General features: G+C 72.2%; 54 protein-coding genes and 1 tRNA gene (2 of these 55 only partly in view). 28 read left to right on the forward strand and 27 right to left on the reverse strand.

Translation table 11 applies throughout. The features are described 5' to 3' along the window. From QM788_RS03970 to QM788_RS03980, 3 genes are all read right to left on the reverse strand, one after another. Positions 1 to 646: the 5' portion of a hypothetical protein gene (locus tag QM788_RS03970; RefSeq protein ID WP_415660155.1), read on the reverse strand. The gene continues 197 nt to the left of window position 1, outside the view; only the first 646 of its 843 coding nucleotides appear in the window; it begins with the start codon at positions 644 to 646; its stop codon lies beyond the left edge, outside the window. 70 nt (positions 647 to 716) lie between these two features. Then, a complete protein-coding gene (locus QM788_RS03975; protein WP_415660156.1) occupies positions 717 to 1073 on the reverse strand; it encodes a thioredoxin family protein in 357 nt (118 codons plus the stop codon). Then, positions 1070 to 1753 (reverse strand): phosphatase PAP2 family protein, encoded by a 684-nt coding sequence (locus QM788_RS03980; RefSeq protein ID WP_415660157.1) that lies wholly within the window; start codon positions 1751 to 1753, stop codon positions 1070 to 1072. The genes QM788_RS03975 and QM788_RS03980 overlap by 4 nt, the downstream gene beginning before the upstream one ends. A 64-nt stretch (positions 1754 to 1817) precedes the next feature. On the opposite strand from QM788_RS03980, the gene QM788_RS03985 reads away from it, so the two are divergent. Further along, on the forward strand, positions 1818 to 2492 hold the full coding sequence (locus QM788_RS03985; protein WP_415660158.1) for a response regulator transcription factor: 675 nt from the start codon (positions 1818 to 1820) through the stop codon (positions 2490 to 2492). Beyond that, positions 2485 to 3747: an ATP-binding protein gene (locus tag QM788_RS03990; RefSeq protein WP_415660159.1), complete on the forward strand. Its 1263-nt coding sequence runs from the start codon at positions 2485 to 2487 to the stop codon at positions 3745 to 3747. The genes QM788_RS03985 and QM788_RS03990 overlap by 8 nt, the downstream gene beginning before the upstream one ends. A gap of 18 nt (positions 3748 to 3765) precedes the next feature. Here QM788_RS03990 and QM788_RS03995 read toward each other — a convergent pair whose 3' ends face one another. From QM788_RS03995 to QM788_RS04020, 6 genes are all read right to left on the reverse strand, one after another. After that, complete coding sequence (locus QM788_RS03995) at positions 3766 to 4554, reverse strand: ATP-binding cassette domain-containing protein (protein WP_415660160.1); 789 nt, start codon at positions 4552 to 4554, stop codon at positions 3766 to 3768. A 2-nt stretch (positions 4555 to 4556) separates the two neighbouring features. After that, the gene (gene ssuC, locus QM788_RS04000) at positions 4557 to 5321 is read right to left on the reverse strand and encodes an aliphatic sulfonate ABC transporter permease SsuC (protein ID WP_415660161.1); all 765 of its coding nucleotides are present in this window, start codon (positions 5319 to 5321) and stop codon (positions 4557 to 4559) included. 10 nt (positions 5322 to 5331) lie between these two features. Beyond that, a complete protein-coding gene (ssuD, locus tag QM788_RS04005) occupies positions 5332 to 6504 on the reverse strand; it encodes an FMNH2-dependent alkanesulfonate monooxygenase (RefSeq protein ID WP_415660162.1) in 1173 nt (390 codons plus the stop codon). Positions 6505 to 6565: 61 nt separating this feature from the next. Next, entirely contained in the window at positions 6566 to 7531 is a 966-nt protein-coding gene (locus tag QM788_RS04010) for a sulfonate ABC transporter substrate-binding protein (RefSeq protein ID WP_415660163.1), read from the reverse strand. A 128-nt stretch (positions 7532 to 7659) separates the two neighbouring features. Then, positions 7660 to 8217: an NADPH-dependent FMN reductase gene (ssuE, locus tag QM788_RS04015; RefSeq protein WP_415660164.1), complete on the reverse strand. Its 558-nt coding sequence runs from the start codon at positions 8215 to 8217 to the stop codon at positions 7660 to 7662. 107 nt (positions 8218 to 8324) lie between these two features. Beyond that, positions 8325 to 8399: transfer RNA gene (locus tag QM788_RS04020), tRNA-Arg, on the reverse strand. Between the two features lie 127 nt (positions 8400 to 8526). Here QM788_RS04020 and QM788_RS04025 point away from each other — a divergent pair. From QM788_RS04025 to dnaB, 6 genes are all read left to right on the forward strand, one after another. After that, a complete protein-coding gene (locus QM788_RS04025) occupies positions 8527 to 10593 on the forward strand; it encodes a sodium:solute symporter family protein (protein WP_415660318.1) in 2067 nt (688 codons plus the stop codon). Between the two features lie 135 nt (positions 10594 to 10728). Beyond that, positions 10729 to 11091: a 30S ribosomal protein S6 gene (rpsF, locus tag QM788_RS04030; protein WP_415660165.1), complete on the forward strand. Its 363-nt coding sequence runs from the start codon at positions 10729 to 10731 to the stop codon at positions 11089 to 11091. Positions 11092 to 11141: 50 nt separating this feature from the next. After that, a complete protein-coding gene (gene priB / locus QM788_RS04035; RefSeq protein ID WP_415660166.1) occupies positions 11142 to 11453 on the forward strand; it encodes a primosomal replication protein N in 312 nt (103 codons plus the stop codon). Positions 11454 to 11481: 28 nt separating this feature from the next. Next, entirely contained in the window at positions 11482 to 11772 is a 291-nt protein-coding gene (rpsR, locus tag QM788_RS04040; protein WP_415660167.1) for a 30S ribosomal protein S18, read from the forward strand. Between the two features lie 12 nt (positions 11773 to 11784). Continuing rightward, positions 11785 to 12237 (forward strand): 50S ribosomal protein L9, encoded by a 453-nt coding sequence (gene rplI, locus QM788_RS04045; protein ID WP_415660168.1) that lies wholly within the window; start codon positions 11785 to 11787, stop codon positions 12235 to 12237. Positions 12238 to 12391: 154 nt separating this feature from the next. Further along, on the forward strand, positions 12392 to 13813 hold the full coding sequence (gene dnaB, locus QM788_RS04050) for a replicative DNA helicase (protein ID WP_415660169.1): 1422 nt from the start codon (positions 12392 to 12394) through the stop codon (positions 13811 to 13813). 5 nt (positions 13814 to 13818) lie between these two features. Here dnaB and QM788_RS04055 read toward each other — a convergent pair whose 3' ends face one another. The 6 genes from QM788_RS04055 to QM788_RS04080 form a co-directional block, all read right to left on the reverse strand. Next, positions 13819 to 15615, reverse strand: coding sequence for an MFS transporter (locus QM788_RS04055; protein WP_415660170.1), 1797 nt, complete (start codon positions 15613 to 15615; stop codon positions 13819 to 13821). Next, positions 15612 to 16736 carry an N-acetylglucosamine-6-phosphate deacetylase gene (locus tag QM788_RS04060; RefSeq protein ID WP_415660171.1) on the reverse strand — a complete coding sequence of 375 codons (1125 nt, stop codon included), beginning with the start codon at positions 16734 to 16736 and terminating at the stop codon, positions 15612 to 15614. The genes QM788_RS04055 and QM788_RS04060 overlap by 4 nt, the downstream gene beginning before the upstream one ends. Positions 16737 to 16741: 5 nt before the next feature. Next, the gene (locus QM788_RS04065) at positions 16742 to 17506 is read right to left on the reverse strand and encodes a DeoR family transcriptional regulator (protein WP_415660172.1); all 765 of its coding nucleotides are present in this window, start codon (positions 17504 to 17506) and stop codon (positions 16742 to 16744) included. Then, positions 17506 to 18795, reverse strand: a complete 1290-nt coding sequence (locus QM788_RS04070) for a D-tagatose-bisphosphate aldolase, class II, non-catalytic subunit (protein ID WP_415660173.1) — start codon at positions 18793 to 18795, stop codon at positions 17506 to 17508. The genes QM788_RS04065 and QM788_RS04070 overlap by 1 nt, the downstream gene beginning before the upstream one ends. Then, entirely contained in the window at positions 18792 to 19727 is a 936-nt protein-coding gene (locus tag QM788_RS04075; protein ID WP_415660174.1) for an ROK family protein, read from the reverse strand. The genes QM788_RS04070 and QM788_RS04075 overlap by 4 nt, the downstream gene beginning before the upstream one ends. A gap of 150 nt (positions 19728 to 19877) precedes the next feature. Further along, positions 19878 to 21050, reverse strand: a complete 1173-nt coding sequence (locus tag QM788_RS04080; RefSeq protein ID WP_415660175.1) for an SIS domain-containing protein — start codon at positions 21048 to 21050, stop codon at positions 19878 to 19880. A 413-nt stretch (positions 21051 to 21463) separates the two neighbouring features. On the opposite strand from QM788_RS04080, the gene QM788_RS04085 reads away from it, so the two are divergent. Genes QM788_RS04085 through QM788_RS04105 form a run of 5 tightly spaced genes read left to right on the forward strand, consistent with a single transcriptional unit; the run spans position 21464 to position 32297 of the window. Next, on the forward strand, positions 21464 to 24856 hold the full coding sequence (locus QM788_RS04085; protein WP_415660176.1) for a TIM-barrel domain-containing protein: 3393 nt from the start codon (positions 21464 to 21466) through the stop codon (positions 24854 to 24856). A 32-nt stretch (positions 24857 to 24888) separates the two neighbouring features. Beyond that, entirely contained in the window at positions 24889 to 27861 is a 2973-nt protein-coding gene (locus QM788_RS04090) for a TonB-dependent receptor plug domain-containing protein (RefSeq protein WP_415660177.1), read from the forward strand. Positions 27862 to 27866: 5 nt separating this feature from the next. Next, complete coding sequence (locus tag QM788_RS04095) at positions 27867 to 29222, forward strand: Gfo/Idh/MocA family protein (protein WP_415660178.1); 1356 nt, start codon at positions 27867 to 27869, stop codon at positions 29220 to 29222. Next, the gene (locus QM788_RS04100; protein WP_415660179.1) at positions 29209 to 30432 is read left to right on the forward strand and encodes a metallophosphoesterase; all 1224 of its coding nucleotides are present in this window, start codon (positions 29209 to 29211) and stop codon (positions 30430 to 30432) included. Before QM788_RS04095 ends, QM788_RS04100 begins: the two co-directional genes overlap by 14 nt. Continuing rightward, complete coding sequence (locus QM788_RS04105; protein WP_415660180.1) at positions 30429 to 32297, forward strand: glycoside hydrolase family 35 protein; 1869 nt, start codon at positions 30429 to 30431, stop codon at positions 32295 to 32297. The genes QM788_RS04100 and QM788_RS04105 overlap by 4 nt, the downstream gene beginning before the upstream one ends. 177 nt (positions 32298 to 32474) lie before the next feature. Here the strand turns inward: QM788_RS04105 and QM788_RS04110 are convergent, their stop codons facing one another. The 3 genes from QM788_RS04110 to QM788_RS04120 all read right to left on the reverse strand — a co-directional run bounded on the left by QM788_RS04110 (position 32475) and on the right by QM788_RS04120 (position 34546). Then, positions 32475 to 33443: an OmpA family protein gene (locus tag QM788_RS04110; protein ID WP_415660181.1), complete on the reverse strand. Its 969-nt coding sequence runs from the start codon at positions 33441 to 33443 to the stop codon at positions 32475 to 32477. A gap of 47 nt (positions 33444 to 33490) precedes the next feature. Beyond that, entirely contained in the window at positions 33491 to 34234 is a 744-nt protein-coding gene (locus QM788_RS04115; RefSeq protein ID WP_415660182.1) for a hypothetical protein, read from the reverse strand. A 138-nt stretch (positions 34235 to 34372) separates the two neighbouring features. Next, the gene (locus QM788_RS04120; protein ID WP_415660183.1) at positions 34373 to 34546 is read right to left on the reverse strand and encodes a hypothetical protein; all 174 of its coding nucleotides are present in this window, start codon (positions 34544 to 34546) and stop codon (positions 34373 to 34375) included. On the opposite strand from QM788_RS04120, the gene QM788_RS04125 reads away from it, so the two are divergent. From QM788_RS04125 to QM788_RS04195, 15 genes are all read left to right on the forward strand, one after another. Continuing rightward, entirely contained in the window at positions 34545 to 34775 is a 231-nt protein-coding gene (locus QM788_RS04125; RefSeq protein WP_415660184.1) for a hypothetical protein, read from the forward strand. The two genes, QM788_RS04120 and QM788_RS04125, sit on opposite strands and share 2 nt — an antisense overlap. Positions 34776 to 34914: 139 nt before the next feature. Then, the gene (locus tag QM788_RS04130; RefSeq protein ID WP_415660185.1) at positions 34915 to 35196 is read left to right on the forward strand and encodes a Flp family type IVb pilin; all 282 of its coding nucleotides are present in this window, start codon (positions 34915 to 34917) and stop codon (positions 35194 to 35196) included. Positions 35197 to 35314: 118 nt separating this feature from the next. Continuing rightward, entirely contained in the window at positions 35315 to 36829 is a 1515-nt protein-coding gene (locus tag QM788_RS04135) for a pilus assembly protein TadG-related protein (protein WP_415660186.1), read from the forward strand. Next, a complete protein-coding gene (locus tag QM788_RS04140; RefSeq protein WP_415660187.1) occupies positions 36829 to 37695 on the forward strand; it encodes a hypothetical protein in 867 nt (288 codons plus the stop codon). Before QM788_RS04135 ends, QM788_RS04140 begins: the two co-directional genes overlap by 1 nt. 15 nt (positions 37696 to 37710) lie before the next feature. Next, entirely contained in the window at positions 37711 to 38394 is a 684-nt protein-coding gene (locus QM788_RS04145; protein WP_415660188.1) for a hypothetical protein, read from the forward strand. Next, a complete protein-coding gene (locus tag QM788_RS04150; RefSeq protein WP_415660189.1) occupies positions 38391 to 38606 on the forward strand; it encodes a hypothetical protein in 216 nt (71 codons plus the stop codon). The genes QM788_RS04145 and QM788_RS04150 overlap by 4 nt, the downstream gene beginning before the upstream one ends. 16 nt (positions 38607 to 38622) lie before the next feature. Further along, positions 38623 to 39696 carry a Flp pilus assembly protein CpaB gene (gene cpaB / locus QM788_RS04155; protein WP_415660190.1) on the forward strand — a complete coding sequence of 358 codons (1074 nt, stop codon included), beginning with the start codon at positions 38623 to 38625 and terminating at the stop codon, positions 39694 to 39696. 17 nt (positions 39697 to 39713) lie between these two features. Beyond that, positions 39714 to 41132, forward strand: coding sequence for a type II and III secretion system protein family protein (locus tag QM788_RS04160; protein ID WP_415660191.1), 1419 nt, complete (start codon positions 39714 to 39716; stop codon positions 41130 to 41132). A gap of 10 nt (positions 41133 to 41142) precedes the next feature. Next, positions 41143 to 42852: an ATPase, T2SS/T4P/T4SS family gene (locus QM788_RS04165; protein WP_415660192.1), complete on the forward strand. Its 1710-nt coding sequence runs from the start codon at positions 41143 to 41145 to the stop codon at positions 42850 to 42852. Positions 42853 to 42862: 10 nt separating this feature from the next. After that, entirely contained in the window at positions 42863 to 43714 is an 852-nt protein-coding gene (locus QM788_RS04170) for a type II secretion system F family protein (RefSeq protein ID WP_415660193.1), read from the forward strand. 16 nt (positions 43715 to 43730) lie between these two features. Then, the gene (locus QM788_RS04175) at positions 43731 to 44618 is read left to right on the forward strand and encodes a type II secretion system F family protein (protein ID WP_415660194.1); all 888 of its coding nucleotides are present in this window, start codon (positions 43731 to 43733) and stop codon (positions 44616 to 44618) included. Then, positions 44618 to 44980: a DUF192 domain-containing protein gene (locus tag QM788_RS04180; RefSeq protein WP_415660195.1), complete on the forward strand. Its 363-nt coding sequence runs from the start codon at positions 44618 to 44620 to the stop codon at positions 44978 to 44980. Before QM788_RS04175 ends, QM788_RS04180 begins: the two co-directional genes overlap by 1 nt. After that, a complete protein-coding gene (locus tag QM788_RS04185; protein ID WP_415660196.1) occupies positions 44977 to 45714 on the forward strand; it encodes a TadE/TadG family type IV pilus assembly protein in 738 nt (245 codons plus the stop codon). The genes QM788_RS04180 and QM788_RS04185 overlap by 4 nt, the downstream gene beginning before the upstream one ends. Then, positions 45711 to 46229: a hypothetical protein gene (locus tag QM788_RS04190; RefSeq protein WP_415660197.1), complete on the forward strand. Its 519-nt coding sequence runs from the start codon at positions 45711 to 45713 to the stop codon at positions 46227 to 46229. The genes QM788_RS04185 and QM788_RS04190 overlap by 4 nt, the downstream gene beginning before the upstream one ends. Positions 46230 to 46304: 75 nt before the next feature. Further along, positions 46305 to 47429, forward strand: coding sequence for a PA0069 family radical SAM protein (locus QM788_RS04195; RefSeq protein WP_415660198.1), 1125 nt, complete (start codon positions 46305 to 46307; stop codon positions 47427 to 47429). Between the two features lie 34 nt (positions 47430 to 47463). On the opposite strand, the gene QM788_RS04200 is transcribed toward QM788_RS04195, so the two are convergent. The 9 genes from QM788_RS04200 to QM788_RS04240 form a co-directional block, all read right to left on the reverse strand. After that, positions 47464 to 49155 (reverse strand): phosphoethanolamine transferase, encoded by a 1692-nt coding sequence (locus tag QM788_RS04200; protein WP_415660199.1) that lies wholly within the window; start codon positions 49153 to 49155, stop codon positions 47464 to 47466. A gap of 146 nt (positions 49156 to 49301) precedes the next feature. Continuing rightward, positions 49302 to 50453, reverse strand: coding sequence for a molecular chaperone DnaJ (gene dnaJ, locus QM788_RS04205; protein WP_415660200.1), 1152 nt, complete (start codon positions 50451 to 50453; stop codon positions 49302 to 49304). 71 nt (positions 50454 to 50524) lie between these two features. Next, positions 50525 to 52516, reverse strand: coding sequence for a molecular chaperone DnaK (gene dnaK / locus QM788_RS04210; RefSeq protein WP_415660319.1), 1992 nt, complete (start codon positions 52514 to 52516; stop codon positions 50525 to 50527). A gap of 84 nt (positions 52517 to 52600) precedes the next feature. Continuing rightward, positions 52601 to 53122: a nucleotide exchange factor GrpE gene (gene grpE, locus QM788_RS04215; protein WP_415660201.1), complete on the reverse strand. Its 522-nt coding sequence runs from the start codon at positions 53120 to 53122 to the stop codon at positions 52601 to 52603. A 98-nt stretch (positions 53123 to 53220) separates the two neighbouring features. Further along, positions 53221 to 53619 carry a type II toxin-antitoxin system VapC family toxin gene (locus tag QM788_RS04220; RefSeq protein ID WP_415660202.1) on the reverse strand — a complete coding sequence of 133 codons (399 nt, stop codon included), beginning with the start codon at positions 53617 to 53619 and terminating at the stop codon, positions 53221 to 53223. Then, a complete protein-coding gene (locus tag QM788_RS04225; protein ID WP_415660203.1) occupies positions 53616 to 53888 on the reverse strand; it encodes an antitoxin in 273 nt (90 codons plus the stop codon). The genes QM788_RS04220 and QM788_RS04225 overlap by 4 nt, the downstream gene beginning before the upstream one ends. Positions 53889 to 53947: 59 nt before the next feature. Continuing rightward, positions 53948 to 54370, reverse strand: coding sequence for an RNA-binding S4 domain-containing protein (locus QM788_RS04230; protein WP_415660204.1), 423 nt, complete (start codon positions 54368 to 54370; stop codon positions 53948 to 53950). A 67-nt stretch (positions 54371 to 54437) separates the two neighbouring features. Then, the gene (gene hemH, locus QM788_RS04235; protein WP_415660205.1) at positions 54438 to 55454 is read right to left on the reverse strand and encodes a ferrochelatase; all 1017 of its coding nucleotides are present in this window, start codon (positions 55452 to 55454) and stop codon (positions 54438 to 54440) included. Next, positions 55454 to 55633, reverse strand: the final stretch of a protein-coding gene (locus QM788_RS04240; protein ID WP_415660206.1) for an adenylate/guanylate cyclase domain-containing protein. Its footprint extends 789 nt past the window's final position; only the last 180 of its 969 coding nucleotides appear in the window; its start codon lies off the right edge, out of view; its stop codon occupies positions 55454 to 55456. Before QM788_RS04240 ends, hemH begins: the two co-directional genes overlap by 1 nt.

The following is a 55633-nucleotide window of genomic DNA, read 5'->3' on the forward strand; positions in this document are numbered from 1 at the left end:
CCAGCGGCTCCTCGCGCGTGCGCTTGATGAGCGGCGCCAACTGGGCGTCCTTGGCGAGCGTGCCGAAGAAGATGGACGCCGGCATGATGGTGGCCTGCGCCAGGCCCTGCTGCAGCGCGCGGGCCACGCTGGCGGGGTCGGTTTCCTCGATGACGCGGTGCTGCGCGCGCAGCGTGCCGATCGCCCGGTCGTAGGTCGGGCCGAAGCTGAAGCCGCGCACCAGCGCCAGCTTGTAGCCCGGCCTGGCCAGCAGTTCGGCGAGCGAGCGCGGCACGGGGCTGCCGCGCTCTGCCAGCGTCAGCAGGTTGGCGCGCACCAGCACCAGCGGGATGAACTCGCCGTCCCTGTCGCGGGACGGTGACGGCGACGCCGGCAGCAGCAGGTCGGCCTTGCCGGACTCGAACATCTTCTGCAGCCGCGCCCGTGGCACGCGCTGGATGCGGAACACGCAGCCCGACGTGCCGCCCACCTCGCGCAGCAGCGCGGGATAGGCGCCGCTGGCGCGCGTGCCGTCGAAGCCGATGGTCGGGCCCAGCGGCGCCATCGGCACCTCGATGGGCCGCGAGCAGCCGGCCCGTGCGCCCTGCGCGGCCAGGCATGCCAGCAGTGCTGCCGCCCATACCGTCGATCGCGCTCCGAGGTTCATGCCTGCCGTCCTGCCGAGTTGTGGGCCGATTGTGCGGTCCCGCGCCCGCGCCATCGAGTCGTGCGGGGTTTCACTTTGGGGGCTCGCGCCCGGCGCCTGCGCGCAGCCGCTGCGCCAGCAGCGCGCAGGCCGCGTCCACTGGGGCGGCGCCGGCTTCGGCCAGGTGGGCGCGCAGCACGCGGCGCAGCGTCTCGGGCTGCGGCGTCAGCGGGCCGGCGAAGCGCACCTGGGCGTCGTCGGCGATCAGCAGCGTCGGGAAGGTCTCGATGTCGAGGTCGCCGACGAGCTCGGACTCGTCCTCGACGTCGATCCAGTGCACATGCAGGTCCGCCTGCGGCAGCTCGGCGCAGGCGGCTTCGAAGACGGGCCGGTAGCTCTCGCAGGTGCGGCACCAGGCGGCGCAGAGGCAGGCGACGTGCAGGGTCATGGGCCGGCATGGTGCCATGCCGGGACGCCGCGCCGGCGCAGGTGCATCAGCAGCTGCAGCAGCAGCCAGCCCATGGCCACGCCGATCCAGGCGGCCCACAGCGTGTGGCTGAGGAAGTGGGCGCCGCGCGCCAACTGCGCGAGGCCGGCCAGGCCGGTGCTGGCCGCCACCAGCAGGCCGGCGCGGCGCCCCCAGATCCACGCGAACGGGCTGAACGCGGCGGCGCCGGCCGTGTGCCCCGACGGGAAGCAGTGGCCCGGCCCGCCGTCGCGCAGCGTCCAGTCCCAGTGCGACACCCAGGGCGAGTCGCCGCCGAAGGCCTGCAGGCTCCACGGGCAACTGCTGTGGCTGAAGGCCTTCAGCGCCGGCACCAGCAGCAGCACCAGCAGGCCGGCGGCCAGCGCCAGGCGCCGCTCGTGGCGCGACGGGCCGCGCAGCGCCGGCCGGCGGCGGCAGGCGTCGACGGCCAGCGCCAGCCAGGTGGCGATCCAGAGCTGGCGCAGGCCGCTGTGCAGCAGGTCGCCTGCCCAGAAGGACTCCCGGGCCGGGAAGCCGCCGGGGCCGCCGAAGCAGCGGGACAGCGCCAGGTCCAGGCCGCTGGCGTCCCAGGCCAGCACGATCAGCAGCCCCAGCGCGAGGGCGGCGAGGGGGCGGTGGTGGCGGGCGGCGACGGTCGGCATGGGCCGGGATTGCAGGGCGGGCGGCTGAAGCGGGGCTGAAGCGCGTCCGTGCTACGGTGGCCGCATGAGGCTGCTGCTGCTCGAAGACGATCCCATCCTGGGCGAAGGCCTGCGCGATTTCCTGGCCGCCGAGGGCCATGTGGTGGACTGGTGCCGCAGCCTGTCCGCCGCGCGCGCGTCGCTGCTGGGCGAGCCCTTCGACGCCTGGCTGCTGGACTGGCAGTTGCCCGACGGCTCGGGCCGGCATTGGCTGGGCGAGCTGCGCGCCGCCGGCCGGCAGACGCCGGCGCTGCTGCTGACGGCGCGCGACCAGCTGGCCGACCGCATCGAGGGGCTGGACGCCGGGGCGGACGACTACATGGTCAAGCCCTTCGCGCCGGAGGAGCTGGCCGCGCGGCTGCGCGCGCTGCTGCGCCGCCAGCAGGGCGGTGCGCCGCTGCTGAGGCTGCGCCACGGGCTGGGCGTGGACCTGGCCGGGCGGCGCGCCTGGGCGGGCGGCGCGCCGGTGGAGCTGACGGCACGCGAATGGGCCGTGCTGGAGGCACTGGGCCTGCGCGCCGGCCGCTGGGTCGGCAAGGAGCAGCTGGAGCGCCTGGTGCTGGGCTTCGACGGCGAGCCGGCGGCCAGCAATGCGCTGGAGGTGCACGTGGCCAACCTGCGCCGCAAGCTGGGGCGCGACGCCATCGAGTCTCGGCGCGGCATGGGCTACCGCGTGCAGGCCGAGGCCGCCGATGACTGAGGCTGCCCGGCCGCTGGCCTCGATCGCGCGCCGGCTGCTGTGGGTGACCGGCCTGGGCAGCCTGCTGATCGCGCTGGGCGTCACGGCCGCCGCGGTGTGGACGGTGGATGGCGAGGTCGACGAGCTGCTGGACGACGGCCTGCAGGCCAGCGCGGCGCAGCTGGCGCCCGTGGTGGTGGCGGCCGGCGCGGCGCCGCAGCCGACGCCGCCGGACACGGACGACGAGCTGCGCTTTGCCTGGGCTTGGTTCGACGCCGGCGGCCGGCTGCTGCGCGCCAGCCCGGGCGCGCAGCCCGAGGCCTGGCGGCCGCCCGCGCCGGGCTTCGCCAACAGCGAGCACTGGCGGCTCTACGGCCTGCCGCTGAGCGGCGGCCGGGGGCTGCTGGTGGTGGCGCAGACGCGCGCCGAGCGGCAGGAGGCGCGCATCGAGGTGGGCCGTGATGCGCTGCTGATGGCGCTGGCGCTGGCCTTGCTGGGGCTGCCGCTGCTGGCCTGGCGCTCGCAGCGGGAGTTGCGGCCGCTGCAGCGGCTGGCCGAGCGGCTGGCGGGGTTCGACGCGGGCCGCAGCGACCCGCGCGCGCTCGCCGTGCAGATGGGGCCGCCCGGCCGCAGCGAGCTGGCACCCATCCACGAGGCGCTGCGCCAGCTCGGCGAGCGGCTCGGCGCGCGGCTGGACTTCGAGCGGGAGTTCGCGGCGCAGTCGGCCCACCTGCTGCGCACGCCGCTGGCCGGCATCGACGCGCAGCTGGCCGTGGCGCTGAAGGAGCAGCCCGGCCAGCCGCGGCTGCAGCGCGTGCGCGAGGCCAGCCGCCGCCTGCAGCACCTGCTGCTGGCGCTGCTGCGGCTGTTCCGCAGCGCGCCGGAGCTGCACCGGGTGCCGCTGGAGGCGCGCGCGCTGCTGGCCGGCCTGCCGCTGGGCGCGCTGGTGCTGGAGGCCGGCCCGCCGTGCCCGCTGGACGCCGACGCCGAGCTGCTGGCCGCCGCGCTGCTGAACCTGATCGACAACGCGCAGCGCCATGGCGCCACCCGGCTGTGGCTGGGCCAGCCGGCGCCGGGCAGCCTGCTGCTGACCGACGACGGCGGCGGCATCGGCGACGCGGAACGCCAGGCGCTGCGCCAGCGGCTGGCCTCGGGCTCGGCCGACCAGGGCCTGGGCCTGCGGCTGGCGCAGCTCGTCGCCGAGGCGCATGGCGGCGGGCTGGAGCTGCCGGCCAGCGCGCAGGGCTTCGCGGTCAGGCTGACGCTGCAGGCCTGAGCCCGCGCGGCGCGCGGGTCAGGCGAGCGCCGCGTCGCCGACGATGTGGCGCAGCACCCGCTCCTCCAGCGCCGCGAAGCCCGGCGCGGTGCGCGAGCGCGGCCGGGGCAGCGGCACGGCGGCGTCCAGCGCGATGCCGCCGCGGTCGATCAGCAGCACGCGGTCGGCCAGCGCGACGGCCTCGGCCACGTCGTGCGTGACCAGCAGCGCCGTGAAGCCGTGGCGGCGCCACAGCTGCTCGATGAGGCGGTGCATCTCCAGCCGGGTGAGCGCGTCCAGCGCGCCCAGCGGCTCGTCCAGCAGCAGCAGGCGCGGCCGGTGCACCAGCGCGCGGGCCAGCGCGACGCGCTGGCGCTGGCCGCCGGACAGCGTGGCCGGCCAGTCGCCGCCGCGGCCGGCCAGTCCCACCTGGGCCAGCGCCTCCAGCGCGCGGGCCTGCGCGTCGCGGCCGGACAGGCCCAGCGCCACGTTGTCCGCCACGCGTTGCCAGGGCAGCAGGCGGTCGTCCTGGAACATCAGCCGCCGCTCGTCCGCGCGGCCGGCGTCGACGTGGCCGGCGCTGGGCGCCTCCAGCCCGGCGATCAGGCGCAGCAGCGTGCTCTTGCCGCAGCCGCTGCGCCCCACCAGCGCGACGAACTCGCCCGGCGCGACCTGCAGGTCCAGCGCCTGCAGCACGTGGCGCGCGCCGAAGGATTTGGCGACGCCGCGCAGCGTCAGCGCCAGGCCCTGGCCGGGCGACGGCCGCGGCGCCGTGGCGCCGGCCGGCTCGCGCGGCCGCACGGGGGCATCGAGTTCGGTCAGCCACATGCTCAGTTCCTTTCGGCGGCATAGCCCGCATGCCAGGGCAGCCAGGCGCGCTCCAGGCGGCGGGCCGCCACGTCGGCCAGCTTGCCCAGCAGCGCATACAGCAGGATGCCCACCAGCACGATGTCGGTCTGCAGGAACTCGCGGGCGTTCATCGTCAGGTAGCCGATGCCGGCCTGGGCCGACAGCGTCTCGGCCACGATCAGCAGCACCCACATCAGCCCCAGCGAGAAGCGCAGGCCGACGAGGATGGACGGCAGCGCTCCGGGCAGGATGACCTGCCGGTACAGCCGCCAGCCGCCGAGCCCGTAGCTGCGCGCCATCTCGATCAGGCCGGGGTCCACGTTGCGGATGCCGTGGAAGGTGTTCAGGTAGACCGGGAAGAACACGCCGACTGCGACCAGCACCAGCTTGGCCGCCTCGTCGATGCCGAACCACAGGATGACCAGCGGGATCAGCGCCAGCGCCGGGATGTTGCGCAGCATCTGCAGCGTCGTGTCCAGCAGCGCCTCGGCGGTGCGCCAGGTGCCGGTCAGCAGGCCCAGCCCCAGGCCCAGCCCGCCGCCGATGGCCAGCGCCGAGAACGCGCGCGCGGCGCTCACGCCCACGTGCTGCGCCAGCTCGCCGGAGCGCAGCAGCTGCCAGAAGGCCGCGAGCACGGCGGCCGGCTCGGGCAGGATGCGCGCGGACAGCAGGCCGCTGCGCGAGGCGATTTCCCACGCGACGAGCAGCGCCGCGGGCAGCAGCCAGGGGAGGAGGCGTCGGGCCATGGCGCGCGGCTCAGTGGGCGGCCGCAGCCGGCGGCGCGTAGGCGTTGGCGACGACCTCGCCGAACGGCCCGGTCAGCGCCGGCGCCGCCAGCTTCTCGCGCAGGTCCAGCGGCAGCAGCGGGAACACCAGCTCGGCGACGCGGTGCGCCTCCTCCAGGTGCGGGTAGCCGCTGAGGATGAAGTGCTCCAGGCCCAGCGCGGCGTATTCCTGGAGGCGGTCGGCCACCTGCCGCGGGCTGCCGACCAGCGCCGTGCCCGCGCCGCCGCGCACCAGGCCCACGCCGGCCCAAAGGTTGGGGGATATCTCCAGCCCGTCGCGCACGTCGGCCGGGTTGAAGCGGCCGCCGTGCAGCTCGGCCATGCGGCGCTGGCCGACCGAGTCCATGCCGCGCAGGCGCGCCTGCGCGGTGGCCACGGTGGCCTCGTCCAGCTGCGAGACCAGCTCGGCCGCGGCGCGCCAGGCCTCGTCCTCCGTCTCGCGGACGATGACGTGCAGCCGGATGCCGTACTGCAGCGTGCGGCCGCGGGCGGCGGCGCGCGCGCGCACGTCGGCCAGCTTGGCGGCCACGTCGGTGGGCGGCTCGCCCCAGGTGAGGTAGGTGTCCACCTGCGCGGCGGCCAGCTCGTGGGCGGGGCCGGAGGAGCCGCCGAAGAACACCGGCGGGTGCGGCCGCTGCAGCGGCGGGTAGAGCAGCCGGCCGCCCTTCACGCGCAGGTGCTCGCCGTCGAAGTCCAGCGCCTGGCCGTCGTGCGAGCGGGCCAGCAGCTCGCGCCAGATGCGGATGAACTCGGCCGACTGCTCGTAGCGCGCGGTGTGGCCGAGGAACTGGCCGTCGCCGGCCAGCTCGTCGGCGTCGCCGCCGGTGACCAGGTTCACCAGCAGCCGGCCGCCGGACAGGCGGTCCAGCGTGGCGGCCATGCGCGCGCTCTGCGTGGGCGCGACGAAGCCGGGGCGCAGCGCGACGAGGAACTTGAGCCGCCGGGTCGCGTCGATGAGGCTGGCGGCGACGATCCACGAGTCCTCGCACGAGCGCCCGGTGGGCAGCAGCACGCCCTCGTAGCCCAGGCTGTCGGCGGCGATGGCGATCTGCTTGAAGTAGGCGTGGTCGGCCACGCGCGCGCCGCGCGCGCTGCCGAGGTAGCGGCTGTCGCCGTGGGTGGGGATGAACCAGAAGATCTTCATGCGCGTTCCTTCACGGGGAGCGCCGCGTCGGCGGCGCGGAGGGGGCGGAGGCCGGGCCCGCTCATCGCGCGGCCTCCGCGGGCCGGGGCGTGGCGGCGGGCAGCGCGTCGGCCACGCGCAGCGGCCGGGGAATCAGGCCCAGCGCGTGGAAGGCGTCGGCGATCTTCTGCTGCTCGGCGGCCACGGCTGCGGTGAGCGGCTGCACGCCGAACTGGTAGCGCGCGAGGCTCTTCTCCACCACGTCGGGCGCCAGCCCCTGCAGCGGCGCGACGGCGGCCGCGGCGGCCTTGACGTCGGCCTTCACGCGGGCGGCCTGGGCCTGGCTGTCCTCGAACAGCGCCTGGATGACCTGCGGGTGCTGCTCGGCATAGCCGCGCTCGGCCAGGTAGTAGGCGTAGTTGTTGACGAGGCCGCGGCCGTCCCGCAGCACGCGGGCGCCGCTCTGCTTCTCGACGGCGGCGAGGAAGGGGTCCCAGATCACCCAGGCGTCCACCGCGCCGCGCTCGAAGGCGGCGCGCGCGTCGGCCGGCGGCAGGTAGACGGGCTGGATGTCGCCGTACTTCAGGCCCTGCTGCGCCAGCGCCTTCACGAGCAGGTAGTGGACGTTGCTGCCCTTGTTCAGCGCGACCTTGCGGCCCTTCAGGTCGGCCACGGACCGGAGCGCCGAGTCCCGGGGCACGACGATGGCCTCGGCCTCGGGCGCGGCGGGGTCGAAGCCGATGTAGACGAAGCGGGCGCCGGCCGCCTGCGCGAAGATGGGCGGCGCCTCGCCGACGTAGCCCACGTCCACCGCGCCGACGTTCAGGCCCTCCAGCAGCTGAGGGCCGGCGGGGAATTCCACCCACTTCACGGCCACGCCCAGCGGGCCGAGCTTCTTCTCCAGCGAGCCGCTGGACTTCTGCAGCGTCAGCAGGCTGGCGGATTTCTGGAAGCCGATGCGCAGCGTGGCGGTCTGCGCGTCGGCCTGCAGGCTGGCGGCGGCGATGACGAATGGCGCGGACCAGCGCAGCAGGGAGCGGAGGGTCATGGGAGGTGTCCTTCGAAGAAAAAGATCCCGGCGTTCGGGCGCACCCGATCCGCACCGGAACGCCGGGATGGAATCGCCGGTCCACAGGGGAGGCGAGGAGACAGCGGGGGGAGAAACGGGGCGGGCGGTCAGCCGCGACAGCCTGACGCGGCCGCGTGGCGCATCCGCGAGGCGGGCACCAGGGGTTCGAGCGCGCGGTCCAGCCGCGCGAGCAGCTCGGGCTCGGGCACGTAGCCGCCGGCCTCGTGGCGCTGCAGCTGCGCGTCGGTGGCGAACACGCCGTCCAGCACATGCCGCGCGCCGAGGGCCGACAGCACGGGCTTGAGCGCGTAGTCCAGCGCCAGCAGGTGTGCCGCGCTGCCGCCGGTGGCCAGCGGCAGCACCGTCTTGCCGCGCAGCGCGCCGGCCGGCAGCAGGTCCAGGAAGACCTTCAGCAGCCCCGAGTACGCCGCCTGGTAGATGGGTGTGCCGACGATGACGAGCTGCGCGTCGGTCACGGCCTGCACGGCCTGCGCGATGGCGGCGTCCCGCGCGTCGGCCGCCAGCAGCGCGGGGGCGGGGAGGTCGCGCACGGCGATGTGGTCGCTGCGGCGGGCCACGCCTTCCAGGCGGGTCAGCGCGAACTGCGTGAGCCACGCGGAGCGCGAGCGCTCGCTGGGGCTGCCGGAGATGCTGGTGATGTGCATGGGGGGCCTGCAGGTGTCGAGGCCTTGCACGATAGGGACCGCGGCCCGCGCGGTGAACGAAGGAAACCGGCGTTGCTTATGCGGCCGCCGCCGCGGGGCGGGCGGGGTGGTCCCTCCGACAGGAATCGAACCTGTATCTGCCGCTTAGGAGGCGGCCGTTCTATCCATTGAACTACGGAGAGCTGGCCCGGCCGGTGGCCCGGCGAGGGCGCGGATTCTCGCATGCGGCATGCGGCATGCGGCCGGCCCGGCGCGGGACGGGGGGCTCGGGGTTGTCGCTGTGACGCGGCGGGCCGGTGCCCGGCGATGATGGCGGCCGTGTCCGCCCCCCGCCTGCACCGCAGCTATGCCCTGTTCGCGCTGAGCTTCGCCGCGCTGGTGGCCGCGCTCGGCCTGGCCGAGCAGCGCGGCCTGCCGAAGGCCTGGATCGGCTACACCTTCCTCGGCACGACGGTGGTGGTGTATGCGGCCATCGGCATCCTGTGCCGCACGACCGACCCGGCCGAGTACTTCGTCGCCGGCCGCCGCGTGCCGCCGCTCTACAACGGCATGGCCGCCGGGGCGGACTGGATGAGCGCGGCCAGCTTCATCGGCCTGGTGGGCACGCTGTACGCCAGCGGCTACGCGGGCCTGGCCTATGTGCTGGGCTGGACGGGCGGCTTCGTGCTGGTGGCGCTGTGCATCGCGCCCTACCTGCGCCGCTTCGGCCAGTTCACGATCGGCGACTTCCTGGCCGAGCGCTACGAGAGCCGCGCGCTGCGGCTGATGGGCGCCTGCGCGACCATCCTCGTGTCCTTCGTCTACCTGGTCGCGCAGATCTACGGCGTGGGGCTGATCACGACCCGGCTGACCGGGCTGGGCTTCGAGGTGGGCGTGTTCGTCGGCCTGGGCGGCGTGCTGGTGTGCTCCTTCCTCGGCGGCATGCGCGCCGTCACGTGGACGCAGGTGTCGCAGTACCTGATCATGATCCTGGCCTACCTGGTGCCGGTGATCTGGCTGAGCGTGAAGCAGACCGGCTGGCCGCTGCCGCAGCTGGTCTATGGCCAGCAGCTGCAGCAGATCGCGCAGCGCGAGCGCGAGCTGATCGACGATCCGGCCGAGCTGCAGGTGCGCGCGCTGCACCAGCAGCGCGCCGATGCCGCCGCCGCGCGCCTGGCCGACGTGCCCCGGGCGCTGGCCGACGAGCAGGCGCGGGCGGCGGCCCGCGTCGCCGCGCTGAAGGCGGCGGATGCGCCGCTGGCGCAGATCCAGGCCGCCGAGAAGCTGCGCGCCGCGCTGCCGCGCACGGCGGCCGAGGCCGAGGAGCGCTGGCGCCGCGAGCAGGCCGGCGAGGCGCTGCTGGCGCGGCCGCTGTCGGGCCTGGTGCCGCACACGCAGCCCTTCGCCGGCAACCCCGACGGCGGCCCGGCGGAGCGCGAGCAGGCCAGCCAGGCGCGGCGCAACTTCATCGCGCTGGTGCTGTGCCTGATGGTCGGCACGGCCGGGCTGCCGCACCTGCTGACACGCTACTACACGACGGCCACCGTCGGCGGCGCGCGCGAGTCGGTGGCCTGGTCGCTGGTGTTCATCTGCCTGCTCTACCTGACCGCGCCGGCGCTGGCCGTGATGGTCAAGACGGAGGTGTTCGACGGCCTGGTCGGCACGCCGTTCGACCAGCTGCCGGCCTGGATCCGCCAGTGGCAGCGCGTGGACCCGGGGCTGCTGTCCGCGGTGGACCTGAACGGCGACGGCCGGCTGCAGCTGGGCGAGCTGCAGCTGCACCCGGACCTGGTCATGCTGGTCATGCCCGAGCTGGGCGGGCTGCCCTACGTCATCTCCGGCATGGTGGCGGCCGGCGGGCTGGCGGCGGCGCTGTCCACCGCCGACGGGCTGCTGCTGGCCATCTCCAGCGCGCTGTCGCACGACCTGTACTACAAGGCCATCAACCCCGAGGCCTCGCGCACGCGGCGGGTGACGCTGTCCAAGGCGCTGCTGCTGGCCGCGGCGCTGGCGGCGGCGGCGGTGGCGTCCAGCCGGCCGACGGACATCCTGGCCGTCGTCACGGCGGCGTTCTCCATCGCCGGCTCCACCTTCTTCCCGGCGCTGGTGGCCGGCGTGTTCTGGCGCCGCGCCAACCGCGCCGGGGCGCTGGCCGGCATGGCGACCGGGCTGCTGGTCTGCCTGGTCTACCTGGTGCTCGCCCACCCGGCGCTGCGCGCGCTGGCCGGCCTGCCCGGGCCGGCCTTGCTGCTGTGGGGCATACAGCCCGCGTCCGCCGGCCTGTTCGGCGTGCCGGCCGGCGCGCTGGCGCTGGCGCTGGGGAGCCTGGCGACCGCGCCGCCCGGCCCGCGCCAGCGGCAGTTCGTCGCGCTGCTGCGCATGCCGCCGGACCGCTGAACCCGCCGGATTTGGCAAGCCGGCGGATCGAGCATAGAATCCGCGATTCCCTTGCCGGGCTGCGTGTCGACGCTGCAGTCCGGCTTCCGCAGCCTTTCTGCATGCCGCAGGGGCTGGAATCCACAAGGAGCATTCATGCGTCACTACGAAATCGTTCTGCTGATCCATCCGGATCAAAGCGAACAGGTTCCGGCCATGCTGGAGCGCTACAAGGGCCTGGTCACCGCCGGTGGCGGTGTCGTGCACCGGGTCGAGGACTGGGGCCGCCGCCAGCTGGCCTACCAGATCCAGAAGCTCGGCAAGGCCCACTACCTGTGCCTGAACATCGAAGCCAGCAAGGAAGTCCTGGGCGAGCTCGAGACCGGCTTCCGCTTCAACGACGCCGTGCTGCGCCACCTCACCGTGGTGCAGGACAAGGCCATCACGACCCCTTCGGTCATGATGAAGGCCGTCGAGCGCGAGGAAGCCCGCAAGGCTCCGCAGCAGGAAGCGGCCTGAACCCCGCCCATCGCTAGAGAACCAGGCTTTTCGAGCAGCAGCGCCGGCGCGTGAACCAGCTTCACCTGCAGGCGCAGATCCAGCAACTCGGCCAAGTTCGCTACACCCCCGCCGGGCTGATGGCCCTGGACGCCGCCCTCAAGGCCGAGTCCGAAGTCATCGAAGCCGGCAAGCCGCGCAAGGTCTCGCTGGAGATCAAGGCGGTCGCGGTGGGCGAGGTGGCCAGGGAGTTGCAGGCGCTGGGGGTGGGTGGCCATGCGGTCTTCCGCGGCTTCCTGACCCACCAGCGCAACGGCCGGGGCTTCATCGCCCACGTCACCGTGATCGAGCCCGCTGCGCCCGCCGAGCCTGGCAACATTTGAATCCGGATAGATTTAACAGAGGTCCACTATGCCCCCGCCCCGTGGTAAAGGTCGCTTCTCCAAGGACAAGAAGCCCAAGCGCAACCAACAGTCGCTGCTGTTCCGCCGCAAGCGGTTCTGCCGCTTCACCGTCGCCGGCGTCGAGAAGATCGACTACAAGGACATCGACACGCTGCGCGACTTCGTCGCCGAGAACGGCAAGATCACGCCCGCCCGCCTGACCGGCACGCGCGCCTTCTTCCAGCGTCAGCTGACGGTCGCCATCAAGCGCGCGCGCTTCCTGGCCTTCCTGCCGTACAGCGACCAGCACAAGGTCTAAGGAGCTGACGACATGCAAGTGATCCTGCTCGAAAAAGTCGCCAACCTCGGCAACCTCGGCGACGTCGTCAAGGTCAAGGACGGCTACGCCCGCAACTTCCTGATCCCGACCAAGGCCGCCCGCCGCGCGACCGAAGCCGCGATCAAGGAATTCGAAGCCAAGCGCGCCGAACTGGAAAAGATCGCCGCCGAGAAGCTGGCCGAAGCCCAGAAGCTGGGCGACAAGCTGGCCGGCACGACCGTGCGCATCGCCCAGAAGGCCGGTGTGGACGGCCGCCTGTTCGGCTCGGTGACCAACGCCGACATCGCCGACGCGCTGACCAAGGCCGGCACGGCCGTCGCCAAGTCCCAGGTGCGCCTGCCCAACGGCCCGCTGAAGACCGTGGGCGAGTTCCCGGTCCAGGTGGCCGCGCACACCGACGTGGTCGTCGACATCAACGTCCACGTGGTCCCGGAAACCGAGTAATCTCGCTTCCCCTGATGGGCGGCGGCGCCCCGCCGCCGCATCATCGAACGAAGGCCGATACCGTCGAGGTTTCGGCCTTCGGTCTTTCTGGCCCGGGTTGTCCCGCCCGGTCCACCGGCCGCCCCCAGTCCGTCCACAGCTTTATCCACAGGCGATGTCAGCGATCTTTCCCGCTTCCTCCTCCGCAGCGCCCGACGACGAGGTCGCGCGGCTGCGCGTGCCGCCGCATTCGGTGGAGGCCGAGCAGAGCGTGCTCGGCGGCCTGCTGATCGACAACTCGGCCTGGGACAAGGCCGCCGACCTGCTGACCGACAGCGACTTCTACCGCTTCGAGCACAAGCACGTCTACGCGGCCATCGGCAAGCTCATCAACGCGGGCAAGCCGGCGGACGTGGTGACCGTCTTCGACGAGCTGACCTCGGTCGGCCGCGCCGAGGAGTGCGGCGGCCTGGCCTACCTGAACGCGCTGGCGCAGAGCGTGCCGAGCGCCGCCAACCTGCGCCGCTACGCGGAGATCGTCCGGGAGCGCGCGATCCTGCGCAAGCTGGTCGCCACGTCCGACGAGATCGCCACCGCCGCGCTGAACCCGCAGGGCCGTGCCGTCACGCAGATCCTCGACGAGGCCGAGGGCAAGATCTTCCGCATCGGCGAGGAGGGCTCGCGCAGCCGCCAGGGCTTCCAGAGCATGGACCAACTGGTGGTCGCGCTGATCGACCGCGTCAACGAGCTGGCCGAGAGCGGCGCGCAGGACGTGACCGGCGTGCGCACCGGTTTCTTCGACCTGGACCGCCAGACCGCCGGCCTGCAGCCGGGCGACCTGATCGTGCTGGCGGCCAGGCCGTCGATGGGCAAGACCGCCTTCGCCGTCAACATCGCCGAGAACGTCGCCATCAACGAGGGCCTGCCGGTCGTCATCTACTCGATGGAAATGGGCGCCGCGCAGCTGGCGCTGCGGATGGTGGGCTCCATCGGCCGCATCGACCAGAGCCACCTGCGCACCGGCCAGCTCCGCGACGACGAATGGAGCCGGCTGTCCGAGGCCGTGGACAAGCTCGGCAAGGCCAGCATCTTCATCGACGAGAGCCCGGGCCTGAGCCCGTCCGAGGTGCGTGCGCGCGCGCGCCGGCAGGCGCGCATCTGCGGCCAGCTGGGGCTGATCGTCGTCGACTACCTGCAGCTGATGAGCGGCAACGGCGGTGGCAGCGAGGAGAACCGCGCCACCGTGCTGGGCGAGATCTCGCGCGGCCTGAAGGCGCTGGCCAAGGAGCTGAAGTGCCCGGTGATCGCGCTGTCGCAGCTGAACCGCTCGGTGGAGCAGCGGCCCGACAAGCGGCCCATGATGAGCGACCTGCGCGAGTCCGGCGCCATCGAGCAGGACGCGGACATCATCATGTTCATCTACCGCGACGAGTACTACACCAAGGACGAGTGCAAGGAGCCGGGCGTCGCGGAGATCATCATCGCCAAGCAGCGGAACGGTCCGGTCGGCACCGTGAAGCTGGCCTTCCAGCGCATGCACACCAAGTTCGAGAACCTGGCGCCCGGCTATGCGGGCGGGGACCGGGACGAGTACTGAGCGGCTCAGCCGCGGCCGCGCCGGGCGAAGAAGGCCTCGATCTCCTCCAGCGTGCGGCCGCGCGTCTCGGGCAGCAGGAAGGCCGCGGTCAGGAAATAGACCAGCGTGCAGCCCGCCCAGAAATAGAACATCGCCGCGTAGCCGTGCTGGCCCACCGTGGGCAGGAACAGCGCGGCGATGGACGTGGAGACGAATTGGTTGATCAGCAGCGCGATGCTCATGCCGTTGGAGCGGATGCGCGTGGGCATCAGCTCCGACAGCGCCAGCCACACGCACACGCCCGGCCCCACCGCGAAGAAGGCGACGAAGGCCAGGATGCACACCGCCACCCAGGTGCCGTGCGTGCCGCTGGGCACGGCGCCCAGGCGCGCCGAGTCGATGCGCAGCGGCGCGCCGGCCGACGCGGCCGGGTCGGCGAAGGGGTTCAGGTGCAGCCGGCGGAAGAAGGCGCCGATGACGTTGTCGGGCTGCACCGTGTCGGCGCGGCGGATCTGCAGCGTCGCCGGCCCCGCGTCGCTGCGCAGCGTCTGCACGTTGCTGAACTCGCCGTAGGACCAGGCCACGGTCAGCATCTGCGCGCCGCCGGCCGGGTCGGCGCCGAGCGCGCGCCACTGCGCGTCGTCCAGCCGCAGCGCCAGCGCGTCGCCCTGCTGGCGCGCCTGCAGCGCGGGCGCCACGTCGCGCAGCTGCGACTCGGCGGACTGGAACAGCAGCGCCGCCGCCAGCAGCGACACGGCGATGCCGCCGCTGCCCAGCATCAGCAGGAACTTGCGGCCCTTGCGGTCCACCAGGCTGACGGCCAGCACGGTGACGGCGGCGTTCAGCAGCTTGATCGCCACGTCGGCCCAGTTCGCCATCGAGCCGGGCAGGCCGGCGGCGTTCAGGATGGTCACCGCATAGGACAGCACCGAGTTGATGCCGGTGGCCTGCGTGCAGGCCAGCACCAGGCAGGCGAGCAGGAAGGGCAGCACGTAGCGGCGGCTCAGCAGCGGCTCGCGCCCGGCCGCGGCGGTGGCGGCCGCGTCGCCGCCGCCGATGGCCGCCAGCGTCGCGCGCGCCTGCGCCTCGGGCATGCCGCGGCGCAGCGCGGCGAACGCGGCGTCGGCGCGGCCGCGGCGCAGCAGCCAGCGCGGCGACTCCGACAGCGCCAGCCCGCCCAGCGTGAACACCAGCCCCGGCGCCAGGCTCATCCAGAAGATGCTGCGCCAGGCCTGGTCGCGCGCGGCGAACAGCGCGCCCTCGACATCGCCGCCGGCCGCCTGCGCGGCGGCGGTGGCGGCCTCCACGGTGCGCGCCTGCACCAGCCCGATCAGCGCGGCGACGACCAGGCCGATGGTCAGCAGCAGCTGGAACAGGGCCGTGCCGCGGCCGCGCCGGTCGGCGCTGAGGCACTCGGCCAGGTACAGCGGCACGACCACGCCGATCAGCCCGCCGCTGACGCCCTGCAGCAGCCGGCCCAGCAGCAGCGGCACATAGCCGTCGGCCAGCGCGATGACGGGGATGCTGACCGTGAACAGCGCGCCGGCCAGCACCATGGCGGCGCGGCGGCCGACGGCGTCGGCCAGCGCGCCGGCGAACAGCGACGACAGCACGCTGCCCAGCAGCACCGCCGCGACGATGAAGCCGAGCTGCTGCGCGCTGAGCTTCCAGGCCGCGACGGCGGTGGACTCCAGGTAGGGCAGGGCGCCGGCGATGATGCCGATGTCGATGCCGTACAGCAGCCCGCCCATGCCGGCGATGAAGAGCAGGTAGCGCATGTAGCGCGAGCCTTGCGGCGCGCCGGCGGTGGGGGCGGAGGTCATCGGCGGTCCTTGTCTCGGAAAGCGTCGTCGTCGGGGTCGATGGCATGGCCTTCGCTGAAGACCTGGCGCGGGCGCAGCGCCTCGTCCAGCACCACCGCGTCGGCCCAGGCGCCCGGGGCCAGGCGGCCGCGGTCGGCCAGGTCCAGGTAGTCGGCCGGGAAGCGCGCGCAGCGCTGCGAGGCCAGCGCCAGGTCCTCGCCCAGTTCGACGAGGTTGCGCAGCGCCTGGTCCATGGTCAGCGCGCTGCCGGCCAGCGAGCCGCCGGCCAGGCGCACGCAGCCCGCGCACTTGTAGACGCGCTGCGGGCCGAGCGCGTACTCGCCGTCGGGCATGCCGGTGGCGGCGGTGGCGTCGGTGATCGCGTAGGCGCGCGGGATGGCGCGCAACGCCGCGCGCAGCGCGCCGGGGGCGACGTGTTCGAGGTCCGGGATCAGCTCGGCGTACTCGGCATGCGCCAGCGCCGCGCCGGTGATGCCGGGCTCGCGGTGGTGCAGGCCGGTCATGCCGTTGAACAGGTGCGTGAAGCCGCTCGCGCCGGCCGCCAGCGCGGCCGCGCCGTCCTCGTAGCTGCCGTTGCTGTGGCCGATCTGCACGCGGATGCCCAGCGCGGCGAGCGCCGGGATCAGCGCCAGGTGGCCGGGCATTTCGGGCGCCAGCGTCAGCACGCGCAGTGGCGCGATCGCGTGCAGGCGCTGCACCGCCTCCAGCGTCGCCGGCACGGTCAGCGGCGGCTGCGCGCCGAGGCGGTGCGGGCTGATGAAGGGGCCTTCCAGGTGCGCGCCCAGCACGCGCGCGCCGTCGGCGGCCTTGGCGGCGATGGCGCCGCGCAGCCCGTGCAGCGCGCGCTCGATGTCGCTGGCGTGGGCCGTCATCGTCGTGCCCAGCAGCAGCGTCGTGCCGTGGCGGGCGTGCGCGCGGGCGACGGTGGTGGCCGCGCCGCCGCCCTGCATGATGTCCACGCCGGCCGCGCCGTGCACGTGCAGGTCGATGAAGCCGGGCAGCACCAGGCGGTCGGTGCGCACGCCGGCATCGGCCTCGATCGCGCGGACGTGGGTGTCGAAGCGCAGCCGGCCGGTGAGCCAGCCGTCGGGGGTCAGGATGCGGCCTTCGATGAGGTTCATGGGCTTCATGCCAGGATCAGTTCGATGCCCAGCCGGGCCAGCCCGTCGCGGTACTCGGGGCTGATGCCGGCGTCGGTGATGACGGTGTCCACCTGCTCCAGCAGGCCGATGCGGTGCAGGCTGACGCGGCCGAACTTGGACGCGTCGCTGAGCACGACGACCCGCCGCGAGCGCTCCACCATGCGGCGGTTCAGGCTGGCCTCGCCCTCGTCGTGGGTGGTCAGGCCGAACTGCAGGTCGCAGCCGTCCACGCCGAGGAACAGCGTGTCGAAGCTGTACGCGTTCAGGCTGGCCTCGGCCTGCGCGCCCTGGAAGGACAGCGACTGCTTGCGCAGCCGCCCGCCGGTCAGCATCAGGTCCACGCCCGGCGCGTTGGCCAGCTCCCAGGCGATGTTCAGGCCGTTGGTCATCACGCTCACGTCGCGCAGGTCCAGCAGGTGGCGGGCCAGCGTGGCGGTGGTGGTGCCGGAGTCGATCAGGATGTTGTCGCCCGGCTGCACGAGCTGCGCGGCGCGCGCGCCGATGGCGTCCTTCAGCGCGGCGTTCAGGTGGTCGCGCTGCTGCACGCTCTGCTCCTGCGGCGGCGTGCGCACCAGCGTCGCGCCGCCGTGGTTGCGCGTGGCCAGGCCCTGGGCTTCGAGCTGCGCGAGGTCGGTGCGGATGGTCACGGCCGACACGCCGGTCAGCGCGGCCAGCTCGGCCACCTGCACGCCGCCCTGCTTGACGAGCAACTGCAGGATCTGCTCGCGGCGTTGGCTGGTGTTGCGCATCAGGGGGCGGTGTTGGTTTCGCAGGCGCGAGCGTAGCGGGCCAGCACGGTGGCCACCTTGTCGCGCGCCAGCGCCTCGGCGCGCGCGGGCAGCCGGCCTTCCAGCACGCCCTGCGCCTGCTCGGGCAGGAACTGGCTCAGCAGCGCCAGCGGCGGCGCGGCCGCGTCGAGGTTGGCGGCGAGCCGGCGCAGCGCGGCCTGCACGGCGGGCTCGCCCCAGTAGTAGCGGCTGCGGTCGCTCAGGCCGTAGGCGCGCAGCAGCCGCTGCTGCTCCGGCGTGCCCGGGTAGTGCTTGAGCCAGTGGCGCGGCTGGGCGCACATCGCGGCGTCCAGCGTCTCGATGAAGCGCGACTGCCGGTCGGCCGGCAGCAGCTCGCGCTCCACGTGGGCCAGCGCGAACCAGGCCTCGCGCAGCGCGAAGGTGGCGGCCGGGCCGACCTTCAGGATGGCGAAATGGTCGCGCACCAGCGCGTGCAGCGAGGCCTCGGTCTGGTAGTCGGTCGAGTGGGCCTCGAAGACCAGGCCGGGCTGGCCCTCGATGAAGGCCGACAGCGCGCGCGCGGCGGCCGGGTCGTAGTGCTGCACGGCGCTGTGGTCGAAGTCCACGCCGGGCTGCACGACCAGCGCGATGACGCGCCGCCAGGCCTCGCGCAGGCCGGCCGCGGCGAAGGCCTGGCGGTGCACCTCCAGCGTCTGCGCGGCGGCCCCGGGCGTGGTGACGGCCACGCCGCCGCCCAGCGCCGCCTCGCCGCCCGGCACCGGCACCTCGGTGCCGATGACGTAGACCGGCGCGGGCCGGTCCGCGTCGTGCGCGGCGGCCTCGGCGACGGCGGCGAGTTCGACGGCGCGCTGCGCGACCAGTTCGTCCGGCAGCCGCGCCGGGTCGCCCGCGCAGGCCATGCTGCAGTCCAGGTGGATCTTGTGGAAGCCGGCCGCGACGTAGGCGCGGATCAGCTCGCGTGCATGGCCCATGGCCTCGGCGGCGGGCAGGTGCTGCCAGGCGTTCGGGCCGAGGTGGTCGCCGCCCAGCGCGAGCTGCTGCGCCGGCAGGCCCTGGGCCTGTGCCATCGCCTGCACGCTGGCGTGGAACTGCGCGGGCGTCTGGCCGGTGTAGCCGCCGAACTGGTCCACCTGGTTGGAGGTGGACTCGACCAGCAGCAGGCCGCCGCGCTCGCGGGCGAGCTGCATCGCGGCTTCGAGCACCTGGGTGTTGCTGCAGCAGACGGCGTAGAGGCCGGCGCATTCGCCGCGGCGGTGGGCGGCGATGCGTTCGAGGAGGGGAGAGGTCATGGTGCGGAGGGGGTGAATCGCTGGCGGGCCAGCAGGGCGGCGCCGCGTGCGCCGCCGGCGTCGCCGAAGCGCGGCGGCAGGACGGGCGGCACGCGCGCGCCGCGGAACAGGTGGCGGGCGATGGCGCCGGGCAGCTCGTCGTACAGGCGCTGCAGCTTGGACAGGCCGCCGCCGAGCACGATGGCGTGCGGGTCCAGCACGAGCACGAGGCCGGCCAGGCCCTGCGCGAGCAGGTCGAGGTGGATGGCGAGCGCGGCGCGCGCGGCGGCGTCGCCCTGCGCGGCCAGCGCGTGGACGGCCTCGGCATCGCGCGCATCGCCGCCGCGCAGCCGGTGGATCGCCGCCAGGCCGCTGCCCGACACATAGCGCTCCAGGCAGCCGCGCAGGCCGCAGGGGCAGTCCAGCACCGGCAGGCCATGCGCGGCCAGCAGCGCGGCGCTGGCCGGCCCGTGGCCCCATTCGCCGGCCAGGCCGCTGTAGCCGGCCAGCAGCCGGCCGCCGACGCAGAAGCCGCCGCCCGCGCCGGTGCCGAGGATGGCGCCGAACATGCTCGGCAGCCCGTCCGCCGCGCCGCCCTGGGCCTCGGACAGCGCGAAGCACTGGCAGTCGTTGCCCAGATGCACGGTGCGGCCCAGCGCCGCCGCGAGCGCGGGCGCGACGCGCCGGCCGTTCAGCGCCGGCACGTTGGAGCTGAGCTGGCAGCCGGTGGCGGCGTCGGCGACGCCCGGCATGCCGAGGCCGACGGCCTGCGCCGGCCGGCCCAGCGCGGCCTCGGCGCGGCGCACCAGCGCGGCGGTCTGCGCGACGAAGGCATCGAAGTCCGCGCCGGGCGTGGCGATGCGCTCGCGGTGCAGCACGGCGAGCGTGGCGTCGCAGGCGGCCAGCTCGATCTTGGTGCCGCCGATGTCGAGGCCGAAGAACAGGGGACTCATCGCCGGGGGTGTTGCGGGCCGCGCGCCGGGCCGCCCCAAGCCGGCCCGCCTGTGGCGATGTGCTTGCGGCTCGATGCCGCAAGCATCGCCGTCCCCTCGGGGGACCGACCGGACGCGCTCGCGTTCAGCGATGCGAGACTGGGCGAGGGGCTAGCCATGGATCGTGACGCCCTGCACGACGCGGTTGACGGTGCCGTCCGGGAAGGGGTTGTCCGGCGTCAGGCCGAGCGCGGCGGACATGTCCAGCGCCAGCAGCTGCGCGGCGATCAGCCACAGCGGCGACAGCCAGGCGTCGTCCAGCGTGCCGTCCAGCGGCTGGTCCAGCGCGGGCACGGGCAGGCAGGCGGGCAGGCCCTCGGCCGCGTCGTCGGGGCCGAGCGTCAGCACCTGCGCGGCGACGCCGTCGCGGCGCAGCTCGCGCACCAAGTCGGCCTCGTAGCGCCGCGCCACCGCGCCGCGGCTGCGCAGCACGAGCACGAGCGTGTCGCCGTTCAGCAGCGACTTCGGCCCGTGCCGGAAGCCCAGCGGCGTGTTGGCGATGGCGACGGCGCGGCCGCTGGTCAGCTCCAGCACCTTCAGCGCCGCCTCCCTGGCCAGCGCCTCCTGCGCGCCGCTGCCGAGGTAGACGATGCGCTGCGCCGGCCGCTCCGCGAGCCGCTGCACCGGCGCGGCCCAGTCGCGCAGCGCGGCCTCGGCCAGCTCGGCCAGCCGGATGACGCGGCCCAGCCGCTCCGGCCAGGGGCCGGCGCCCAGCGCCGCCAGCGCGGCCAGCAGCATCGTGGACAGGCTGCTCGTCATCGCGAAGCCGCGGTCGCAGCTGCCCTCGGGCATCAGCAGGTTCAGCGTGTCGTCGCGGCCGGTGCTGCCGCGCATCAGCTCGCCGTCGGCGTTGCAGGTGATGTTCAGGAAGCGCGGCTCGGCGACGCGCCGGCGCAGCAGCTCCACGGTGGCCAGGCTCTCCGGGCTGTTGCCGCTGCGCGCGAAGGAGACGAGCAGCGTCGGCCGCGCGGGGTCGAGGTAGAGCTCGGGGTGGGTCAGCAGGCTGGTGGTGGCGATGGCGCGCACCTCGGCCGGCCAGGCGGCGTTCAGCGCCTCGGCGGCCATCTCGCCGATGTAGGCGGAGCTGCCGGCGCCGGTCAGCAGGATGCGCTGGCCGGGGTTGCGCAGCGCGCTCCACAGAAAGATGTCGAGGCGCTCGTGCTGCGCGGCCAGGCTCGCGGCCAGCGCGCGCCAGATGGCCGGCTGGTGGGCGATTTCCTCGGCGGTGTGCAGGCCGCCGAGGCGCTGCCAGTCGTTGCGGTCGCGGTGCAGGAGAGAGGTCATGGCGTGCGGTGGGCTGAGGGCCGTCCTACGGTAGCGCCTGGCTTTCGTATTGTCAAATAAAACAAAAGAAACGCGATAAAACGAAAGATTTCAGCGAAAAGAACTTGCGAACCGTGGGCGATGGGCGCGGGGATGTTCGTGCGACCCGTCACGAGATGTTCAGGAAACCGGCCGCCGACTGCCCGGCTGGCGCGCCACTGTTGTTGCTTTTTTGAAGCCTGATGAAAAGTTTTCGCTGCAATCTTCGTGCAAATCGAAAGTTTTTGGTCGAATTTTCTTCATGGATTACCCGGATAAAGTGCTTTAACTTTCGACTAGATGCCATGTTGCGTTGACTTCTTTCGGATTGATTTCTAGAGTTTGCGCATTGTTTCGGATCGGGCCGCGTCACGGCGGCTGCACAAGGACACGGCATGGATGCAGCAGCGAACGGCAAGTCGAAGGCGGGGCGCGCGGTGGCGCAGGCGGCCGTGGCCTGGGCGGCGGCGCTGCTGGTGGCCGGGGCGCAGGCCGCGCCGGTGGGCCGGCTGCTGGCGCTGGACGCCGCGCCGGCCCCATCCGGCGCCGCCAGCGCCGCGCCCGGCGACGACGGCGCGGCCACCGCCTTCGAGTTGCGCACCAGCAGCGGCGCGCGGCTGCGCATCAGCCTGCTGCGCGCCGACCTGGTCCACGTGCAGGCGGGCGCGAAGGGCCGGTTGAGCGGCGCGGGGAATCAGGCCGCGCCCATCGTGCTGCCGCGCCAGTGGGCGGCGGTGGAGCACCGCGTCGCCGAGCAGGCCGACCACGTCGACATCCAGACCGCCGCGCTGACGCTGCGCATCCACCGCGCGCCGCTGCGGCTGGAGCTGTTGCGTGCGAATGGCGACGCGCTCTGGCAGGAACTGCAACCCCTCGACCTCGCCGACAAGCGCGCCGTGCAGACGCTCTCCAGCACGGCCGACGAGCGCTTCTACGGCGGCGGCCAGCAGAACGGCCGCTTCGAGTTCAAGGGCCGCGAGCTGGCGGTGTCCTACTCCGGCGGCTGGGAGGACGGCGACCGGCCCAGCCCCGCGCCCTTCCTGATGAGCTCGCGCGGCTGGGGCATGCTGCGCAACACCTGGAGCAATGGCAGCTACGACCTGCGGCTGGACGAGCAGGCCACGCTGGAGCACGAGGAAGGCCGCTTCGACGCCTACTACTTCGTCGGCAAGGGCCCGCACGAGGTGCTGGCCGCCTACACCGAGCTGACCGGCCGCGCGAAGCTGCTGCCGCGCTGGGCGCTCGAATACGGCGACGCCGATTGCTACAACGACGGCGACAACGTCAAGAAGCCCGGCAGCGTGCCCGCCGGCTGGAGCGACGGCCCGACCGGCAAGACGCCCGACGTCATCGCCAGCGTGGCCCAAAAATACCGCGAGCACGACATGCCCGGCGGCTGGATCCTGCCCAACGACGGCTACGGCTGCGGCTACACCGATCTGCCCGCCACCGTGCAGGGCCTGGCCCGGTACGGCTTCAAGACCGGGCTGTGGACCGAGAACGGCGTGGACAAGATCAAGTGGGAGGTCGGCACGGCCGGCACCCGCGCGCAGAAGCTCGACGTGGCCTGGACGGGCCAGGGCTACCAGTTCTCGCTGGACGCCAACAAGCTCGCCCACGACGGCATCCTCGACAACTCCGACGCCCGCCCCTTCCTGTGGACGGTGATGGGCTGGGCCGGCACGCAGCGCTATGCGGTCACCTGGACGGGCGACCAGTCCGGCAGCTGGGACTACATCCGCTGGCACATCCCGACGCTGATCGGCTCGGGCCTGTCGGGCCAGGCCTATGCGACCGGCGACGTGGACGGCATCTTCGGCGGCAGCCCCGAGACCTTCACGCGCGACCTGCAGTGGAAGAGCTTCACGCCCGTGCTGATGGGCATGAGCGGCTGGGCCGCGGCCGAGCGCAAGCATCCCTGGTGGTTCGACGAGCCCTACCGCTCGATCAACCGCCGCTACCTGAAGCTCAAGCTGCGCCTGACGCCGCTGATGTACACGCTGGCCCGCGAGGCCGAGCAGAGCGGCGCGCCGCTGGTGCGCGGCCTGATGTGGGACCACGCGGCCGACCCCCAGGCGGCCGGCGAGGCCTACAAGCACCAGTTCCTGCTCGGCCGCGACCTGCTCGTCGCGCCGGTGTTCCGCAGCCAGGCGGCGAGCGGCGGCTGGCGCAAGGGCATCCATCTGCCGCAGGGCAGGTGGCTGGACTACTGGGACGGCCGCCAGTTGCGCGCCGACGCGGCGGGCCGCGACCTCGACCTGCAGGTCACGCTCGACAAGCTGCCCGTCTTCGTGCGCGCCGGGGCCGTCCTGCCGATGTACCCCGAGGTGCTGTTCGACGGCCAGAAACCGAAGGACCGGCTGACGCTCGACCTCTACCCCGACGCCCAGCCGTCCGAACTCGATCTCTACGAAGACGACGGCCTGACCCGCCGCTACCAGGACGGCGCCTTCAGCACGCAGCGCCTGGCGATGCGGCTGGACGGCGACCGGCTCACGGTCAGCATCGACCCGGTGAAGGGCAGCTACGCCGGCCAGGAGCCCGCGCGCGGCTACTCGCTGCGCGTCGCCAGCCGGCAGGCGCCCACGGCCGTGGCACTGGACGGCCAGGCGCTGCCGCAGGTCGCCGACCTCGATGCGGTGGAAGCCGGCTGGCGCTTCGACGCCGCCGACCGCCACGGCAGCATCCACGTCAAGGCAGGCAAGCACGACATCCGCCGCGCGCTCGTCTTCACGCTGGCCGGCGTGCGGGCCGCGCCCGAGCGCGACGACGACTTCCCCGCCGCGCCCGAGGCCGGCCGCGCGGTGCCGAGCGACAGCCTCGTCGTCGTCAACCGCCCGGCCGAGGAGCCCGGCCATCCGCTCGAAAACGCCTTCGACGACCAGCCCGACACCTGGTTCCGCACCACCCGCAACCAGGCGCTGCGCACCGGGCCGCACGAGTGGACGCTGAGCCTGGGCGAGCGCCGGCTGATCGACGGCATCGAACTCGCGCCGCGCAACGACCAGCACTGGAAGCACGGCCAGGTGCGCGACTACGAGGTCTACCTGGCCGACAACAACGGCGACTGGGGCGCGCCCGCCGCGCGCGGCCGCCTGCAGCTGGCGCAGGGCGCGCAGCAGATCGCCTTCCCGGCCACGGCCGGCCGGCTGCTGCGCTTCCGCGTGCTGTCGGTGCAGAACCCGGACGGCGAGGGCGCCGCCGCGGACCGCGGCGAGCCCGCCGCCCGGGCCGTGAACGCCTTCGTGCCGGCCGACGTGGGGCCGATCGCGCTGTCCAGCTTCAAGGTGCTGGAGGCCCGGCCGCCCGAGGGCAAGCCGCTGTCGCGCCCGCTGTCCGACCTGGCGCTGCCCCCGGCCATCGCCCGCGACAAGCCCGCCAGCGCCGCCGCCGCGATGCGCATGAACGGCCTGCAGTTCCGCAAGGGTGTGGGCATGAAGCCGGGCCAGGCGCTGGCGCTGCAGTTGCGCGGCCACTGGCAGCTGTTCCGCGCCGACCTCGGCATCGACGACAGCTGCCGCGCGGCCGGCGGGATGCAGTTCCAGGTCTGGGGCGACGGCCGGCTGCTGTACGACAGCGGCTTCGTGCAGGCGCCCGGCGTCGTCAAGCCCGAGCTGGACGTGCGCGGCCTGCGCCGCCTGGAGCTGCGCACGCTGGGCGCGCGCGGCGCGCGGCCGCAGGCTGTCTGCGGCAACTGGGCCAACGCCCGGCTGCTGGGCCAGCAAGGGGACGAGGTGCAGCCCGCACCCGCCCGACGAGCAAGCGAGAGTTCGGCGCAGCCGCGCTGAAGGTGTTCCACGATCCACCCCCAGGAGATCCCATGAAACCGACGAAGCTGATGGCCGTGCTGATGAGCGCCGGCCTGTGTACATCCGCGCTGGCCGCCGACGACGAGGCCGCCGCGACGCAGAAAATCGAGCGCGTGGAGGTGACCGGCTCCAGCATCAAGCGCATCAACGCCGAGACCGCGTCGCCGGTGCAGGTCATCGACGCCAAGCAGATCGAGAACATGGGCGCCCGCACGCTGCTGCAGGTGCTGGACAACCTGCCCGCCGCGCGCCCGGCGCAGCAGCAGGACTTCCGCTCCATGTTCACCGGCTCCGACGGTGCCTCCTCCGCCAACCTGCGCGGCCTCGGCGCGCAGGGCACGCTGGTGCTGCTGAACGGCCGCCGCCTGTCCTACTACGGCGCGCCGATGGGCTTCCAGACGATGTTCGTCAACATCGACGCCATCCCCGCCGCCGCCATCGAGCGCATGGAGGTGCTGACCGACGGCGCCTCGGCCATCTACGGCTCCGACGCGGTGGCCGGCGTCATCAACGTCATCACCAAGAAGGGCTACGAGGGCCTGGAGGCGCGCGTCAGCACCGACGGGTCGTCCCGGGTCAGCGCCTACGGCGAGCACCAGGGCAGCGTGCTGTGGGGCACGGGCGACTTCGACCGCGACGGCTGGAGCGTCTACGCCTCGCTGAACCTGTACAAGCGCGACCGCATCTCGCTGGCCGACACCTACGACAAGCGGCCCGCGCACTTCTACGTCAACAACCCGAACTTCATCCCCAACATGCGCATCGGCGTCGGCAGCGAGCCGGGCACGGTGAACCCGGGCACGCTGTTCGTCGTCGACGCGGCCAGCAACAACGCCATCGTGCGCCGCGCCGTCGGCGGCTGCCCGACGGCCGTTGCCACCTCCGGCGGCACCAGCTGCGTGTGGAACACGCTGCCCTACCAGCTCGACACCGGCCCCAGCTCCAAGCGCAGCACCGGCTACGTCAACGGCCGGCTGAAGCTGGGCGGCGACTGGGAAGGCTTTGCCGAGGCCGCCTACACCCGCATCGACATGCACGGCGACAACGGCCCGCGCCAGTTCAGCACCACCACCGGCGCGCCGTCGAGCTGGTATTCGCGCAACACCGGCAACACGCTGAACACCTTCGCCACGCCGTGGCTGGGCCCGAACAACGTCTACGTGAAGTCGCACCTGGAGGCCGACATGGCCGCCAAGATGGGCGGCGCCGCCGGCCTGACCTACCTGCTGCAGGACGCCACCGGCCACTTCGGCCAGACCAACACCGACGACAGCTACCGCGCGCTGGCCGGCGTGCGCGGCACGGTCTTCGGCGACTGGGACTTCGAGAGCGCGCTGAGCGTCGCCGGCAGCCACTCGGTGCTCTACCAGACGACCAACATCAACCTGAACGGCTTCCAGAAGGCCTTCGGCCCGTTCACGACCGACCCGGTCACCGGCCGCACCTACATCGCCGACAACCCGGCCTACCAGTTCGGCGTCATCAGCGACGCCAACGCGGCGCTGATCCGCGAGGCCTTCCCGACCTTCGACATCCAGTCCTGGACCAAGCTCATCACCTGGGACGCCAAGATCGAGGGCACGCTGGGCCGGCTGCCCGCCGGCGAGGTGCGCGCGGCCTTCGGCGCGAGCCTGATGCGCGAGAGCTTCTACACGCCGGGCAACCAGGACGCCGCCAACGGCCTCATCACGCAGCAGGGCGGCTCGTGGTTCGACGGCAAGCGCACCGTGGGCGCCGTGTTCGGCGAGACCATCGTGCCGATCACGAAGAGCCTGGAGCTGGACGTCGCGGCCCGCCTGGACAAGTACCCGCACTTCAAGGCCAACCTGGCGCCCAAGGTCGGCCTGAAGTTCCGCGCCGCGCCCGAGCTGCTGCTGCGCGGCACCTACTCCGAGGGCTTCCGCGCGCCCAGCCTGGCCGAGGCCGGCGAGGGCGGCGTCTACGCGCAGTTCGGCGGCATCAAGGACACGCTGCGCTGCGACGAGACCAACGCCATCGCCGAGCTGCTGAAGAAGTCGCAGTCGCCCACCGACAAGGACCTCGGCAAGAACCTGGCCAACAGCGACTGCAGCCGCACCATCGGCGGCCTGACGCCGCCCAACCAGGCGCTCAAGCCCGAGACGGCCAAGATCTCCACCATCGGCTTCGTCTTCGAGCCCTGGAAGGACCTGAGCCTGTCGATGGACTACTGGTTCGTCTACCGCCGCGACGAGATCGTCCGCCAGGACCCGAGCGAGCTGCTGCGCAAGCTGGCCGAGCAGTACGGGCCCTCGCTCGCCGGCGCCAGCCAGGTGGTGCGCTTCCCGATCTCCGACGCCGACCGCGCCAACGTCGCGGCCGTGGCGGCGATGTGCGCGGACCCGGCCAACGCCGGCGTCTGCCCGGCCGTGCTGCCCGGCTACTCGGCCGGCAACATCGCCGGCCTGTCCACCAGCTACCTGAACCGCGGCCGCACGCTGGTGGACGGCTTCGACATCGATGCGCGCAGCCGGCATTCGCTGGGCCCGTGGGGCCGCCTGGGCCTGGGCGCGGCGGTGTCCATCCGCAATCGCGAGGCCTACAACTACGAGGACGGCGGCGGCTTCTCGAACAACTACGTCGGCTACTACGGCTCGCCGCGGCTGCGCGCAACGCTGAACGCCGACTGGAGCTACGGCAACCTGGTGACCAGCCTGTTCGTCAACTACACCGGCAAGACCAAGTGGGCCTATGACGTGGTCGACGAGGAGAAGAACAACCCCGGCACCTGCAAGGGCGCCGACGTCTCGCTGCCGGCCAATCTGTGCGGCGGTGCGCCGTCGTTCCACACGGTGAACCTGGGCTTCAACTGGAAGCCGGTGAAGCACCTGGACCTGGGCCTGAACATCAAGAACCTGTTCAACCGCATGCCCTACTACGACCCGAACGGCTGGGAAGGCTACAACCACAGCCTCAACCTGTTCGGCCGCAGCTACAACGTGAGCGCAAGCTACAAATTCTGGTGATCGCCATGCAACGACGAGATTTCCTCCGCAACGGATCGGCCGCCGCGCTCGGCGGCGCCGCCCTGGCCGCCCCGGCGCGCGCCGCCGCCCGGCCGCGCCTGCGCGTCGGCGTGATCGGCACCGGCCTGCGCGGCCAGCCGCAGCTGCAACTGCTGCTGCACCGCGACGACGTGGACGTGGTGGCGCTGTGCGACATCGAGCCGCTGATGCTCAAGCAGGCGCTGGCCCGGGTCGAGAAGGCCGGCAAGCCGCGCCCGCAGGTCTTCGGCGAGAACGGCGACGTGCAGGCCTGGCGCCAACTGCTCGAACTCAAGGACCTGGACGCCGTGCTCATCGTCACGCCCTGGGAGTGGCATGCGCCGATGGCCATCGCCGCGATGGAGGCGAGGGTGGCCGTGGGCTGCGAGGTCGTCGCCGGCATCACGCTGCAGGACCACTGGGACGTGCTGCGCACCCAGCAGCGCACCGGCACGCCCTACATGCTGCTGGAGAACGTCTGCTACCGCCGCGACGTGATGGCCGTGCTGCAGATGGTGCGCGCCGGCCTGTTCGGCGAACTGGTACACCTGCAGGGTGGCTACCAGCACGACCTGCGCGCCGTGAAGTTCAACAGCGGCGACCCGGCCCGGCCCTATGGCGGCGGCGCGGAGTTCGGCGCCAAGGGCTGGAGCGAGGCGCGCTGGCGCACCGAGCACTCGGTGCGGCGCAACGGCGAGCTGTATCCCAGCCACGGCATCGGCCCGTGCGCGATGGTCGCGAACATCCACCGCGGCAACCGCTTCACGCACATCAACAGCTTCGCGTCCAAGGCGCGCGGGCTGCACGAGTACGTCGAGGCGCAGGGCGGCAAGCAGCACCCGAACGCCAAGGTCAGGTTCGCGCTCGGCGACCTGGTGACGACGACGCTGGCCTGCGAGAACGGCGAGACCATCATCCTGCAGCACGACACCTCGCTGCCGCGGCCCTATTCGCTGGGCTTCCGCGTGCAGGGCACCAAGGGGCTGTGGATGGACGTGAACCAGAGCGTCCACGTCGAAGGCATCAGTCCGCCGCACCGCTGGGAGCCCTTCGCCAAGTACGGCGCGCAGTTCGACCATCCGCTGTGGAAGAAATACGCCGCGTCGGCCGAGGGCGCGGGCCACGGCGGCATGGACTTCTTCGTCATCCACGCCTTCGTCGAGGCGCTGAAGGCCGACGCGCCCATGCCCATCGACATCTACGACGCGGTGGCCTGGAGCGCGATCACGCCGCTGTCCGAGCAGTCCATCGCCGAGGGCTTCAGGACGCTGGCCTTCCCGGACTTCACCGAAGGCCAGTGGAAGACGCGCCAACCGATCTTCGCGTTCGATGACCGCTATTGAGCGGCCCGGCCTGCGGCGCTGGCTGCTGGCGCTGTGCCTGGGCCTGCCGCTGCTGGGCGCGCAGGGCGGCGCGCGGGCCCAGGCCGAGCCCTACCGGGTGTTCGACGCCCGGCCCGTCATCACCGAGGGGCCGTACCTGGTGGCGCTGTCCGACACGGCGGTGACGGCGGTCTGGATGACCGATGCGCCCAGCCACGCCCGGCTGCGCCTGACCGAAGGGGCGACGGTGCGCGAGGTCGAGCCGCAGGTGGACGGCCTGGTGCCGGTGGGCCTGCGGCACGTCGTCACCGTCACCGGCCTGACGCCGGGCACGCGCTACGGCTACGAGGCCATCGCCACCCGCGTCGTCAAGCTGAACCCCTACTGGCCGGACAAGGGCCTGAGCGCCAGCAGCGAGGCCGCGAGCTTCACGACCTTCAGCGCCGCGCAGCCCCGCGCCGCCTTCGCCGTGATGACCGACACGCACGAGGACACGGGCCGCATCCGCCGCCTGATGAAGCTGATCGACTGGCGCCGCACCGACGCGCTGATCCACCTGGGCGACGCCTTCGACTGGGTGGCGTCGGAGGAGCAGGTGTTCAGGAACTGGCTGCGGCCCACCATCGCCGCGCTGGGGCCGGGCAAGCCCCTGCTGTTCGCCCGCGGCAACCACGAACTGCGCGGCCCCTTCGCGCGCCAGTTCGCCGGCTACGTGCCCACGCCGGAAGGGCGGCTGTACTACGCGCGGGCCATCGGGCCGGTGCATCTGATGGTGCTGGACACGGGCGAGGACAAGCCCGACGACACCAACGTCTACGCGCAGCTCAACCGCACCGTGCCCTACCGCGAGGCCGAACTGGCCTGGTTGCGCGAGCAGGTGCGCAGCGACGCGCACCTGGCCCGCGCGCCCTTCCGCGTGGTGGCCATGCACCAGGGCGACTGGGGCTGGTTGCCGGACGGCGGCGCGGCCTGGCGGGCGCTGGCCAATCAGGCCGGCGTTGACCTGGTGCTGGCCGGCCACGACCACGAGTTCTCCTACGCACCGCCCGACGCCGCGCACGGCTACCACCTGCTGGTGCTGGGCCAGGACCAACTCGCCCGCGTCGAGGCCACCGCGCGGCTGCTGACCGTCGAGGTGGTGACGAGCAGCGGCGCGCCGGTCCACACCCTGAAGATACCGGCCCGCGCGCTGACGCGCGCCGGCCCCACCCTCAACGGAGCCCTGCCTTGAAGTTCCCCCCCACGCTCGCGGCCGGCCTGCTGCTGGCCTTCGCGCTGGCCGCGCCCGCCGCACCGGCGGCCACGCCGGTACCGCATTTCGCCATCGACGGCGCGCGGTTCTTGCTCGACGGCCGGCCCTTCGTCATCCGCTCCGGCGAGATGCACTACCCGCGCATCCCGCGCGCCGCCTGGCGCGAGCGGCTGCGCATGGCGCGGGCGATGGGGCTGAACACCGTCACCACCTACGCCTTCTGGTCGCAGCACGAGCCCGAGCCGGGGCAGTGGGACTTCTCCGGCCAGAACGATTTGCGCGCCTTCATCGAGACGGCCGCCGAGGAAGGGCTGCACGTCATCCTGCGGCCCGGCCCCTATGTCTGCGCCGAGGTGGACTTCGGCGGCTTCCCGGCCTGGCTGCTGCGCACGCCGGGGCTGCGCGTGCGCTCGATGGATGCGCGCTACCTCGCCGCCAGCGCGCGCTACTTCCAGCGCCTGGCGCAGGAGGTGGGCGACCTGCAAAGCAGCCGCGGCGGCCCGATCCTGATGCTGCAACTGGAGAACGAATACGGCTCCTTCGGCCGCGATCGCGACTACCTGCGCGCCGTGCAGGCGCAGATGCGCGAGGCCGGCTTCGACGCGCCGCTGTTCACCTCCGACGGCGGCGCCGCGTGGCTGTTCGACGGCGGCACGCTGGCCGAGGTGCCGGCGGTCGTGAACTTCGGCGGCGGCCCGGGCGATGCCAAAGCCGCCATCGACGCGCTGGCCGCGTGGCGTCCGGCAGGCCCGCGCATGGCCGGCGAATACTGGGCCGGCTGGTTCGACCACTGGGGCGAGCAGCGCCACCGCACCAGCCCCGAAGACGCTGCGCGCACGGTGGAGGGGATGCTGTCGCAGGGCGTCTCGTTCAACCTCTACATGTTCCACGGTGGCACCAGCTTCGGCTGGCTGGCCGGCGCGAACTACTCGGCCGCCGAGCCCTACCAGCCCGACACCACCAGCTACGACTACGACGCCGCGCTCGACGAGGCCGGCCGCCCGACGCCCAAGTACCAGGCGCTGCGCGAGGTCATCGCCCGGCATGTGAATGAGCCGCTGCCGCCGGTGCCCGTGCCGCCGCGGCCGCAGGCGCTGCCGGCCTTCGCGCTGCAGCCGGCCGGCGGCCTGCTGGAGCAGCTGGCGCTGCTGTCCCGACCGCAGGCCTCGCGCTGGGTGCGGCCGATGGAGGAGTTCGGCCAGAACCACGGCTACATCCTCTACCGCAAGCGGCTGGACGCGGCGGCCAAGGGCCAGCTCGTGCTGGACGAGTTGCGCGACCAGGCGACGGTGCTCGCCGACGGCCGCGTCATCGGCCGGCTGGACCGGCGCAAGGGAGAGAAGGCGCTGGCGGTGGACCTGCCCGCCGGCACGCAGCTGGACCTGCTCGTCGAGGCCATGGGCCGCATCGGCTTCGGCGTTCGCATGGTGGACGAGCACAAGGGCATCACGCGCGCGGTGCGGCTGGACAAGCAGGTGCTGGAGGGCTGGACGGTCCACCCGCTGCCGCTGGACGCCGCGTCGCTGCGGCGGTTGCCGGCCACCGGGGCCGCGCCGGAGGCCGGCGCCCCCGGCTTCTGGCGTGGCACGCTGCCGCTGGCGCAGCCGGTGGACAGCTTCCTGGACACGCGCGGCTGGGGCAAGGGCCAGGTCTGGGTCAACGGCCACCACCTGGGCCGCTTCTGGCACATCGGCCCGCAGCAGACGCTCTACCTGCCCGCCTCCTGGCTGAAGGCGGGCGCCAACGAGGTGCTCGTGCTGGCCACCGAACCGCACACGGCGACCACGCTCCAGGGCCTGGCCGAGCCGGTCTACGACACCCCGGGCCCGGCCGCCGCGCGCTGAGAGCTTGAGAGCCTTTCATCCCTGCCCGCCTTGCACGCCAAAACGCCCCCGCTCGTCGTTGCAAATGCTCGCCATGGCCCGAGCTATGGCTGTGCTTTGCGCCTAGATCGGGGGCGTTTTGACGCGCCTTTCGGCCACGGCCGAAAAGCTCTCAAGCTCTGAGCCCGGCGGCGGGCGCTACTGCTCGACCAGCTCGACGCGCCGGTTCCTGGCCCGGCCGGCCTCGGACCCATTGCTGGCCACCGGCGCGAAGCTGGCCAGGCCGCGCGCGGACAGCCGCTTCGCGTCGATGTGGTGCTCCTGCACCAGCGCGCCGACGATGGCGTCCGCGCGCTGCTGCGACAGCGCGAGGTTGCCGGCCACCGTGCCCTGGTTGTCGGTGTGGCCGACGATGTGCACCTTCAGCGCCGGCTGGGCCTGCAGCAGCTTGGCCATCTCGGCGAGCTGGGGCCGGGACTCGGGCTTGAGCACGGACTTGCCGGTGTCGAAATAGATGCCGTACAGCGCGATCCGGCCCTCGGCGCCGAGCGCCTTGCGCAGCGCGTCGGTGTTGACCACCACCTTGCCGCCCTCCATCGCGGCGGGCTCGACGACCAGCTGCACCACGGCCGGCGCGCCCCAGATGGAATTGGGCTCGGCGACGAACAGCAGCACATAGCTGTCCTGCCCGTTGCGGCTGAGCCTGGCGCTGGCGAAGCGCACGTCCCGGTCGATGGAGCCGGCTGGCGGGATGCCTTTGGCCTGCCACTTGCGCGGCGCGACGACGCTGCTGGCGAAGCGGTCCTTGATGCCCGCCTTGTCGCAGGCCGCCATCTCGCAGGTGTAGAGCGTCGTGAAGCCCGCCTGCGCGAGCGCCGCCTGGTAGTTGCGGAACACCTCCAGCGCGCTGCGCTCCTTGGGGGCGATGTAGAAATAGGCGTTGACGCGGCCTTCGACGGCGGCCGCCTGGTCCGGCCCGCGCGGCGACGCGGGCACCGCCACGGCCGCGAAGCCCTCCTGCGCCGCGTCCTGCAGCACGGCGCCGGCATAGCGCGACACCAGCGGATGGTCGCTCGCGCCGCGCAGCTCGGTGGGCGCCTTCTGGGCCTGGGCGGCGGCCGCCGCGAGCAGGAGCAGCAGCCCGGAGCCGAGGTGGCGTGCGTTCATGGATCCCCTCTTCGGCGGGTGTGTGCCGGATTGGCGTGGCGCGGCACTCATGAGCCGGCCTTGCAGTGGTCGGCGACGCGCGTCCAGCGCTCCGTCAGCTGCGTCGTCGCCGCCGCCGCGCCGCCGCCCTGGGCCGCCTTCAGCGCCGCGAGCTGCTGGCGCGCCTCGGCGGCCTGCGTGGGCGTGCCGGTGCGCAGGGTCTGCTCGAGCTGCGCGTAGACCGGCGCCATCGCATCCGCCGTCGCCTGCGCCTTGGGCAGCGAGGCCAGTTGCGCCTGCAGCTGCGCCTGCTGGGCGGGCGACATGCCGCGCTGCGCCATCGCGATGGCGGCCGACGGATCGTTGCCGGCCGCGCCGCCCGGGGCCTTGAAGCTCATCCGGCGCTCCCAGGTGCGCGCGTCGATCTGCTGCCAATGCTCATCCAGGCGTCCGGCCGGGCAACTGGCCTGGAGGGCGGCGCCGCCGCTCCGGGGCTGCCAGCGCGTGTCGCAGTTGACGGGGAGGCCGGCCGGCGGCATGGACCGGGCCGACACGCACACCGTGACCGGCCCGCTGCCGGCGTGGGTCTGCGTGCCCGAGGGGTTGCCCGCGGGGCCGCTGCGGGTGGTGACCGTGTGGCCGCCGGTGGCGCCGTCCACGCGGACGCTGCGCTCCGACGACGCCGGCCCGCTGCCGCTGTGAACGCTGGACGCCGAATCGACGCGGTATTCGCCCGGCGGCGGCAGCGAAGGGGCGGCACCGGCCGCGACGGAGAGCAGGGCGGCCAGGCATCCGAGGCTTGTTTTCGTCATCGTGGGCTGATGGGGAGTCACGGGTGCGGGCGAGTCTAGCGGCGGCTTGGTTGAAACCCTCTCCCTAATATACAAATTGACATGAATTGACGTGCCGCGCGTTTACTTCCTGTAACGCTGATATTCCTTTGTAACGGTTCAATATGAGTTAGGGGAGTGACGTATTTCACGCTGGATGCCTAGACTGCGCCCCGTCAGCTGTGATTTATTGAATCCTCGCATCGAGATGTTTCGATGCGCCGTGGAGAAGTCCGTCATGAATTTTTCATGTGTCACATATTCCAGGAAGTCACGCGCCAGGGGCCAGGGCATGGTGGAGTACATCATCATTGCCGCACTGATTGCGGTGGCCGCCATCGCGGTGTATTCGGCATTCGGCAAGACGGTGCGCAACCAGAGCGCCGGCATGGCCAAGGAATTGTCGGGAAACAAGGCGGACACCAACCTGGCCGCCGAGTCCGCCAATGCGGCCGCCGGCCGGGCCAATGATCCCAACAAGGCCGGCATGGGCAATTACCACTATGCCAACGATGCCAAATAGAACGGCTTCGACCTGGGTCGCCGCCTAGGTATCCATTCCATCTGCTTTCCAGTATTGGCGGGCTCGCGGGCGCGGGCCGGTCGATGGGCGGCTTTGCCGCAATCCTTGTCCGCTACGGTCTTTTCAAAGGAGCTTTCCCATGACCATCCGTTCGCAACGTTCGTCCAAGCGCAAGACCCTGGGCCAGGGGATGATGGAATACATCATCATCGTCGCGCTGATCGCCGTGGCCGCCATCGGCGTCTACAGCATGTTCGGCAAAACCGTGCGCAACCAGAGCGCGGGTTTGGCCAAGGAGTTGTCGGGTAACAAGGCCGATACCGCGATCACTAATGCCGGCACGTCGTCGACCAGTGCGCAGACGCGCGCCGATACGACCAAGGGCCTGGCTGAATACAACAAGGACAACGACGCCAAGTGATCTGGCTGAATTGAACATGCGGCCGATCTCCTTGCATGCCTCGATGGTTGTTGGTGGTGTCATGACGGGTCGATATCCAGCGATTTCCCGTCGCGCCGCCGCCGCGCCATCGGCGCGCATGCGGGGGCAGGCCCTGATATTCGGCCTGCTGTTCCTGAGCTGCGCCGGCCTGGTCGTCATCCTGCTGTTCAACGGCAGCATGCTGGCGGTGACCAAGAGCCAGCTCCAGAACGCGGCCGATGCCGGCGCCTACAGCGCCGCCGTCTTGCAGGCCCGGGATGCAAATTTCTCGGCCTATACGAACCGGGCCATGATTGCCAATCAGGTGGCGGTGGCCCAGTTCGTCAGTATGAAATCCTATTTCGAGGATGCGGCGCAAACGCACAAGCGGGCCAACAGCACGCTGGAAGACACGGTCTACCGCCTTTTTCCGTCCGTGGCGCCGGCCTGGGACATCGGCAAGAAGGTGCCGGTCGACACGGCGTATTCCGCCGTCAATGCGATGGCCGGCCCCGCCGTGAAGGCGCTGGACCTGCTCATCGACGCGCTGGACCAGGCGCAGAACATCCATCACCTCGGCACGATGGCCGAGATGATGTTCGTGGCCGACGAGGTCGTGAAGAAGAACGATCCGCTGGCCCGCGTGACCACCAGCGCCTTCATGCTGGGCGATGCCGCCGTCCGCGTGAAGGCCTGGGGCAATGACGCGACGAAGCGCTTCAGCGCCAACGACGCGTCCAAGGAGGCCGACCGCTTCGCCGACGCCGTCGTCAGCCGCGACAGCGAGGACCTCTTCATCCGCAACCGAGCCTCGGTGCCGGTGCCGATGTGGGCCAGCACGGTCAAGCCCTATGTGTGCCCGCTGGCTTCGTTCACGTTCACGGCCTACGGCTTCTCGCACTTCGGCGGCACCATCCTCAGCAGCAACAAGAAGCGCTGGCTGGCGCTGGATGCGACGCAGGGCGGCGGCTCGGCCGTCTGCGTGTGGATGGTGCCGTGCCCGGTGGGAACCTGCCCGGTCACGGCCACCGTGCCGTTCCCGGACATCGGCACCACCGCGCCCTACCTGGGCGGCCACGGCGGCGCCGTCGCCGGCAGCGGCGGCAAGTACGGCGAAGCCAGCGGCTACAAGAACAACGCGGCCGAGAGCAAGCTCTACGGCTTCGCGTTGACGTCGCCGGCCGTCGTGCCGGCCAACTACCGCTACTGGTCCCAGGGGCCGGGCACGACGCTGGACAGCGGCGGCGGCCTGCAGGACCACTACCGCGACATGGCCAGCCCGCTGACGTCCAAGCCCGCCAACCAGACGCCGCTGGAGAACGGCGGCAAGTTCCCCGTCACCATCGAGGTGGAGCGCACGCAGGGCACGATCCGCCAGTCCACCACCATCCTGCCCGGCGCCGACCGGCTGAAGCTGGAGGACGGCATGAAGGGCCAGACCATGCGCGCGCTCGCATCGGCCCATGCGTACTTCTACCGGCCGCGGCTGGACGACCTGAAGCAGTTCACCCGCAACGGCTGGCGGCGCGGCGACCACAAGACCGAGTACCAGAACCTGTTCAGCCCCTACTGGCAGGCGCGCCTGGCGCCGACGACCATCGCCGAGGAGGCCGCTGCGGCAGCGGCGCAATGATGGTCCTCCGGCTTCGCCCGCAGACCCCGCGCGCCGGCCGCGAGCGGGGTGCCGCGCTCGTCGAGTTCGTCGTCATCGCGATCTTCGTGCTCGTGCCGATGTACCTCGCCACGCAGGCCATCGCCAAGCTGGGCGACGTACGCAGCGCGTCGCAGAACGTGGCGCGCTACGCGACGTGGGAGCGCACCGTCTGGTACGACGACACCGCCTCCGTCTACGCCGCCAAGAACGCGCCCAATCAGAAGAGCGCCGCCGCGATCCGGCAGGAGGCGCTGGTGCGGTTGTTCAACGACCGCACGAGCGGCTTCAAGTACAGCGCCGGCGACAAGACGGCCACCGGCCTGGCGCACGGCACCGACCCGCTGTGGCGCGACACCGCCGGCAAGGCCCTCGTGGACGACCCCGCCGCCATCCACCTCACGCTGAAGGACGAGACGCCGTCCAAGGACCTGCTGGCCGCCGCCGTCGGCCTCATCAACGCGGTCACCGTGCCCAGCATCACCGGCACGCTGGCGCCGCCCGTGCCGACGCGGACGCTGGCGGTCGTCGACTTCAGGCTCGACAAGGCGGGCAAGGACAGCGAGGTCTACAAGCGCCTGTGGTCCAAGAAGGCCGGCCTGGATGCCGACTGGGCGGGGCTGGACTGCGCCGCCCGCGGCGCCATCCTCAGCAACACCTGGGCGGCCAATGCATCCAGCGGCACCAAGGGCATGGTGTCCGCCTCGGTGCCGACCGCCAACGGCCTGGGCACCGCGCTGTCCGTGGCCACCACGGCCACGCTGGCGGCCTGGGACCCCACCGAGATTCCGCGCATCGACATCGGCCGCATCGCGGTCGACGTCGTCCCGCCGGACCGACTGAAATGACCGCCGCGTGCCGCGATGACGAACTGCGCGCTGCTGCTCCGTCCCCTGGCCGGCCTGGCCATGCTGGCTGCGCTCGCCTGCGCGGCCTGCCCGCAGGACCTGCCCCCGGGGCTGAAAGGTGAACCGGTGGGCCAGGAACTCGTCGTCAACGGACTGCCCATGACGGTGCGCCAGGTGCAGGGCCGCGGCGTGTCCGCCGAGCTGCTGGACCAGCTCGCGCGCGATTGGCAGCAGGCCGGCCACGAGGTCAAGCGCAGCCGCGCCGGCCACTGGGACGTGCTGGCCGCGCGCAGCGAGCAGTGCCTGGCGACGCTGCAGCTCATCGACCGCAGTGGCGTGTTCGGCTACTTCGGCGTCAGCCGCCCGCAGAAGACGCAGGCCTGGCTGCCCCGGGATCTCGGCGTCCCGCTGCCGGGGGGCGTGCAGCTCAACGCCGCCGTCACGGGGCTGGACGGCGGCCGGCGCGGCCACACCATCGGCTTCTCGTCGGCCCGCGGCATCGACGACCTCGACCGCTACTTCCTGCGCCAGCTCAGCGGCGCCGGCTGGCAGGGCGTGTCCTCGCACGAGGTGCGCAGCGGCGCCGCGCGGCGCGCGCGCATCGTCTCGGCGCAGAAGTCCGGCGCCGAGTTCTCCCTGGTGCTGTGGGAGGACGGGCGCACCAGCCGCGCGCTGCTCAACCTGTCGGAGCCGCCATGACCCTCCGCCCCGCCCCCCATTCCGCCCGCCGTGCCGGCCGCTGCGGCGGCCAGGCCGCCGCCGAGTACACGGTCGTGCTCGCGCTGGTGACCCTGGTGCTGGTCGTGGCCGCGACCGAGCCGGCCGCCATCGACCAGCTCGTCGCCGCCGTCAAGAGCTTCTTCAAGGCCTTCTCGTTCGCGCTTTCCATGCCGGCGCAGCACGCCGTCTGAACCCACCCGAGTCGCCATGTCCGTCAGCCTCGCCCGCCTCAAGAACCCCTGGGTCCTGCTGCTCTTCGCGGCCGGCCTCGCCGCCCTCGTGGCCTACATCGCCTACGTCTACCTGCAGCAGCGCGAGCAGCGCATCAAGGAGGAGGTGGCCGCGCGCGCGTCGCATGGGCAGACGCCGCGCGTGGCGGTCGTCGTGCCGCGCCAGGACGCGCCGGTCGGCACCGGCCTCGACCAGGGCCTGTTCGTCGCGCGCGACATCGAGCAGGACCTCGTCTACCCCGACACCATCATGGCGCGCGACTTCGACAGTGTGCGCGGCCAGCGGCTCGCGCGCCCGGTGATGCGCGGCCGGCCGCTGCGCCTGACCGACCTGCAGGCCCCGGAGGTGGACGACGTGGCCAGCCTGCTGCCCGCCGGCATGCGCGCGGTGACCATCGAGATCGACACCGTCAACTCCATCGCGCAGACGCTGCGGCCGGGCCACCGCGTGGACCTGTTCCTGATGTCCAAGGCCGACAAGGCCAAGGACAGCGAGATCGCCGAGATGCGCCTGAACCAGGCCACGCTGTTCATGCAGAACCTGACGGTGCTGGCCACCGGCCAGGAGTTCCAGGACGTGGCCGGCGGCGACGCCGAGAAGCTGGCCAAGATGGTCCGTCCCGGCGAGGTGCAGGGGGCGCGGGAGAAGGGCTTCGACACCATCACCGTGCTCGTCACGCCCCGGGAAGCGGCGCGGCTGATCGTGGCGCAGAAGATGGGCAGCTTCCGCGTCGCGCTGCGCGGCCGCAAGGACGCGGACACCGTGGCCCTGCGCGCGACCACCGGCACCGACGTGCTGCCGCCGACTGCGGGCCGCGGCGAGGGCGTGGAGTTCATCGTCGGCGGCAAGGGCGGCGGCAACGCGGCGCTGCCGTCCAGCCTGGTGCCGGTGGGCCTGCCGGACCGGCCGGCCGGCGCGCGCGCGGCCACCGCGCAGGCCGACGTCAGGGCCGCCGTCGTGCAGGCGCTGGGCGAGATGGTCCAGCCGCGCCGCCCGGACGCCGAACGCGCCCCGTCCACCTCTTCCGACCGATCTGCCGCGCAGCACTGATGCGCCCCGCCCACACCATGCCGACCTACGACGCGCCCCCCTTCATCGCCGCCGCCTGCGCCGCCGGCTTCCTGTTGCCGGCCCTGGCGGCCGACGCCGTGCCGCCGGCCAGGGCCGCCGCACCGGCCCTCACCGCGCCGGCAGCCGCGGCGCTGCCGGCGCGCAGCCGAGGCGCAGCGGCGCCGCCGCGTGCCGAGGTGCTGCCGGTCGCCGACGTGAGCCTGGCCCTGGGCGAGATCCGCATGCTGCCGGTGCAGGGCAAGGTGCGCCGCATCGCGGTGGGCAACGGCGCCCAGGTCAGCGCGACGACGGTGGACGACAGCCTCATGCTCATCGGCGAGCAGGTCGGCACGACGATGCTGATGGTGTGGTCGGACAGGCAGGTGCAGACCTTCCGGGTGAAGGTGGTCGCCAGCGACTTCGCCGCCACGCGCCGCCTCGTCGAGAACGTGCTGCGCGACGAGCGCAACGTCAGCATCGAGGAGTACGACGCCAAGCTCGTCGTGTCGGGCACGGTGCACCAGGAGACGCTGGCGCAGCTCTCCGAGGCGGTGAAGAGCGTGCCTGGCGTCGTGCTCAACCTGAAGACCGACCCGGGCAGCCCGCTGGTGCGCTCGGTGCTGTTCCGCCTGCATTTCGTGGAGGTGAACAAGGCGTTGCTGGAGAAGATCGGCATCCAGTGGAGCAAGGAGGCCAATGGCCCCACCGTCGCCGCCCAGGGCGTGGCGCTGCAGGAGAAGCTCTACCGCGGCCTGCCGCAGGCGCAGCCGGGCGACAACCTGCTGACGGCGTCGCCGCCCTTCGTCACGCGCAACGGCCACACGACGGGCCTGTTCTTCGGCCTGGCCACGTCCATCGCGTCGCGGCTGAACCTGGGCCGGACCGACGGCGATGCGCGCGTGCTCGCGTCGCCGGAGCTGACGGCCAAGAGCGGCGGCAAGGCGCGGCTGCAGGTGGGCGGCGAGATCCCCATCCCGATGGCGGGCGCCTTCGGCGCGCAGACGGTCGAGTTCAAGCCCTACGGCATCATCTTCTCGATCGAGCCCACCATCGACAACGGCGACGTCATCACGGCCAAGCTCTCCACCGAGCTGTCGCAGATCGACCCGGCGATCACGGTCTCTGGCATCCCGGCCTTCCTGACGCGCTCCACGTCCACCGAGATCAGCGTGAAGCCGGGCGAGATGGTCGCGCTGTCGGGCCTCATCAACGGCGAGCTGTCCAACGCCATCGACAAGGTGCCCGGCCTGGGCAACATCCCCATCCTCGGCCGCTTGTTCCGCTCCGACGATTTCCGCAGCAAGAAGAGCGACCTCGTCGTGCTGCTGGAGCCCGAGATCATCACCGCCGGCCAGGGCATGGCCGAGGAGGTCCGCCGGCGCGGGGCGGACAACAAGGCCGAGTTCGAGCGCCGCGTCGGCGAAGGCAACCACTGAGGGCGCAGCGATGTTCCGAGTCCAGGTGTTCAAGGGCGAGGCGGTCGTCGGCGATGCGCAGAGCGACGCGCCGGCCTGCTTCATCGGCAAGGATGCCGGCGCGCTGATCGCGCTGCGCGGCTGGCGCGTCGGCCGGCGCCAGGTGCAGTTCAACCTGCGCGACGGCGCGCTGTTCCTGAAGGACGGCGGCGGCCTGGTGCCCATCAAGGTCAACGGCAACGTCGTGCACGAGCACGGGCCGCTGGCCAGCAACGACGTCATCGAGGTGGGCGACTACACGCTGCGCGTGAGCCTGGCCGACGCCGCCGCCCGCAAGGTGCTGCCGCTGCCGGCCAAGCCCGCCGCCCAGGCCGGGGCGGACAAGCCCGCCGCAGCGCCGGCTGCCGGCGGGAAGGGGCCGCTGGAGAACGAGCGCGGCATGGAGTTGCGCGGCCTGCTGCACCGCCGCCTGATCGAGGCGATGGACCTGCGCCGCGTCAACGTCTCGCGCATGGGCGACGCCGAGCTGCGCGCAGCGGTGCAGAAGCTCATCGACGAGCTGATCGAGACCGACCCGTCGTTCGGCGACCTGCTGGACCACCGCGAGCAGCTGCGCAACGTGGTGCTCAACGAGGTCGTGGGCCTGGGGCCGCTGGAGTCGCTGATCGCCGACGAGACGGTCACCGAGATCATGGTGAACCGCCACGCGGAGATCTTCATCGAGCGCGACGGCAAGCTGACGCGCTCCGAGATCTCGTTCTCCAACGACGCGGCGGTGCTCGCGGCCATCGAGCGCATCGTCTCGCCGCTGGGCCGGCGCATCGACGAGGCCTCGCCGATGGTGGATGCGCGGCTGAAGGACGGCTCGCGCGTCAACGCCGTCATCCCGCCGCTGGCCATCAAGGGGCCGAGCCTGACGATCCGCAAGTTCGCCAAGCGCAAGCTGACCTCGGACGACCTGACGCGCTTCGGCTCGGTCAGCCCGGAGATGATCGAGTTCCTGCGCGTCGCCGTGGAGCGGCGCGCCAACATCGTCATCTCGGGCGGCACCGGCTCGGGCAAGACGACGCTGCTCAACGTGCTGTCCAACTTCATCCCGGACGACGAGCGTATCGTCACCGTGGAGGACGCGGCGGAGCTGCAGCTGACGCAGCCCAACCTCGTCTCGCTGGAGGCGCGGCCGGCCAACATCGAGGGGCGCGGGCAGATCGCCATCCGGGATCTGGTGAAGAACTGCCTGCGGATGCGGCCGGACCGCATCGTCGTCGGCGAATGCCGCGGCGGCGAGGCGCTGGACATGCTGCAGGCCATGAACACCGGCCACGACGGCTCGCTGACGACGGCCCACGCGAACACGCCGCGCGACTGCCTGTCGCGCCTGGAGGTCATGACGCTGATGAGCGGGCTGGACATCCCGGTGCAGGCGATCCGCGAGCAGATCTGCTCGGCCGTCAACATCATCGTGCAGCAGACGCGCTTCTCCTGCGGCACGCGGCGCGTCACCTACATCACCGAGGTGACCGGCATGGAGCGCGACGTCGTGCAGATGCAGGACATCTTCACCTTCCGCCAGGCCGGCTTCGGCCCGGACGGCCGCATCCGCGGGCAGTTCGTCGCCACGGGCCACATCCCGCAGCTCTACCAGGACCTGATCGAGCGCGGCATCGACGTGGACATGGGCATCTTCCGCCAGGGCGAGGTGCTGGAGTTCGGCACCGGCCGGCGCGGCGGCGGGGCCTGAGGAGCGCGCCGTGGACGACCTGGTCATCGCCATCCTCGTGATCTTCCTGATGGGCCTCGGGCTCATCTGGGCGGCGCTGCACTTCGGCGGACGCTGGATGCGCCAGCGCCAGTCGCGCGACGCCAGCGCGGCTGCCGAGGCGCTGGAGGAGATGTTCATCTTCACCGGCGCGCAGCGGCTGCAGGCCATCAACATCGTCGTGCTGATCCTGTCGCCGGTGGTGGCCTGGTTCGCCACGGGCAACGTCATCGTCGTGGCGCTCTGCGTCGTCGCGGCCTTCGTGTCGCCGCGCTGGGTGGTGCGCTGGCTGGCCAGGCGCCGGCTGCAGCAGTTCGAGCAGCAGTTGCCGGACGCGCTGCTGATGGTGACCGGCGCGCTGCGCGCGGGCGCCAGCCTCACCATCGCGCTCGACAGCGTGGCCAGCGAAGGCAAGCCGCCGATCTCGCAGGAGTTCGAGCTGCTGCTGCGCGAGCTGCGCCTGGGCGTGGACTTCGCGGTGGCGCTGCGCAACATGGAGCGGCGCGTGCCGCTGCAGGACCTGGCGATGGTGACGGCCGGCATGGCGCTGTCCCGCGAGGTGGGCGCCAACCTGGCCGAGACGCTGGAGTCCATCGCCAAGACCATCCGCACCAAGCTGCAGATGGAAGGCAAGATCCGCAGCCTCACCGCGCAGGGCAAGATGCAGGGGCTGGTGATGGCCAGCCTGCCGCTGCTGCTGGTGCTGGTGCTCAAGGCCATGGAGCCGGAGGCGATGGAGCCGCTGTTCACGACCTGGTACGGCTGGATGACCTCGGCCGTCATCATCGTGGCCGACCTGATCGGCTACTTCTTCATCCGCCGCATCACGGCGATCGACGTCTGAGGGAGGCCGGTCCGCGATGGAACAGATCCTCGTCGCATTGCTCGTGGGCGTGGCCTTCGTGGTGTTCGCCGCGGCCGTCGTGTTCAGCGCCAGCCGGCTCAAGGCCGAGGTGCCGGAGGAGGACCGCGAGTTCCTCGACCCGCTGCCGCGCACGCTGCGCATGATGTGGCCGCTGGTGCGCTTCGTGGACTACCACCTCGCCCAGCGCATCCCCGACAGGCTGGTCGCCGGCCCGGCCGAGGCGCTGCGGCTGTCGGGGCTGCTCTACCTGATGAGCCCGCGGCAGTTCATCTCGCTGTGCGTCATCAGCCTGCTGGGCTTCGCCGGCATCACCGGCATCCTGCTGTCGGCGGTGGACTTGTTCAGCTGGCTCTACGTGCTCATCGCGGCGGCCTTCGGCTACGTCTATCCGCGCATCTGGCTGAGCGACTCGCTGAAGACGCGGCAGAAGAACATCGTGCGCGCGCTGCCGACCTACCTGGACTTCTTGACCATGGGCGTGGAGGCGGGCCTGAACATGGCGGGCGCGATCTCGCAGGCCGTGGCCAAGGGGCCGGCCGGGCCGATGAAGAGCGAGCTCAGCCTGGTCTTGCGCGACCTGCGCTCGGGCCTGACGCGCAGCGAGGCGCTGCGCCGCATGGACGAGCGCGTGCGCGTGCCGCAGGTGTCGAGCTTCGTCAGCGCCGTCGTGCAGGCCGAGCGCATGGGCGCGAGCCTCGGCGCCACCTTCCGCTTCCAGGCCGAGCAGCGCCGCACGGAGCGCTTCCAGCGCGCCGAGAAGCTGGCGATGGAGGCGCCCGTGAAGCTGATCTTCCCGCTCGTGGTGTTCATCTTCCCGGTGACCTTCGTCGTGCTGATGTTCCCGATCGCGGTGAAGTTCATGCAGTCCGGAGTGACCATCTGATGCTGGAGCAGTCCGTGAACGGCGAGAACGCGGCCGCCGGTGCGCTGCCGCTGGAGCTGCGCCGCACCGAGACCGTGCTGGAGCGCATGCGCGGCCTGCTGGGCCGCCCGCCGCTGCGGCGTGGCCAGGCGCTGCTGATCGACGGCTGCAACATGGTCCACACGGTCGGCATGGGCTATGCCATCGACATCGTCTTCGTGGACCGCGCGGGCAGCATCCGGCGCATCTGCGCCGCCGTGCCGCCGTGGCGGGCGCGGTCGTGCCTGCGCGCGCGCCGCGTCATCGAGCTGGCCGCGGGCGAGGCCGCGCGGCGCGGCTGGGCGCCGGGCATGCGGCTCGCCTTCGCGGCGGAGGCGCCATGACGCCGCGGTGGGGCCGGCCGGGCCGGGGCGGCGGGCAGGGTGGTCAATCGGCCACCGAGTTCCTCATCGTCTTCCCGCTGCTGATCATGCTGGTGCTGGGCGTCATCCAGTGGGGGCTGCTGTACCAGGCCCGTGCGGTGCTGAACCACGCCAGCCTGCTGGCCGCCCGCGCGGGCGCCGTGCATCACGGCGACAAGGGCGAGATGAAGAAGGCGCTCGCCGCCGGCCTCACGCCGCTGTTCGCCAGCGAGGCGTCGATGGCCGGCTTCGTGGCCGCGCGCACCAAGGCCTTCACCGAGATCTCGGTCTCCAACCTCGCCAGCATCGACGTGCTCAACCCGACGGCGCAGGCCTTCACCGACTTCGGCCAGGCGCGGCTGGACGGCCTGGGCGGCGGCGACCGCGAGATTCCCAACGACACGCTGAATTTCCGCAACCCCGCGCCGGGCGCGTCGTCGGGCGTGTCGGTGCAGGACGCCAACATCCTGCATGTGCGCGTGAGCTACTGCTACCGCCTCATCGTGCCCGTCGTCGGCCGCATGATCCATGCCGCCGTCCATGCGCTGCCGCTCGGCCACGCGCTGCAGGCCCACGGCATGGGCGACCCCTTCGGCATCGGCGGCGGCCCGCTGGTGGATTCGTGCATGCGGCCCATGGTCGAGGGCCCGCGCATCCGCATCCAGAGCGAAGCCGTCGTGCGCATGCAAAGCCCGTTCTACAGGAGCAATCTGTGAAAGCCGCGTTCGTCCTGCTGCTCGCCGCGAGCACCGCCCACGCCGCCCAGGCCCAGGCCCTGGAAGCGCGGCGCTACCGCACGAGCGAGGGCGTCGAGGTGTTGACGGGCCGGCCCGCGCCGGCGGCCTCCGCACCCGTGGCGGTGTCGGCCGCACCGGCCGCGGCCGCATCGCCGCCGGGCCGGCCGGCGTCGCCCCCGCAGGCCCGCCAGGTGCCGGCCGCCGCCCAGGCCGACCGGGACCGCGAGCGCTTCGGCATCCTCCAGGCCGAGCTGATGGCCGAAGCCCGCTCGCTGTCCGCGAAGCGCCTGGCGCTGGCCTCGCCGCGCGCGGGGCTGGACCTGACCAGCGAGCAACTGCAGGCGCTGCGCGACAACATCGCCCGCCACGAAGAGAACATCCGCGCGCTCAACCGCGAGATCCGCCGCCTGCCCGCGTCCGCCATGTCCGGTCCGCCGCCGATGCCGCCCAAGCACCTGGCCGCTGCCACCGAACCGGCCCGCCAGGCGCGCTGAGCCGCGGCGGCATGCGCCGCGGCCTGGCGGCGCGGATGTCCTGGGAGTATCCGGAATGCTGTATATATTTACAGCATGTCGCGCCCACCCCTCCGCATCGCCGCCGCCCAGCCGGCGTTGGTCCCGCTGGCCTCCATCAAGGGCCGCGGCAGCGCCACGGCCATGCCGCACCGCTTCGAGCGGCACGAGCGCGAGCAGGTGGACGACGGCTGGGGCGCGCTGGACCAGCAGGCCGCCGAGGAGCGGCTGCCGCCGGCCACGCAGGTGATCGAGGAGCGGGCCGGGACCATCCTGTCCAGCGACCAGTCGCCCGACATCGCGTTCGACACCTCCATCAACCCCTACCGCGGCTGCGAGCACGGATGCATCTACTGCTTCGCACGGCCCACGCACAGCTACCTGAACCTGTCGCCGGGGCTGGACTTCGAGACGCGCATCATCGCCAAGGTCAACGCCGCCGAGCGGCTGCGCGAGGCGCTGGCCTCGCCGCGCTACCAGCCGCGCTCGCTGGTGCTGGGCACGGCGACGGACGCCTACCAGCCCGTCGAGCGCCGGCTGGGCATCACGCGGCGCGTCGTCGAACTGCTGGCCGAGTGCCGGCATCCGTTCTCGGTCGTCACCAAGTCCTCCGGCATCGAGCGCGACCTGGACCTGCTGGCGCCCATGGCCGTGCAGGGGCTGGTGTCGGTCTACCTTTCCATCACGACGCTGGACAACGCGCTCGCCCGCCTGCTGGAGCCGCGCGCCGCCGCGCCGGCCCGGCGGCTGCGCACGATCCGGGCGCTGGCCGACGCGGGCGTGCCGGTGGGCGTCAGCGTGTCGCCCGTCATCCCCTTCATCAACGAGCCGGAGCTGGAGCGCATCCTGGAGGCCGCCGCGGCGGCCGGCGCCAGCAGCGCGTTCAGCATCCCGGTGCGCCTGCCCTGGGAGGTGAACCCGCTGTTCCAGGACTGGCTGGCGCGCCATTTCCCGGACCGCGCCGGGCGCGTGATGGCCCGCATCCGCGACCTGCGCGGCGGCCGGGACAACGACGCCCGCTTCGGCTCGCGGATGACGGGCGAGGGCGTCTGGGCCGAGCTGCTGCGGGCGCGCCTGCACCGCGCGGCGGCCCGGCTGGGGCTGCGCAACGAGCGCCGGCCGGTGCAGCTCGCGGCCTTCCGCCGGCCGCAGCTGCCGTCGGCGCAGGGCCGTTTGTTCTAGCCGGTGGCGGCGCGGCTCGCGGCGCCCGGCGGGCTCATGGGTTGCGGCAGGCGGCCAGCAGGTCCCACGCGGGCCGGTAGACGTCCGCCCGCGCGCCCACCCAGCCCATCACCGTGTGGAAGAGCTGGTCGTGCGACGCCGGCCGGTCGCGCAGCCCGGCCACGCAGCCGGGCTTCAGCGACGCGGCCAGCGCGCCGCCCTCGGGCATCCACAGGATCATGGGCACGTGGGTCTGCTCGCGCGGGGCGATGGCGTAGGGCATGCCGTGCAGGTACAGGCCGTTTTCGCCGAGCGACTCGCCGTGGTCCGACACGTAGAGCAGGCCGGGGTCGAAGCGGGCCTGCTGCCCGCGCAGCCAGGCGACGCTGCGCGCCAGCAGGCGGTCGGTGGCGGCGATGCTGTTGTCGTAGGCGTTGACGACCTGCTCGCGCGGGCACTGCTGCAGCGCGTTGCTGCGGCACTCGGGCTGGAAGGGCTTCAGGTCGGGCGGCGAGCGCTTGAAGTAGGCCGGGCCGTGGCTGCCCATCTGGTGCATGACCAGCACCAGGCCGCGCGCCAGCCGCTGCGGGTCCAGCGCGGCGAGGCGCTGGTCCAGGCCGTGCAGCAGCGCCTCGTCGAGGCATTCCTCGCCGTCGCACAGCCCCGGCGGCAGCGGCGCGGCGCCCGCGGGCAGCTGCGCCGTGAAGGCGTGGGGCACGCGCTCGCACAGGCCCTTGCAGCCGCTCTGGTTGTCCAGCCACAGCACGGCCAGGCCGGCGCGCTGCAGCACGTCCAGCAGGTTCTGCTGCGGCGCCTTCAGGTCCACGAAGGCCGCGCGGCCCAGCGGCGAGAACATGCAGGGCAGCGAGGCGGCGGTGGCCGTGCCGCAGGAGCGCACGTCGCGCAGGCTGGTCAGCTCGGCCGGCGGCAGCGCGGTCAGCTCGGGGTTGGTGGGCCGCGCATAGCCGTTGAGGCTGAAGTTCATGGCGCGCGCGGTCTCGCCCACGACCAGCAGCAGCAGCGGCGGCCTGGCGCCGGCGGCGCGCGGCAGCAGGCGCGCATCGGCGCCGATGACGGCCGGCGGCCCGGCGGGCACGGCCGCCTGACTGCGTGCCGCGGCGGCGCCCAGCGAGTACACCGCGTTCAGCGGCGTGACCATGTAGCGCAGCGACTTGTGCGTGCGCATCGTCGACGACAGCTGCGCGAACACCGGCAGCGCGAGCAGCACCACCGCCCCCAGCCCCAGTACGCAGGCGCCCAGGTTACCGGCCAGCCGCCCGAGCACCGGCTGCGGCGGCGCCTTGGGCCGGCGCAGCAGCCACGCGGCGGGCAGGGCGCCCAGCAGCAGCACGCTCAGCAGCAGCCGCCAGCCGAGCAGGTCACGCGTCTCGCGCACGTCGGTCTGCACCAGGTTCGTCACCATGCCCGGGTCGAACACGATGCCGTAGCTGCCGATGAAGTGCGCCAGCGCGGCGGCGCCCAGCAGCAGCACGACGAGCACCGCCGTCACCAGCCGCGGCCAGGCCAGCAGGCTCAGCACTGCGCCGGTGGCGGCGGCGACCATGCCGATGAACGCGGCGGTGAAGGCGACGGCGTGTGCGCCGGTGTTGTCGGGCAGCGACTGCAGCTGCCGCCACAGCGGCCAGTTGGCCAGCACGGCCATCCACAGCGAGGCCAGCCACACCTGGGTCAGGGGCCGCGAGGCGTCGGGCCGGAACCAGGCCCGCAGGCGTTTGAACGGGGACATGGACAGCGGGCGGGGAAGCGGCCCGGCATCCTTGCCGTGGTGGCTGAAGCGAGGCTGAAGCTGGTGCCGCCGCCCATGTCGTCCCGGGGATGAAAAAAGCCGCAGGCCCTGTCGGGCGCTGCGGCTGCATCGGCCGGGGGCGGGCCTTACTTGAACAAGTCCTTGACCCGGTCCGTCCAGGTCTTGGCGTTCGGCGAGTGCTTCTCGCCGCCCTTCTTCAGCGAGTCGTCCAGCTCCTTGAGCAGTTTGCGCTGGTGCTCGGTGAGCTTCACCGGCGTCTCCACGGCGATGTGGCAGTACAGGTCGCCGGGGTAGCTGCTGCGCACGCCCTTGATGCCCTTGCCGCGCAGGCGGAAGGTCTTGCCGTGCTGCGTGCCCTCGGGCAGTTCGATCTCGGCCTTGCCGCCCAGCGTCGGCACCTCGATGCTGCCGCCCAGCGCGGCGGTGACCAGGGACACCGGCATCGTGCAATGCAGGTCGTCGCCGTCGCGTTCGAAGATGTCGTGCGGCTTGATGCGGATCTCGATGTAGAGGTCGCCCGCCGGGCCGCCGTTCACGCCGGGCTCGCCGTTGCCCGCCGAGCGGATGCGCATGCCCTCGTTGATGCCGGCCGGGATCTTGACCTCCAGCGTCTTCTGCTTCTTGACCTTGCCCTGGCCGTTGCAGCTGGTGCAGGGGTCGGGAATGATCTTGCCGCTGCCGTGGCAGTGCGGGCAGGTCTGCTGGATGCTGAAGAAGCCCTGGCGCATGTGCACCGTGCCGGAGCCGCCGCAGGAGCCGCAGTTCTTGGCGCTGGTGCCGGGCTTGGCGCCCGAGCCGCCGCAGCTCTCGCAGCTCTCCCAGCTGGGGATGCGGATTTGCGTTTCCTTGCCGCGCGCGGCTTCCTCCAGCGTGATCTCCATCGCATAGCTGAGGTCGCTGCCGCGGTAGACCTGCTGGCCGCCCTGGCCGCCGCGCCGGCCGCCCTGGCCGCCGAAGATGTCGCCGAAGATGTCGCCGAAGGCCTCGGCGAAGCCGCCGAAGCCTTCCGCGCCCGCGCCGCCGCGGCCGGCGCCCATGTTGGGGTCCACGCCGGCATGGCCGTACTGGTCGTAGGCCGCGCGCTTCTGCGCGTCGGTGAGCATCTCGTAGGCCTCCTTGGCCTCCTTGAACTTCTCCTCGGCGGCCTTGGCCCCGTCGCCCTGGTTGCGGTCGGGGTGGTACTTCATGGCCAGCTTGCGGTAGGCCTTCTTGATGTCGTCCTCGCTCGCGTTCTTGGCGACGCCGAGGACTTCGTAGTAATCGCGCTTGGAAGCCATGCTCGTTCTCTTCAAACAGCAAAGGCCCGGGGCGTCGTCAGGGGCGCTCCCGGGCCGTCGTCATCGGGGGCTTACTTGCCGTCCTTGACTTCCTTGAACTCGGCGTCCACGACGTTGTCGTCGGCCGGGCGGGCATCGGCCTGCGGCGCCGCCTGGGGCTGCTCGGCAGCACCGGCGGCGGCCGCGCCGGCGGCCTGCTGGTCGGCGTAGAGCTTCTCGCCGAGCTTCTGGCTGGCGGTCATCAGCGCCTCGGTCTTGGCCTCGATCGCGGCCTGGTCGTCGCCCTTGATGGCTTCTTCCAGCTCCTTGGCGGCGGCCTCGATCTTGTCCTTCTCGCCGGCGTCGAGCTTGTCGCCATGCTCGGCCAGGGACTTGCGCACGCTGTGGACCAGGCCGTCGGCCTGGTTGCGGGCCTGCACCAGCTCGACCTTCTTCTTGTCCTCGGCGGCGTTGGCCTCGGCGTCCTTCACCATCTTCTCGATCTCGGCCTCGGACAGGCCCGAGTTCGCCTTGATGGTGATCTTGTTCTCCTTGCCGGTGCCCTTGTCCTTGGCGCCGACGTGCAGGATGCCGTTGGCGTCGATGTCGAAGCTGACCTCGATCTGCGGCACGCCGCGCGGCGCCGGCGGGATGCCTTCGAGGTTGAACTCGCCCAGCGACTTGTTGGCCTGCGCCAGCTCGCGCTCGCCCTGGTAGACCTTGATCGTCACGGCCGGCTGGTTGTCGTCGGCCGTCGAGAAGGTCTGCGAGAACTTGGTCGGGATGGTCGTGTTCTTCTTGATCATCTTGGTCATCACGCCGCCGAGCGTCTCGATGCCGAGCGACAGCGGGGTGACGTCCAGCAGCAGCACGTCCTTGCGCTCGCCGCCCAGCACCTGGCCCTGGATGGCGGCGCCGACGGCGACGGCCTCGTCCGGGTTCACGTCCTTGCGCGGCTCCTTGCCGAAGAACTCCTTGACCTTCTCCTGCACCTTGGGCATGCGGCTCATGCCGCCGACCAGGATCACGTCGTCGATGTCGGCGACCGACACGCCGGCATCCTTGATGGCGGTGCGACAGGGCGCGATGGTGCGCTCGATCAGCTCATCGACCAGCGACTCCAGCTTGGCGCGGGTCAGCTTGACGTTCAGGTGCTTCGGGCCGGACGCGTCCGCCGTGATGTAGGGCAGGTTGACGTCGGTCTGCGACGAGTTGGACAGCTCGATCTTGGCCTTCTCGGCGGCTTCCTTCAGGCGCTGCAGCGCCAGCACGTCCTTGGTCAGGTCGACGCCCTGTTCCTTCTTGAACTCGGTGACGATGTAGTCGATGACGCGCTGGTCGAAGTCCTCGCCGCCGAGGAAGGTGTCGCCGTTGGTGGACAGCACCTCGAACTGCTTCTCGCCGTCCACGTCGGCGATCTCGATGATGGACACGTCGAAGGTGCCGCCGCCGAGGTCATAGACGGCGATCTTGCGGTCGCCCTTGCCGTGCTTGTCCAGGCCGAAGGCCAGCGCCGCGGCGGTGGGCTCGTTGATGATGCGCTTGACGTCCAGGCCGGCGATGCGGCCGGCGTCCTTGGTGGCCTGGCGCTGCGCGTCGTTGAAGTAGGCCGGCACCGTGATGACGGCCTCGGTCACTTCCTCGCCGAGGTAGTCCTCGGCGGTTTTCTTCATCTTGCGCAGCACCTCGGCGCTGACCTGCGGCGGCGCGAACTTCTTGCCGCGCACTTCCACCCAGGCGTCGCCGTTGTCGGCGGGCGCGATGGTGTAGGGCATCAGGTCGATGTCCTTCTGCACTTCCTTCTCGGTGAACTTGCGGCCGATCAGGCGCTTCACCGCGTACAGCGTGTTCTTGGGGTTGGTGACCGACTGGCGCTTGGCCGAGGCGCCGACGAGGATCTCGCCGTCCTCCTGGTAGGCAATGATGGACGGCGTGGTGCGCGCGCCCTCGGCGTTCTCGATCACGCGGGTCGTGTTGCCCTCCATGACCGCGACGCACGAGTTCGTGGTGCCGAGGTCAATGCCGATGATCTTTCCCATTTGTGTTGCTCCTGGTGAATGCTTGGATGCTTCGAATCTGTGGATAACCCGGCCGCCTTCAAGGGGCGCGGGCTGTGAATCAGTGCGGACGGGGCCTGTCGCTGCGCGCCCAGGCCTGCCCCCAGGCCGTCAGCGAGGCGCGGCGACCGTCACGAGCGCCGGGCGCAGCACGCGGTCGGCGATCAGGAAGCCCTTTTGCAGCACCGTGACCACGGTGTTGGCCTCCTGGTCCGCCGGCACCACGGAGATGGCCTGGTGCTGGTGCGGGTCGAACTTCGCGGCGGCGGCCGGGTTGATCTCGACGACCTTGTTGCGCTCCAGCGCGCTGGCGAGCTGGCGGCGCGTGGCGTGCACGCCTTCCAGCACCACTTCGACGGCGGCGCCCGGCGTGGCGATGGCGCCGTCCAGGCTGTCCATCACCGGCAGCATGGCCTCGGCGAAGCTTTCCACGGCGAACTTGCGGGCCTTGGCGAGGTCCTCCTCGGCGCGGCGGCGGGTGTTCTCCACCTCGGCCTTGGCGCGCAGGTAGGCGTCGCTCATCTCGGCCAGCCGGCCTTCCAGCTCGGCGATCTTGATCTCGGGGTTCAGTTCGGCGGCCGTGGGCTCGGGGGCGGCGGCCGCGTCTTCGGGCAGGGGATGTTCGGTCGTCATGGCATGAAAAAGCGGGTTCGCGCCCGAGATGGGGCGCGATGCCCTGGTTTCAAGAGGGGGATTTGCAGCGAATGTTGCAGGCCGCGCCGGTGCCTGGGCTACAGCCAGTTCTCCACCGCCAGGCCGGGGATGCGGCCGAACTCGCGCATGTTGTCCGTCACCAGCGTCAGGCCCAGCGCGCGGGCATGGGCGGCGATCAGCAGGTCGTTGAGGCCGATGGGCTGGCCCGCCGCCTCCAGGTCCGCGCGGATGCCGCCGTAGGCGCAGTCGGCCGGCAGGTCCAGCGGCAGCACGGGGATCGCCGCCAGCACCCCGTCGACCTTGGCCTGCAGCCGGGGCGAGCCCTTCTTGGCGCAGCCGTAGCGCAGTTCCGCCGCCACGATGATGCTGGTGCAGACCTCCCGGGCGCCGACCTGCTCGACGTGCCGCGCCGCCGCGCCGTCCGGGTTGCGGATCAGGTCGCTGAGGATGTTGGTGTCCAGCAGGTAGCGGCTCAAAAGATGTCCTCCGGCCGGGCGGGCGTGTCGGCGATGGCCGGGAGGTGGTCCTCGGGCGGCAGCGGCGCTTCCTGGCGCCAGGCGGCCAGCAGTTCGACGATGTCGCGGGGCCCGGTGACCGGCTCGATGATGAGGCGGCCGCCCTCGCGGTGGATCAGCACCCGGTCTCCCTGCAGCTCGAACTCGGCGGGGATGCGCACCGCCTGGCTGCGGTTGTTGCGGAACAGCTTGGCTTCGCGCGGGCGGGAGGTGCTGGAGGGCGTGGGCATGGCGGGCTCCGGTGACATATGCAAATTGTATATGCCAACTCCGGCGCCCCACCCGGGCATCAATCGCCGTCGGTGTCGTCCAGCGACGCCGACCAGCGGTCCCACGCGGTCAGGCGGCGGCGGTCCTGCTTGGTCGGCCGGCCCTGCGCGATGGTCGCGGCCGGCTCGGGCGCCAGCCGGCGCGCCTCGGCAGCGGCCTCGCGGGCGGTGATGCTGGCCGCCGTCTCGGCGTACAGCAACTGCGCCTGCGGCGCCGGCCCGCGCTGGTGGGACAGGCCCTTGACCTCCACCTCGCGCGTCACCGCGCCGATGCGCAGGCTCAGCACGTCGCCCGGCTTCACGTCCCGCGCCGGCTTGACCGGCACGCCGCCGATGCGCACGCGGCCGAGGTTGATCTCGTCCACGGCCAGCGCGCGCGTCTTGTAGAAGCGCGCGGCCCAGAGCCATTTGTCCAGGCGCATGCCGGCGGGGGCCTGGCTCATGGGCGCCCCCTTGGGCTGGTGGCCGGCAAGCCGTGCTTGCAACCGCGCGGGTGTGGCACAGGGGGGCTCATGCCGGCCAGCCCTGCAGGTGGGCCTGCGCCAGCGCCGCCAGCGCGCGGATGTGGGCCGGGTGGTCGTTCAGGCAGGGGATGTAGCCGAAGCGCCGGCCGCCCGCGCGCAGGAAGGCGTCGCGCGCCTCCTGGGCGATCTCCTCCAGCGTCTCCAGGCAGTCGGCCGCGAAGCCGGGGCAGACGACATCGACGGACTGGAGGCCGCCCTGCGCCAGCTGCACGAGGCTGGGCTCGGTGTAGGGCTGCAGCCACCGGGCCTTGCCGAAGCGGCTCTGGAAGGTCAGCAGCCATTCGCCGTCCTTCAGCCCCAGTGCGTCGGCCAGCAGGCGGCCGGTGGCCAGGCATTCGCCGTGGTAGGGGTCGCCCAGGCGCTGCGTGCGCTCGGGCATGCCGTGGAAGCTCATGACCAGCTTCTCGCCGCGGCCCTCGCGCTGCCAGTGCTCGCGCACGGTCTGGGCGAGCGCGGCGATGTAGCCGGCGTCATCGTGGTAGCGGTTGACGAAGCGCAGCTCGGGCAGGTGGCGGGTGCGCAGCGCCCAGCGGGCCACGTCGTCGATGACGCTGGCCGTCGTCGCGCCCGAGTACTGCGGGTAGGCCGGCAGCACCAGCACGCGGCGCACGCCGTCGCGCTGCAGCGCGTCCAGCGTCTGGCGGATGGCGGGCTCGCCATAGCGCATCGCCACGGCCACCCGCACGCGCAGGCCGCGCTCGCCGAGCAGGCCCTGCAGCAGCCGGGCCTGCCGGTCCGTCCACAGCTTCAGCGGCGAGCCCTCGGGCGTCCAGACGGTGGCGTACTTGGCGGCCGACCGGGCCGGCCGCACGCGCAGGATGATGCCGTGCAGGATCGGTGCCCAGGCGAGCCGGGGGATCTCGACGACGCGCGGGTCGGCCAGGAACTGGGCCAGGTAGCGGCGCAGCGCCGGGGCGGTGGGCGCGTCGGGGCTGCCGAGGTTGCACAGCAGCACGGCGGTTTCGGGGGCCGCGCGCGGCGGCGGTTCGGGGGCGAGGCTCATCAACGGCGGGAGCGCGGGCCGCCGAAGCACTGCGGCTCGGTGTCAGCGAAGTGGAGCACCTCGAAGCGCACGATGGGCGACTGTTCGTCGCTGGGCGGGCCGCCCAGGCCGATGACGCCGCTGCCGTGCAGCGTGCAGCTGCCGCGTTTGAGGCTGAGCAGTTCGCCGGAATCGCCGAA

It is taken from the genome of Roseateles sp. (assembly GCF_047654785.1).
Lineage (GTDB): Bacteria > Pseudomonadota > Gammaproteobacteria > Burkholderiales > Burkholderiaceae_C > Pelomonas.

Excerpts from the sequence above, each read along its gene's own strand:
- QM788_RS03975 (WP_415660156.1), bottom strand. The coding sequence starts at position 1,073 with ATGACCCTGCACGTCGCCTGCCTCTGCGCCGCCTGGTGCCGCACCTGC.
- QM788_RS03980 (WP_415660157.1), bottom strand. The coding sequence starts at position 1,753 with ATGCCGACCGTCGCCGCCCGCCACCACCGCCCCCTCGCCGCCCTCGCG.
- QM788_RS03985 (WP_415660158.1), top strand. The coding sequence starts at position 1,818 with ATGAGGCTGCTGCTGCTCGAAGACGATCCCATCCTGGGCGAAGGCCTG.
- QM788_RS03990 (WP_415660159.1), top strand. The coding sequence starts at position 2,485 with ATGACTGAGGCTGCCCGGCCGCTGGCCTCGATCGCGCGCCGGCTGCTG.
- QM788_RS03995 (WP_415660160.1), bottom strand. The coding sequence starts at position 4,554 with ATGTGGCTGACCGAACTCGATGCCCCCGTGCGGCCGCGCGAGCCGGCC.
- ssuC (WP_415660161.1), bottom strand. The coding sequence starts at position 5,321 with ATGGCCCGACGCCTCCTCCCCTGGCTGCTGCCCGCGGCGCTGCTCGTC.
- ssuD (WP_415660162.1), bottom strand. The coding sequence starts at position 6,504 with ATGAAGATCTTCTGGTTCATCCCCACCCACGGCGACAGCCGCTACCTC.
- QM788_RS04010 (WP_415660163.1), bottom strand. The coding sequence starts at position 7,531 with ATGACCCTCCGCTCCCTGCTGCGCTGGTCCGCGCCATTCGTCATCGCC.
- ssuE (WP_415660164.1), bottom strand. The coding sequence starts at position 8,217 with ATGCACATCACCAGCATCTCCGGCAGCCCCAGCGAGCGCTCGCGCTCC.
- QM788_RS04025 (WP_415660318.1), top strand. The coding sequence starts at position 8,527 with ATGGCGGCCGTGTCCGCCCCCCGCCTGCACCGCAGCTATGCCCTGTTC.
- rpsF (WP_415660165.1), top strand. The coding sequence starts at position 10,729 with ATGCGTCACTACGAAATCGTTCTGCTGATCCATCCGGATCAAAGCGAA.
- rpsR (WP_415660167.1), top strand. The coding sequence starts at position 11,482 with ATGCCCCCGCCCCGTGGTAAAGGTCGCTTCTCCAAGGACAAGAAGCCC.
- rplI (WP_415660168.1), top strand. The coding sequence starts at position 11,785 with ATGCAAGTGATCCTGCTCGAAAAAGTCGCCAACCTCGGCAACCTCGGC.
- dnaB (WP_415660169.1), top strand. The coding sequence starts at position 12,392 with ATGTCAGCGATCTTTCCCGCTTCCTCCTCCGCAGCGCCCGACGACGAG.
- QM788_RS04055 (WP_415660170.1), bottom strand. The coding sequence starts at position 15,615 with ATGACCTCCGCCCCCACCGCCGGCGCGCCGCAAGGCTCGCGCTACATG.
- QM788_RS04060 (WP_415660171.1), bottom strand. The coding sequence starts at position 16,736 with ATGAACCTCATCGAAGGCCGCATCCTGACCCCCGACGGCTGGCTCACC.
- QM788_RS04065 (WP_415660172.1), bottom strand. The coding sequence starts at position 17,506 with ATGCGCAACACCAGCCAACGCCGCGAGCAGATCCTGCAGTTGCTCGTC.
- QM788_RS04070 (WP_415660173.1), bottom strand. The coding sequence starts at position 18,795 with ATGACCTCTCCCCTCCTCGAACGCATCGCCGCCCACCGCCGCGGCGAA.
- QM788_RS04075 (WP_415660174.1), bottom strand. The coding sequence starts at position 19,727 with ATGAGTCCCCTGTTCTTCGGCCTCGACATCGGCGGCACCAAGATCGAG.
- QM788_RS04080 (WP_415660175.1), bottom strand. The coding sequence starts at position 21,050 with ATGACCTCTCTCCTGCACCGCGACCGCAACGACTGGCAGCGCCTCGGC.
- QM788_RS04085 (WP_415660176.1), top strand. The coding sequence starts at position 21,464 with ATGGATGCAGCAGCGAACGGCAAGTCGAAGGCGGGGCGCGCGGTGGCG.
- QM788_RS04090 (WP_415660177.1), top strand. The coding sequence starts at position 24,889 with ATGAAACCGACGAAGCTGATGGCCGTGCTGATGAGCGCCGGCCTGTGT.
- QM788_RS04095 (WP_415660178.1), top strand. The coding sequence starts at position 27,867 with ATGCAACGACGAGATTTCCTCCGCAACGGATCGGCCGCCGCGCTCGGC.
- QM788_RS04100 (WP_415660179.1), top strand. The coding sequence starts at position 29,209 with ATGACCGCTATTGAGCGGCCCGGCCTGCGGCGCTGGCTGCTGGCGCTG.
- QM788_RS04110 (WP_415660181.1), bottom strand. The coding sequence starts at position 33,443 with ATGAACGCACGCCACCTCGGCTCCGGGCTGCTGCTCCTGCTCGCGGCG.
- QM788_RS04115 (WP_415660182.1), bottom strand. The coding sequence starts at position 34,234 with ATGACGAAAACAAGCCTCGGATGCCTGGCCGCCCTGCTCTCCGTCGCG.
- QM788_RS04125 (WP_415660184.1), top strand. The coding sequence starts at position 34,545 with ATGGTGGAGTACATCATCATTGCCGCACTGATTGCGGTGGCCGCCATC.
- QM788_RS04120 (WP_415660183.1), bottom strand. The coding sequence starts at position 34,546 with ATGCCCTGGCCCCTGGCGCGTGACTTCCTGGAATATGTGACACATGAA.
- QM788_RS04130 (WP_415660185.1), top strand. The coding sequence starts at position 34,915 with ATGACCATCCGTTCGCAACGTTCGTCCAAGCGCAAGACCCTGGGCCAG.
- QM788_RS04135 (WP_415660186.1), top strand. The coding sequence starts at position 35,315 with ATGCGGGGGCAGGCCCTGATATTCGGCCTGCTGTTCCTGAGCTGCGCC.
- QM788_RS04140 (WP_415660187.1), top strand. The coding sequence starts at position 36,829 with ATGGTCCTCCGGCTTCGCCCGCAGACCCCGCGCGCCGGCCGCGAGCGG.
- QM788_RS04145 (WP_415660188.1), top strand. The coding sequence starts at position 37,711 with ATGACGAACTGCGCGCTGCTGCTCCGTCCCCTGGCCGGCCTGGCCATG.
- QM788_RS04150 (WP_415660189.1), top strand. The coding sequence starts at position 38,391 with ATGACCCTCCGCCCCGCCCCCCATTCCGCCCGCCGTGCCGGCCGCTGC.
- cpaB (WP_415660190.1), top strand. The coding sequence starts at position 38,623 with ATGTCCGTCAGCCTCGCCCGCCTCAAGAACCCCTGGGTCCTGCTGCTC.
- QM788_RS04160 (WP_415660191.1), top strand. The coding sequence starts at position 39,714 with ATGCCGACCTACGACGCGCCCCCCTTCATCGCCGCCGCCTGCGCCGCC.
- QM788_RS04165 (WP_415660192.1), top strand. The coding sequence starts at position 41,143 with ATGTTCCGAGTCCAGGTGTTCAAGGGCGAGGCGGTCGTCGGCGATGCG.
- QM788_RS04175 (WP_415660194.1), top strand. The coding sequence starts at position 43,731 with ATGGAACAGATCCTCGTCGCATTGCTCGTGGGCGTGGCCTTCGTGGTG.
- QM788_RS04180 (WP_415660195.1), top strand. The coding sequence starts at position 44,618 with ATGCTGGAGCAGTCCGTGAACGGCGAGAACGCGGCCGCCGGTGCGCTG.
- QM788_RS04185 (WP_415660196.1), top strand. The coding sequence starts at position 44,977 with ATGACGCCGCGGTGGGGCCGGCCGGGCCGGGGCGGCGGGCAGGGTGGT.
- QM788_RS04195 (WP_415660198.1), top strand. The coding sequence starts at position 46,305 with ATGTCGCGCCCACCCCTCCGCATCGCCGCCGCCCAGCCGGCGTTGGTC.
- QM788_RS04200 (WP_415660199.1), bottom strand. The coding sequence starts at position 49,155 with ATGTCCCCGTTCAAACGCCTGCGGGCCTGGTTCCGGCCCGACGCCTCG.
- dnaJ (WP_415660200.1), bottom strand. The coding sequence starts at position 50,453 with ATGGCTTCCAAGCGCGATTACTACGAAGTCCTCGGCGTCGCCAAGAAC.
- grpE (WP_415660201.1), bottom strand. The coding sequence starts at position 53,122 with ATGACGACCGAACATCCCCTGCCCGAAGACGCGGCCGCCGCCCCCGAG.
- QM788_RS04225 (WP_415660203.1), bottom strand. The coding sequence starts at position 53,888 with ATGCCCACGCCCTCCAGCACCTCCCGCCCGCGCGAAGCCAAGCTGTTC.
- QM788_RS04230 (WP_415660204.1), bottom strand. The coding sequence starts at position 54,370 with ATGAGCCAGGCCCCCGCCGGCATGCGCCTGGACAAATGGCTCTGGGCC.
- hemH (WP_415660205.1), bottom strand. The coding sequence starts at position 55,454 with ATGAGCCTCGCCCCCGAACCGCCGCCGCGCGCGGCCCCCGAAACCGCC.